This window comes from Pseudomonas sp. AO-1, assembly GCF_019775695.1.
Taxonomy (GTDB): Bacteria; Pseudomonadota; Gammaproteobacteria; order Pseudomonadales; family Pseudomonadaceae; genus Aquipseudomonas; species Aquipseudomonas parakoreensis.
Genome location: NZ_CP079947.1, coordinates 1,537,826 through 1,595,293, shown reverse-complemented (window position 1 = coordinate 1,595,293; position 57,468 = coordinate 1,537,826). Strand labels below are relative to the sequence as shown.

General features: G+C 60.4%; 52 protein-coding genes (1 of these 52 running past the window's edge). 26 read left to right on the top strand and 26 right to left on the bottom strand.

Annotated elements, in window-relative coordinates:
• Positions 1-65: 65 nt before the first annotated feature.
• The 6 genes from KVQ82_RS07385 to KVQ82_RS07360 all read right to left on the bottom strand — a co-directional run bounded on the left by KVQ82_RS07385 (position 66) and on the right by KVQ82_RS07360 (position 7,539).
• A complete protein-coding gene (locus tag KVQ82_RS07385; RefSeq protein WP_174376821.1) occupies positions 66-1,121 on the bottom strand; it encodes an ABC transporter ATP-binding protein in 1,056 nt (351 codons plus the stop codon).
• A 13-nt stretch (positions 1,122-1,134) separates the two neighbouring features.
• Complete coding sequence (locus KVQ82_RS07380) at positions 1,135-1,983, bottom strand: ABC transporter permease (RefSeq protein ID WP_222018530.1); 849 nt, start codon at positions 1,981-1,983, stop codon at positions 1,135-1,137.
• Positions 1,980-2,888: an ABC transporter permease gene (locus KVQ82_RS07375; RefSeq protein WP_222018529.1), complete on the bottom strand. Its 909-nt coding sequence runs from the start codon at positions 2,886-2,888 to the stop codon at positions 1,980-1,982. The genes KVQ82_RS07380 and KVQ82_RS07375 overlap by 4 nt, the downstream gene beginning before the upstream one ends.
• A gap of 244 nt (positions 2,889-3,132) precedes the next feature.
• On the bottom strand, positions 3,133-4,236 hold the full coding sequence (locus KVQ82_RS07370; RefSeq protein ID WP_027612490.1) for an ABC transporter substrate-binding protein: 1,104 nt from the start codon (positions 4,234-4,236) through the stop codon (positions 3,133-3,135).
• Between the two features lie 217 nt (positions 4,237-4,453).
• Complete coding sequence (locus KVQ82_RS07365) at positions 4,454-5,905, bottom strand: aldehyde dehydrogenase family protein (RefSeq protein WP_222018528.1); 1,452 nt, start codon at positions 5,903-5,905, stop codon at positions 4,454-4,456.
• Positions 5,902-7,539, bottom strand: a complete 1,638-nt coding sequence (locus KVQ82_RS07360) for a 5-guanidino-2-oxopentanoate decarboxylase (protein ID WP_222018527.1) — start codon at positions 7,537-7,539, stop codon at positions 5,902-5,904. The genes KVQ82_RS07365 and KVQ82_RS07360 overlap by 4 nt, the downstream gene beginning before the upstream one ends.
• Before the next feature lie 228 nt (positions 7,540-7,767).
• Here KVQ82_RS07360 and KVQ82_RS07355 point away from each other — a divergent pair, with 228 nt between their 5' ends.
• On the top strand, positions 7,768-8,649 hold the full coding sequence (locus KVQ82_RS07355; protein ID WP_222018526.1) for a LysR substrate-binding domain-containing protein: 882 nt from the start codon (positions 7,768-7,770) through the stop codon (positions 8,647-8,649).
• Between the two features lie 113 nt (positions 8,650-8,762).
• Here the strand turns inward: KVQ82_RS07355 and KVQ82_RS07350 are convergent, their stop codons facing one another.
• The gene (locus tag KVQ82_RS07350; protein ID WP_222018525.1) at positions 8,763-9,377 is read right to left on the bottom strand and encodes an NAD(P)-dependent oxidoreductase; all 615 of its coding nucleotides are present in this window, start codon (positions 9,375-9,377) and stop codon (positions 8,763-8,765) included.
• A 45-nt stretch (positions 9,378-9,422) separates the two neighbouring features.
• Positions 9,423-10,301, bottom strand: coding sequence for an MBL fold metallo-hydrolase (locus tag KVQ82_RS07345; RefSeq protein WP_222018524.1), 879 nt, complete (start codon positions 10,299-10,301; stop codon positions 9,423-9,425).
• Between the two features lie 113 nt (positions 10,302-10,414).
• Here KVQ82_RS07345 and KVQ82_RS07340 point away from each other — a divergent pair, with 113 nt between their 5' ends.
• Both KVQ82_RS07340 and KVQ82_RS07335 read left to right on the top strand, forming a co-directional pair.
• On the top strand, positions 10,415-11,320 hold the full coding sequence (locus KVQ82_RS07340) for a LysR family transcriptional regulator (RefSeq protein ID WP_222018523.1): 906 nt from the start codon (positions 10,415-10,417) through the stop codon (positions 11,318-11,320).
• A 140-nt stretch (positions 11,321-11,460) separates the two neighbouring features.
• Positions 11,461-11,637 carry a hypothetical protein gene (locus KVQ82_RS07335; protein ID WP_174376820.1) on the top strand — a complete coding sequence of 59 codons (177 nt, stop codon included), beginning with the start codon at positions 11,461-11,463 and terminating at the stop codon, positions 11,635-11,637.
• A gap of 133 nt (positions 11,638-11,770) precedes the next feature.
• Here KVQ82_RS07335 and KVQ82_RS07330 read toward each other — a convergent pair whose 3' ends face one another.
• Complete coding sequence (locus KVQ82_RS07330; RefSeq protein ID WP_095668431.1) at positions 11,771-12,655, bottom strand: helix-turn-helix domain-containing protein; 885 nt, start codon at positions 12,653-12,655, stop codon at positions 11,771-11,773.
• Positions 12,656-12,842: 187 nt separating this feature from the next.
• Here KVQ82_RS07330 and pobA point away from each other — a divergent pair, with 187 nt between their 5' ends.
• Positions 12,843-14,027 carry a 4-hydroxybenzoate 3-monooxygenase gene (pobA, locus tag KVQ82_RS07325; protein WP_177327911.1) on the top strand — a complete coding sequence of 395 codons (1,185 nt, stop codon included), beginning with the start codon at positions 12,843-12,845 and terminating at the stop codon, positions 14,025-14,027.
• A gap of 79 nt (positions 14,028-14,106) precedes the next feature.
• Positions 14,107-15,624, top strand: coding sequence for an MDR family MFS transporter (locus KVQ82_RS07320; protein ID WP_086791809.1), 1,518 nt, complete (start codon positions 14,107-14,109; stop codon positions 15,622-15,624).
• A gap of 83 nt (positions 15,625-15,707) precedes the next feature.
• Here KVQ82_RS07320 and KVQ82_RS07315 read toward each other — a convergent pair whose 3' ends face one another.
• The 4 genes from KVQ82_RS07315 to KVQ82_RS07300 form a co-directional block, all read right to left on the bottom strand.
• A complete protein-coding gene (locus tag KVQ82_RS07315) occupies positions 15,708-16,556 on the bottom strand; it encodes a cache domain-containing protein (protein ID WP_222018522.1) in 849 nt (282 codons plus the stop codon).
• A gap of 229 nt (positions 16,557-16,785) precedes the next feature.
• Entirely contained in the window at positions 16,786-17,640 is an 855-nt protein-coding gene (locus KVQ82_RS07310) for an ATPase (RefSeq protein ID WP_222018521.1), read from the bottom strand.
• Positions 17,641-17,756: 116 nt separating this feature from the next.
• Complete coding sequence (locus KVQ82_RS07305; RefSeq protein ID WP_047296149.1) at positions 17,757-18,749, bottom strand: NAD(P)-dependent oxidoreductase; 993 nt, start codon at positions 18,747-18,749, stop codon at positions 17,757-17,759.
• Positions 18,750-18,802: 53 nt separating this feature from the next.
• Complete coding sequence (locus tag KVQ82_RS07300; protein ID WP_041068427.1) at positions 18,803-19,696, bottom strand: LysR family transcriptional regulator ArgP; 894 nt, start codon at positions 19,694-19,696, stop codon at positions 18,803-18,805.
• Between the two features lie 96 nt (positions 19,697-19,792).
• On the opposite strand from KVQ82_RS07300, the gene KVQ82_RS07295 reads away from it, so the two are divergent.
• The 10 genes from KVQ82_RS07295 (at position 19,793) to KVQ82_RS07250 (ending at position 34,070) form a co-directional block, all read left to right on the top strand.
• Positions 19,793-20,194, top strand: coding sequence for an ACT domain-containing protein (locus KVQ82_RS07295; protein ID WP_041068425.1), 402 nt, complete (start codon positions 19,793-19,795; stop codon positions 20,192-20,194).
• 6 nt (positions 20,195-20,200) lie between these two features.
• The gene (locus tag KVQ82_RS07290) at positions 20,201-20,803 is read left to right on the top strand and encodes a LysE/ArgO family amino acid transporter (RefSeq protein ID WP_086791803.1); all 603 of its coding nucleotides are present in this window, start codon (positions 20,201-20,203) and stop codon (positions 20,801-20,803) included.
• A gap of 176 nt (positions 20,804-20,979) precedes the next feature.
• Positions 20,980-21,576 carry a superoxide dismutase gene (locus KVQ82_RS07285; protein WP_003227660.1) on the top strand — a complete coding sequence of 199 codons (597 nt, stop codon included), beginning with the start codon at positions 20,980-20,982 and terminating at the stop codon, positions 21,574-21,576.
• A 469-nt stretch (positions 21,577-22,045) separates the two neighbouring features.
• Complete coding sequence (locus KVQ82_RS07280) at positions 22,046-24,097, top strand: bifunctional diguanylate cyclase/phosphodiesterase (protein ID WP_041068421.1); 2,052 nt, start codon at positions 22,046-22,048, stop codon at positions 24,095-24,097.
• 228 nt (positions 24,098-24,325) lie between these two features.
• Positions 24,326-25,669, top strand: coding sequence for an imelysin family protein (locus KVQ82_RS07275; RefSeq protein WP_027612472.1), 1,344 nt, complete (start codon positions 24,326-24,328; stop codon positions 25,667-25,669).
• Positions 25,670-25,961: 292 nt separating this feature from the next.
• Positions 25,962-27,389 carry a di-heme oxidoredictase family protein gene (locus tag KVQ82_RS07270; RefSeq protein ID WP_222018520.1) on the top strand — a complete coding sequence of 476 codons (1,428 nt, stop codon included), beginning with the start codon at positions 25,962-25,964 and terminating at the stop codon, positions 27,387-27,389.
• A 26-nt stretch (positions 27,390-27,415) separates the two neighbouring features.
• On the top strand, positions 27,416-28,480 hold the full coding sequence (locus KVQ82_RS07265) for an imelysin family protein (protein ID WP_222018519.1): 1,065 nt from the start codon (positions 27,416-27,418) through the stop codon (positions 28,478-28,480).
• 14 nt (positions 28,481-28,494) lie between these two features.
• Positions 28,495-29,595 carry a DUF1513 domain-containing protein gene (locus KVQ82_RS07260; protein ID WP_222018518.1) on the top strand — a complete coding sequence of 367 codons (1,101 nt, stop codon included), beginning with the start codon at positions 28,495-28,497 and terminating at the stop codon, positions 29,593-29,595.
• Positions 29,596-29,878: 283 nt separating this feature from the next.
• Entirely contained in the window at positions 29,879-31,027 is a 1,149-nt protein-coding gene (locus tag KVQ82_RS07255; RefSeq protein ID WP_108183660.1) for an efflux RND transporter periplasmic adaptor subunit, read from the top strand.
• A gap of 13 nt (positions 31,028-31,040) precedes the next feature.
• Positions 31,041-34,070: a multidrug efflux RND transporter permease subunit gene (locus KVQ82_RS07250; protein WP_222018517.1), complete on the top strand. Its 3,030-nt coding sequence runs from the start codon at positions 31,041-31,043 to the stop codon at positions 34,068-34,070.
• Positions 34,071-34,270: 200 nt separating this feature from the next.
• Here the strand turns inward: KVQ82_RS07250 and KVQ82_RS07245 are convergent, their stop codons facing one another.
• The 5 genes from KVQ82_RS07245 to colR all read right to left on the bottom strand — a co-directional run bounded on the left by KVQ82_RS07245 (position 34,271) and on the right by colR (position 37,986).
• Positions 34,271-34,498 (bottom strand): hypothetical protein, encoded by a 228-nt coding sequence (locus tag KVQ82_RS07245; protein WP_041068407.1) that lies wholly within the window; start codon positions 34,496-34,498, stop codon positions 34,271-34,273.
• Between the two features lie 2 nt (positions 34,499-34,500).
• The gene (locus tag KVQ82_RS07240; RefSeq protein ID WP_041068405.1) at positions 34,501-35,214 is read right to left on the bottom strand and encodes a lipopolysaccharide kinase InaA family protein; all 714 of its coding nucleotides are present in this window, start codon (positions 35,212-35,214) and stop codon (positions 34,501-34,503) included.
• A 4-nt stretch (positions 35,215-35,218) separates the two neighbouring features.
• Positions 35,219-35,887, bottom strand: a complete 669-nt coding sequence (locus KVQ82_RS07235; protein WP_041068703.1) for a class I SAM-dependent methyltransferase — start codon at positions 35,885-35,887, stop codon at positions 35,219-35,221.
• Positions 35,888-36,038: 151 nt separating this feature from the next.
• Positions 36,039-37,313 (bottom strand): HAMP domain-containing sensor histidine kinase, encoded by a 1,275-nt coding sequence (locus KVQ82_RS07230; protein WP_041068403.1) that lies wholly within the window; start codon positions 37,311-37,313, stop codon positions 36,039-36,041.
• Entirely contained in the window at positions 37,303-37,986 is a 684-nt protein-coding gene (gene colR, locus KVQ82_RS07225) for a two-component system response regulator ColR (RefSeq protein ID WP_041068401.1), read from the bottom strand. The genes KVQ82_RS07230 and colR overlap by 11 nt, the downstream gene beginning before the upstream one ends.
• 201 nt (positions 37,987-38,187) lie before the next feature.
• On the opposite strand from colR, the gene KVQ82_RS07220 reads away from it, so the two are divergent.
• Entirely contained in the window at positions 38,188-40,137 is a 1,950-nt protein-coding gene (locus KVQ82_RS07220; RefSeq protein ID WP_222018516.1) for an LTA synthase family protein, read from the top strand.
• A 217-nt stretch (positions 40,138-40,354) separates the two neighbouring features.
• On the opposite strand, the gene groL is transcribed toward KVQ82_RS07220, so the two are convergent.
• The 4 genes from groL to KVQ82_RS07200 all read right to left on the bottom strand — a co-directional run bounded on the left by groL (position 40,355) and on the right by KVQ82_RS07200 (position 43,877).
• Entirely contained in the window at positions 40,355-42,001 is a 1,647-nt protein-coding gene (gene groL, locus KVQ82_RS07215; protein WP_222018515.1) for a chaperonin GroEL, read from the bottom strand.
• 50 nt (positions 42,002-42,051) lie between these two features.
• Positions 42,052-42,345 carry a co-chaperone GroES gene (locus KVQ82_RS07210; protein ID WP_003227685.1) on the bottom strand — a complete coding sequence of 98 codons (294 nt, stop codon included), beginning with the start codon at positions 42,343-42,345 and terminating at the stop codon, positions 42,052-42,054.
• 258 nt (positions 42,346-42,603) lie between these two features.
• On the bottom strand, positions 42,604-43,080 hold the full coding sequence (locus KVQ82_RS07205; RefSeq protein ID WP_145594668.1) for an FxsA family protein: 477 nt from the start codon (positions 43,078-43,080) through the stop codon (positions 42,604-42,606).
• A 65-nt stretch (positions 43,081-43,145) separates the two neighbouring features.
• Positions 43,146-43,877 (bottom strand): HugZ family protein, encoded by a 732-nt coding sequence (locus tag KVQ82_RS07200; RefSeq protein ID WP_222018514.1) that lies wholly within the window; start codon positions 43,875-43,877, stop codon positions 43,146-43,148.
• A 163-nt stretch (positions 43,878-44,040) separates the two neighbouring features.
• Between KVQ82_RS07200 and KVQ82_RS07195 the strand changes: the two genes are divergently transcribed.
• Positions 44,041-44,799, top strand: coding sequence for an SDR family oxidoreductase (locus KVQ82_RS07195; protein WP_047296308.1), 759 nt, complete (start codon positions 44,041-44,043; stop codon positions 44,797-44,799).
• 95 nt (positions 44,800-44,894) lie between these two features.
• On the opposite strand, the gene apbC is transcribed toward KVQ82_RS07195, so the two are convergent.
• Complete coding sequence (gene apbC / locus KVQ82_RS07190; protein WP_086791782.1) at positions 44,895-45,989, bottom strand: iron-sulfur cluster carrier protein ApbC; 1,095 nt, start codon at positions 45,987-45,989, stop codon at positions 44,895-44,897.
• A gap of 223 nt (positions 45,990-46,212) precedes the next feature.
• On the opposite strand from apbC, the gene metG reads away from it, so the two are divergent.
• From metG to KVQ82_RS07150, 8 genes are all read left to right on the top strand, one after another.
• Positions 46,213-48,264, top strand: coding sequence for a methionine--tRNA ligase (gene metG / locus KVQ82_RS07185; protein WP_222018513.1), 2,052 nt, complete (start codon positions 46,213-46,215; stop codon positions 48,262-48,264).
• Between the two features lie 132 nt (positions 48,265-48,396).
• Complete coding sequence (locus tag KVQ82_RS07180; protein WP_222018512.1) at positions 48,397-48,966, top strand: electron transport complex protein RnfA; 570 nt, start codon at positions 48,397-48,399, stop codon at positions 48,964-48,966.
• Positions 48,963-50,174 carry an electron transport complex subunit RsxB gene (gene rsxB / locus KVQ82_RS07175; RefSeq protein WP_222018511.1) on the top strand — a complete coding sequence of 404 codons (1,212 nt, stop codon included), beginning with the start codon at positions 48,963-48,965 and terminating at the stop codon, positions 50,172-50,174. The genes KVQ82_RS07180 and rsxB overlap by 4 nt, the downstream gene beginning before the upstream one ends.
• Positions 50,161-51,144: an RnfABCDGE type electron transport complex subunit D gene (locus tag KVQ82_RS07170; protein WP_222018510.1), complete on the top strand. Its 984-nt coding sequence runs from the start codon at positions 50,161-50,163 to the stop codon at positions 51,142-51,144. The genes rsxB and KVQ82_RS07170 overlap by 14 nt, the downstream gene beginning before the upstream one ends.
• Positions 51,141-51,746: an RnfABCDGE type electron transport complex subunit G gene (locus tag KVQ82_RS07165; protein ID WP_222018509.1), complete on the top strand. Its 606-nt coding sequence runs from the start codon at positions 51,141-51,143 to the stop codon at positions 51,744-51,746. The genes KVQ82_RS07170 and KVQ82_RS07165 overlap by 4 nt, the downstream gene beginning before the upstream one ends.
• Positions 51,743-52,324: an Rnf-Nqr domain containing protein gene (locus tag KVQ82_RS07160; RefSeq protein ID WP_222018508.1), complete on the top strand. Its 582-nt coding sequence runs from the start codon at positions 51,743-51,745 to the stop codon at positions 52,322-52,324. The genes KVQ82_RS07165 and KVQ82_RS07160 overlap by 4 nt, the downstream gene beginning before the upstream one ends.
• Positions 52,321-52,959 (top strand): endonuclease III, encoded by a 639-nt coding sequence (nth, locus tag KVQ82_RS07155; RefSeq protein ID WP_003227707.1) that lies wholly within the window; start codon positions 52,321-52,323, stop codon positions 52,957-52,959. The genes KVQ82_RS07160 and nth overlap by 4 nt, the downstream gene beginning before the upstream one ends.
• 107 nt (positions 52,960-53,066) lie before the next feature.
• Positions 53,067-53,246: a PA3496 family putative envelope integrity protein gene (locus KVQ82_RS07150; RefSeq protein ID WP_041068377.1), complete on the top strand. Its 180-nt coding sequence runs from the start codon at positions 53,067-53,069 to the stop codon at positions 53,244-53,246.
• Between the two features lie 87 nt (positions 53,247-53,333).
• Here the strand turns inward: KVQ82_RS07150 and KVQ82_RS07145 are convergent, their stop codons facing one another.
• On the bottom strand, positions 53,334-53,960 hold the full coding sequence (locus KVQ82_RS07145; RefSeq protein ID WP_003227711.1) for a response regulator transcription factor: 627 nt from the start codon (positions 53,958-53,960) through the stop codon (positions 53,334-53,336).
• A 497-nt stretch (positions 53,961-54,457) separates the two neighbouring features.
• Here KVQ82_RS07145 and KVQ82_RS07140 point away from each other — a divergent pair, with 497 nt between their 5' ends.
• Positions 54,458-55,162, top strand: coding sequence for a hypothetical protein (locus tag KVQ82_RS07140; protein ID WP_222018507.1), 705 nt, complete (start codon positions 54,458-54,460; stop codon positions 55,160-55,162).
• A 149-nt stretch (positions 55,163-55,311) separates the two neighbouring features.
• Here the strand turns inward: KVQ82_RS07140 and KVQ82_RS07135 are convergent, their stop codons facing one another.
• Entirely contained in the window at positions 55,312-56,529 is a 1,218-nt protein-coding gene (locus KVQ82_RS07135) for an argininosuccinate synthase (RefSeq protein WP_222018506.1), read from the bottom strand.
• A gap of 129 nt (positions 56,530-56,658) precedes the next feature.
• On the bottom strand, positions 56,659-57,468 hold the 3' portion of the coding sequence (locus KVQ82_RS07130; protein ID WP_086791774.1) for an OmpA family protein. The gene runs 99 nt beyond the window's last position; the window shows 810 of its 909 coding nt (coding positions 100-909); its start codon lies beyond the right edge, outside the window — the gene reads right to left on this strand; its stop codon occupies positions 56,659-56,661.

Below are 57,468 nucleotides of genomic sequence, written 5' to 3'. Positions count from 1 at the left end.
GTATCGGCTGACGCCATCGCTGGCAAGCCAGCGATGGGGCCAGTCAAGACAACCTCAATCCAGAATCAGGCACCGAGTACCCGACACGCCTCGCTCGGCAACGTCACCGACACCGGATGCCCGATCCCCAAACCGATCCCCTGACACGGCGTGCTCAACGCGGTGAACGTCACCCCGGAACACTCCACCGTGGTCTCGATGGTCGCGCCAATATCACGCACAAACGTCACCTTGCCGAGCAAGCGATTGCCCGCCGTGGCTTGTGGCGCGGACAGTTGCAGGTCTTCCGGACGAATCAGCATCTTCACCTTCTGCCCCGCCTCGATGCTGCTGCAGATCGGCACTTGCAGTGCATCACCGCCCGGCAAACTGACCTTGCCGTCACCCAGCGCCGTGGCCGGAAAGATGTTGCCCGAACCGATGAAGTCGGCGACGAACTCGTTGGCCGGATGCCGATAGATTTCGATCGGCGTGCCCACCTGCTGCACCTTGTGCTCGCCGAGCACCACGACGATGTCGGCCATGGTCATGGCTTCGCGCTGATCATGGGTGACCATGATCGTGGTGATGTTCAAGCGCTGCTGCAACTGGCGGATTTCCACCTGCATCGACTCGCGCAACTTGGCGTCCAGCGCCGACAGCGGTTCGTCGAGCAGGAGGATTTTCGGCCGCGAGGCGATGGCCCGGGCAATCGCCACCCGCTGTCGTTGCCCGCCGGAGAGTTTCGCCACGGGCCGGTCGATCATCGCTTGCAACTGGATCAGCTCCAGCAACTCCACCACCCGCGTCTGCTGCTCGGCCTTGCTCACGCCGCGCAGTTTTAGCGGGTAGGCGATGTTCTCGCCAACGGTCATGTGCGGGAACAGCGCCAGCGACTGGAACACCATGCCGAAGTTGCGCAGGTGCGCCGGGGTGTGACCGATGTCCTCGCCGTCGAGGCGAATCTCACCGCCGGTGAGGGTTTCCAGCCCGGCGATCATCCGCAGCAAGGTGGTTTTGCCACAGCCCGAGGGTCCGAGGAAACACACCAGTTTGCCCTCGGGCAAATGCAGGTTGACGTCTTGTACCGCACAAGCCGAGCCGTAGAATTTCTCGACGTTTTCCAGAATCAGACCAGTCATGTTGCACCTCAAATCAAAAGGAAACGCCGCCCTCGCCCACCAGCTTCTCCAGCGCCCAGATCAGGACGAAGTCGATCAGCACGATCAGCACGGCAAACGAGAACACGGTAGGGTCGAGCGATGACACGGTGCGGCTGTACATCCAGATCGGCACGGTCATGACGTCGATGGTGTAGAGGAAATAGGTCACGGTGAATTCGTTGAACGAAACGATGAACGCCAGCAGCATCCCCGCCAGAATCCCCGACTTCATCAACGGCACCACCACATCGACAATCGCCCGCAGCGGTGAGGCGCCGAGCATCCGCGCCGCCTCTTCGACTTCGTTGCCGATGGAGAGCATCGCGGCGGTGCAGTTTTTCACCACGAACGGCAGCGCCAGAATCACGTGGGCAATCACTAGCCGCGAAGTGGTCAGGTGGAACGGCAGGCTGTCGAACACCAGCAGCAAGGCCAGGCCCAACACCACCATCGGAAACACCAGCGGCAACGACATCAGTTGCAGCGCCACGGCTTTGCCACGGAACTCGCAGCGGGTCAGCGCATAGGCGGCGGGCACCGCGATCAGCGTGGCGAAGACCATGGTCAGGCACGACACCAGCAGACTGGTGGCCATGGCCTGACCGAGGCTCAACACATCGCTGGCGTCCGGCGAAACGAAGGTGTGCCAGGCCGCCTTGTACCATTGCAGGCTGTAGCTGCTCGGCGGGAAGTCGAGGTTCGAAGCACCGCTGAACGACATGACGATCATGGTCAGGATCGGCAACACCGCCAGCAGCAGAATGACCCCGGAGAGGATCCCGGCGAACTTGCCGGTGTCGCCGGGCAGCAGCGCCATGCGCTTCTTGGTCAGGGTACTCATTGCGAAGCCTCCAGCAGGCGCCGACGACGGCCAGTGATGTATTCAGACAAAGTCATGATCGCCAGCGTGGTGACGATCAGCACCACCCCGGCCGCCGATGCGGCGGGCCAGTTCATCAGCGGCGCGATCTGGTCATGCACCATCACCGCGAGCATCGGCACACGGCGACCGCCGAGCAGCAACGGCACGACAAAACTGCTGGCGTTGTAGGCGAACACCAGCGTCGCCCCAGTGATGATCCCCGGCAGACTCATCGGCAACACCACCTGACGGAACACCTGAAAACGACTGGCTCCCAAGGTAGCGGCGGCCTCTTCGTAGGTGCGCGCAACACCGCGCATTGCGCTGGCAATCGGCAGCACGGCCAATGGAAACGCGGTCTGCACCAAGCCCATGAGCACACCGTTCTGGTTGTACAGCAGCATGATCGGGCGCTTGATCAGGCCCAGGCCCATCAGCGTCTGGTTGAGCATTCCGCCCGGGCCGAGAATCACCAGCCAGCCGTAGCTTTGCAGCAGCAGGTTGACCAGCAGCGGCAACAACACCGCCGCGAGAAAGATCCGCCGCACGAACGGCGAGGTCAGCCGCGACATGGTGTACGCCACCGGGATCGCCAGCAGCACCGCGATCACCGCACTGATCAGCGCCAGACGCAGGGTCAGCAGCAGGGATTTGAGGTAATAGGGTTCGAGTAGTTGCGCGTAGCTGGCGAGGCTGAACCCGCTCCATTCCGCGCCTTTAGTGCCGACGCTCATGCGCAGCACCAGCAGGCTGGCGGCGATCAGCACACCGAGAAACAGCATCGACGGCGTGAGGAAAAACCACGCCCGGGCGGTCGGCGAAATACCGCGCGCCGGACGCACGTCAGCGGTGCCGACCGGTTGGGTCAGGGATTGATGTTCCATAGCAATGATCTCGTCAATGGAAAGCGAAGCTGCCAAACACCTCTGTCTCCTGTGGGAGTCATTTTTTGTGGTGAGGGGATTTATCCCCGACCGGCTGCGAAGCAGTCGCAAAACCATCGTACTCGGTACATTTGATGCACCGTATTTGCTGATCTTGGGGCAGCTGCGCTGCCCATCGGGGGATAAATCCCCTCACCACAGGGCTCGCTCCCACAGGGGGGCCGTGGTGTTCGGGAGGCCGGCGTCAGGAAGAAAAGATTTCCGTATAACGACGAATCCATTGGTCATGCACGGTCGCCAGGAAGGCGTTGTCGTGCATGATCGCCTTCTCGGCAATCTGCTCCGGAGTGAGGATGTACGGGCTCTTGCGCGCTTCGGCGGAGATGATCGCCTTGGCGTTGACCGGGCCGTTGAAGATGTCTTCGGCCATCTTGCCCTGCACCAGCGGGTCGAGAGAGTGGTCGATGAAGGCGTAGGCCAGGTCGGTGTCGCCCGGACGGTTCTTCGGCATCACCGAGAGCATCAGGTCGGTGTAGAAACCTTCCTTCATGCCAAACGTGGCACCGAGGCCATAGTTCGGATCGCGGATCTGCTTGGGGAAGAATGCCGGGGCGTACAAGCCGCCCATGTCCAGGGAACCGGTGCGGAACAGCTCGGCGATCTGGTTCGGGTTCTCGCCGAGGGTGACCACGCGATCCTTGAGCTCGGCGAGTTTCTTGAAGCCCGGCTCGATGTTGTGTTCATCACCGCCGGCGAGTTTCGCGGCGATGATGATCAGGTCCATGGCCTCGGTCCAGTTCGGCGGCGGCAGGAAAATGTTCGGCGCCAGATCGGCATCCCACAGCGCGGCGTAACTGTCCGGAGCCTGTTTGAGGGTGCGGGTGCTGTAGACCAGACTGTTGCACCACAGCAGGTAACCGATGCCATGCCCGTTGGCGCCGGTGCGGTATTTTTCCGGTACGTCGATCAGGTTGGGAATACGGTTGAGGTCGGGTTTTTCCAGCAGCCCGGCGGCGGCCAGACCTTCAGCGCCGACCCCGGCCAGGGTGATGATGTCGTACTGCGGACGGTCACCGCCGGCCTTGAGTTTGGCGACCATTTCCGAGGTGCTGCCAGTGCGGTCGGCGATGACCTTGGCGCCGGTCTTGGCCTCGAACGTGGCGGCGATGTTGCGCAGTGCGGCGAGGCCGGTGTCATCCGACCAGGTCAGCAAACGCAGGGTCTTGCCGGCAAACCGCGTGTCGCTGGCGCTGGCCCGGATGAAGGGCATGCTCAGGGCCGCCGCTGCTACCGAGGCGACGCCGACGGTTTTAATGAATTGACGCCTGTTCAGATCATGCTCGCCCATGAAGGACTCCCTTTGTTCTTTTAAGTATGAGGTTGGTCGCAACCGTTGCATCCGCGCGGCCGGATCCGCTGCAGGCCTTGTATTCAAAGGCCTGCAGCGCAGCCGACGGGTTCATCCTGAGGTCGTGCAATACACCTGACTATCGATAAAAACTCATCGAAGCCATGACACCGACGCATGCCTCGTTGCGAGGCATGCGCTCACCTTTTTCGGGCGTTCAGAGCGCCCGGATCACGTGTTTGATTTCCTGAAACGCAGCCAGGCCCCACGGCCCCAATTCACGGCCGATGCTGCTCTGCTTGTAGCCGCCCCACGCCGTCTGCGGGAAGATCACTTGCGGCGCGTTGAGCCATACAAGCCCCGCCTGCAGGGCGTTGGCGACGCGGTCGGCAGTCTCGGCGTTACGCGTCACCACACTGGCGACCAGCCCGAACTGGCTGTTGTTGGCCAAGGCAATCGCCTCGGCTTCGCTGCTGAAACTGCGCACACAGAGCACCGGGCCAAAAATCTCTTCACACCACAACGCACTGTCGAGGGGCACGTCGGTGAACACCGTCGGCTGCAAAAAATAGCCGCGCGGCAGATGCGCCGGACGATTGCCGCCGCACACCAGCTTCGCTCCGGCACTCAAACCGCGATCGATATGGCCGAGCACGCGCTGGTATTGCGCCTGATTGACCAGCGCGCCCATCTCCACGTCCGGGTCGAAAGGATCGGCCACGCGAATCGCTTGCGCGCGCTTTTGCAGACGCTCAAGAAATTCATCGGCCAGCTCATCGGCGACCAGCACGCGACTGGTGGCTGAGCACATCTGCCCGGCATTGAAGAAACCGCCGCCGCAAGCCAGTTCCACGGCCAGTTCCAGATCGGCGTCTTCGAGCACCAGCAGCGAAGATTTGCCACCCAGCTCCAGGCTCACGCCCTTCACGGTTTCGGCGGCACGCTGCATCACTTGCACGCCGACAGCGTTGCTGCCGGTGAAGGAAACTTTCGCGATGCGCGGATCCGCCGACAGCGGTGCCCCCACCGCCAGACCGGTGCCGCAGACCAGGTTGAACACGCCGTCGGGCAGACCGGATTCAGCGATGATCGCCGCCAGTTCCAGCTCCGGCAGCGGCGTGACTTCCGACGGTTTGAGCACCACACAGCAACCGGCGGCCAAGGCCGGTGCGAGCTTCCACGCAGTGGTGACCATCGGAAAATTCCACGGCACGATCAGCCCGACCACACCGCACGGTTCACGGCGCAGACGCGCACTGAAATCGTCGCTGGGCAGCGCCACGTTGCTGTCGAGTTGTGCGTCGAGGCCTTCGGCCAAACCGGCGTAATACTCGAAGGTGGCGATCACATCATCGACGTCGATGGCCGCTTCGAACTGTGGCTTGCCGTTGTTGCTCGACTGCAACTTCATCAAGTGGTCACGCCCGTTGCGCACACCGTTGGCAATGTTGCGCAGGATCGCGCCGCGTTCGGCACCGCTGGTTTTCGACCAGTTCTTGAACGCTGCAGTGGCCGCGCTGACGGCCAGATCAACCGCGCGTTCATCGCCGCCATTGACCGTGGTCAGCAGTGCTTCGGTGGCCGGGTTGATCACCCGCAGGTGCTCACGCCCGGCGGACCATTGACCGTTGATGTACAGGCCGTCGAGGGTGGTTGGGAAGTTGATCATTGGGTCACCGCCTGCATCCACTGGGTCTGGTCGATTTCGATCAGGGTCGGGCCCTGACGATCGGTGGCGGCACGCAGCGCGCCACGCAATTGCTCAACCGAGCTGATCGCTTCAGCGGCGCAGCCTAGGGCCTTGGCGACGCCGATGAAATCCGGGGTGTAGATGTCGACGCCGACCGGCTCGATGGCGCGGTTGACCATGTACTTCTTGATCTCTTCGTAACCCTGGTTATTCCACAGCAGCACGATAACTGGCGTGCGCGCTTCAACTGCGCTGGCCAGTTCCGGCAGGGTGAACTGCAAGCCGCCGTCGCCGATCAGGCACACCACCGGCGGACGAGCGCCGCCCTCGACGCTGCCGCCAAGCCACGCGCCAATCGCCGCCGGCAAGGCGTAACCGAGGGTGCCGTAACCGGTGGACGAGTTGAACCAGCGCCGTGGTCGCTGCGGGTTGAAGGTGAGGTTGCCGGTGTACACCGGTTGCGTGGAGTCGCCGACAAACACCGCGTCCGGCAACTCGTGCAGCACGGTTTCCAGAAAACGGGTCTGGGCCAGTGTTGGTGCATCCCAGGTCGCGGCCAGCTCATCGCGCAGACGCGCTGCCCGCACCTGGCCCCAATCGTTGCACCGCTCGGCCAGCGCCTGCTGCGACAGCGCACCGAGCAGCGCTTGCGCAGCGTTGCGCGAGTCGGCGACCAAGGCCACGTGCGGCGGATAGTTGCGCACGGTCTGATCGGCGTCGATGTCGATGCGCAGCAACTTGCCGGGAATCTCGAAGCCGCCGGCGAAGGTCACGTCGTAATCGGTTTCCGCCAGTTCGGTACCGATCGCCAGCACCACGTCGGCATCGGCCACCAGCGCGCGGGTCGCGACTAGGCTTTGTGTCGAGCCGATCAGCAGCGGATGGCTGGTCGGCAACATGCCTTTGGCGTTGATGGTCAGCGCCACCGGGGCGTCGAGCAACTCGGCCAGTTCGGTGAGTTCGGCGGCGGCATCGATGGCCCCGCCACCGGCGAGAATCAGCGGACGCTGAGCGCTGGCCAGCAGTTCGCTCATGCGCCGTACGGCAGCCGGTGCAGCCCCGGCGCGGTCGATATTGACCGGGACGCTGGCGAGCAGTTCGTCGGCCTCTTCCACCAGCACGTCCAGCGGAATCTCGATGTGCACCGGACGCGGACGCCCGGCCTGGAACAGCGCGAAGGCACGGGCCAGCACGCCGGGCAATTCCGCCGCCGACATAAGGGTGTGGGAGAACGCCGCGACGCCAGCGACCAGCGCGCTCTGGTTCGGCAACTCGTGGAGCTTGCCGCGACCGCCGCCCAACTGGCTGCGGGTCTGCACGCTGGAGATCACCAGCATCGGGATCGAGTCGGCGTAAGCCTGGCCCATCGCTGTGGTGATGTTGGTCATGCCCGGACCGGTGATGATGAAGCACACCCCCGGTTTGCCGCTGGTGCGCGCGTAGCCGTCGGCCATGAAACCGGCGCCCTGTTCATGTCGTGGGGTGACATGGTTGATGCTCGAACGGGCCAGCCCGCGATACAGCTCCACGGTGTGCACCCCGGGAATGCCGAACACCTGCTCGACCCCGTAATCCTCGAGTAACTTGACCAGTACTTCGCCACACGTCGCCATGTCGATTGCCCTTCTTGTTGTTCAATACGCCGTGCCAGTGTGGGAGCGAGCTTGCTCGCGAAAGCGGTGTATCAGCCACATTGATGCTGAATGGAAAACCGTATTCGCGAGCAAGCTCGCTCCCACATCGATCCGGGTGGAATGAGCTCATTGAACGGGCGGCAGGTAGCGGCAACAATCGATTAAAAGTCATACTAGCCATGTCCTCACGTCATACCTTGGATCCACATGAAACGACTGCCTCCCCTGCCCGCCCTGCACACGTTTCTGATCACTGCGCAGTGCTGCAACTTCACCCGGGCGGCCGAGCAGTTGCACATCACCCAGGGCGCCGTGAGCCGGCAGATCGCCGGGCTGGAAGATCATCTGGGGTATGAGCTGTTCATCCGTCTGGCCCGAGGCCTGGAGCTGACCGCCGAAGGGCGCGAATGGCTGCCGCGGGTGGAAAAGATCTTCGGGTTGATCAGCGAGGCCACCGAGCAGATCGGGCGCAAGCGTCAGACCCTGCAACTCAAGGCGCCCAGCTGCGTGATGCGCTGGCTGGTGCCGCGCCTGTTGCAATGGCAAAAGGAACGCCCGGACGTACCGGTCAAACTGACCACCACACTGGCCCACGGGGTCGACTTTCAGCGCGAGCAGTTCGATGCGGCGGTGATCTACGGCACGCCGCCGGACAACTCATCGACCGCGCTGCATCTGTTTGATGAACAACTGACGCCGGTCTGTTCGCCTGCGTTATTGAAAGGCCCACCGGTGCTGTGCGAACCGGCCGATCTGCAACAGCATCTGCTATTGCATCCGACCCGCGATACGCAGGATTGGACAGTGTGGCTGACGGCGGCCGAATTGCAGTTGAACAACGTCAACACGGGACAGCATTTCGAGACGCTGGATCAGGCGATGTCGATGGCGTCCCACGGGACGGGTGTGGCGATTGGCGACTGGTCGTTGATCGGCGACGACCTGCGCGCCGGGCGGCTGGTGATGCCGTTTGAGCTGAAGGTGAAAACGGGGCTGGGTTACTACGTGGTGATGCCGCAGGGTGCAGGGGCGTCGCCGCAGCTGGAAGAACTGATGATCTGGCTGGTGGAACAAGCCCATACCCGCTGAAACACCATTCCCCTGTAGGAGCTGCCGCAGGCTGCGATCTTTTGACTTTTATTTTAAAAAACAAGATCAAAAGATCGCAGCCTGCGGCAGCTCCTACAGGGGGCGTTTGCAGGTCAGTAGCCGACGGTGAACCGCTGACGCGAATGCTTCGGCGTTTCCACTTCGTCAATCAACGCAATCGCGTAGTCGGCGAAGGTGATCCAGCTGCGACCTTCGGCACTCACCAGCAAGTGATCCTTGCCGACGCGGAAGCTGCCGGTGCGCTCACCTTCGACAAACTCGGCCGATGGCGAGAGGAAGGTCCAGTCCAGTTCCTTCTCCTGACGCAAGGCATCGAGAAACGCTGCCCCGGCGCTGGCCTCGGCTTTGTACTCGGCCGGGAAACCGGCGCTGTCGATCACTCGGGTGTCATCCGGCAGCAGCAGCGAACCGGCACCACCGACCACCAGCAGACGTTGCACGCCCGCCTGCTTCACCGGGCCAACCACGGCACTGGCCGGTACCGTGGCGAAATGCGCAGCGCTGATCACCACGTCGTGACCGGCGACGGCGGCTTGCAGCGCTGCCGAATCCAGCACATCGACATTCTTGCTGACCACACCGGCACGTGTGCCGATCTTCGAGGTGTCGCGGGCGATGGCGGTGACACTATGGCCACGACGCAGGGCTTCTTCCAGCAGTTGGCTACCGGCACGACCGGTGGCACCAATGATTGCGATCTTGCTCATGACATTCTCCAGTTGGCTTGAGAGTGCTGCGTTTTCAGAATCGGCTTACCACTGCATTTCGCCCTTGGCGACTTTGGCGCTCAGCTCCAGCGAGCTTTCTTCGCCGAGTGTCGGGTAGCGCTTTTGCATAGCCTTGATCAGTGCGGCGGAATCCTTGGCCTTGGCGGTTTCTTCGTCGAAAGCCTTAATGTAGTCGGCGGTGAATTTCACGCTGGCCAGCGAGCGGCTGCTCTCGCCCAGAAAGTGACCGGGCACCACGGTTTTCGGCTTCAGGGTTTCGATCGAGTGCAGGGTTTGCAGCCAGTCGGCGTGGGATTGCGCAGTCTGGGTATCAGCCATCCAGACATGAATGTTCTCTGCGACCACAACACCACCGACCACAGCCTTGAGCGACGGAATCCACACGAAGCTGCGATCCGGTTGTTTGCCTTCAAGGCCGACCACCTGCAACTTCTGCCCCTCGAGCATCAGGCTATCGCCCTGGAGCACGCCCGGCACGATGGTTTTGGCCGGTACGTCGGCGCCCATTTTCGGGCCCCAGAAGGCGAGTTTGCCGGCGACGGTTTTGTTGATGTGATCAACGGTCGGCTGCGACGCCAGGACCTTGGCGTCGGGGAAGGCCTGGGTCAGGGTGTCGAGGCCGAAGTAGTAATCCGGGTCACCGTGGCTGATGTAAATGGTGGTCAGGTGTTTGCCGCTGGCGCGGATCTTTTCCACCACCTGTTGGGCCTGGGCCTTGCCGAATTGCGCGTCGACCAGAATCGCGTCTTTCTCGCCGCTGACCAGCACCGAGGTCACCGGGAAGATCGCGTTGGTGCCCGGGTTGTAAACGTCCAGGGTCAGGTTGGCGGCAGCGGCATGGGCCGCAAAACCGAGGGTGGCGGTGGCCAGCAAAACGCGCTTGAGGGTGGTGAAGCCGATCATCTGTTGCTCCGTGATCCGAATGCCGTGTTTGGCGATGGACAGAGCTTAGTTGCCTGACTCGGTACAAAAAATGCGATGCTTGAACATAGTTTGTTTCTGAAAGCGGGCAAATCATGGATCGTCTTCAAGCAATGCGCGTGTTTGTCACGGTGGTTGATCTGGGCAGCCAGTCGGCAGCCGCCGATCATCTGGATCTGTCACGGCCGGTGGTGTCGCGCTATCTGGCGGAGCTGGAAGACTGGGTCGGCGCGCGTCTGATGCACCGCACTACGCGCAAGCTGAGCCTGACCGCCGCCGGCAGCGAAATCCTGCCGCGCTGCCGACAGATGCTCGAACTCTCAAGCGATATGCAGGCCGCTGTCAGCGAACCCCACGATGCGCCGCGCGGACTGCTGCGCATCAGTGTCAGCACCTCGTTTGGCCAGGCACAACTGGCCGATGCCATGGCGGCGTACGTCAAGCGCTACCCCGGGGTCAACATCGATCTGCAAATGCTCGACCGCACGGTGAACCTGGTGGATGAACGCATCGATTTGGCGATCCGCACCAGCAATGACCTGGACCCGAACCTGATCGCCCGGCGCCTGACGGTGTGCCGTTCGGTGGTCTGCGCCGCGCCCGCCTACTTGCGCGACAACCCGTCGCCGCAGCGGGTCGAGGACCTGAGCCGGCACAACTGTCTGACGCATTCGTATTTCGGCAAGAGCCTGTGGCATTTCGAAGAGGATGGCGAACCGGTGTCGGTGCCGGTGCAAGGCAACATCAGCGCCAACGAGGCCAGCACGTTGCTGCGCGCGACCCTGGCCGGTGCGGGCGTGGCGATGCTGCCGACCTATCAGGCCGGGGTGCATGTGCATGCCGGAGAACTGGTGCGCCTGCTGCCGAATGCCGAGCCACGGCAGATGAACATCTACGCGGTCTACGCCTCACGCAAGCACATGCCGGCGGCGCTGCGCAGCATGCTGGATTTTCTGGTGCAACGGTTTCCCGAGCATCCAGAGTGGGATGTGGGGTTGTAGAAAAGCAAAAGATCGCAGCCTGCGGCAGCTCCTACAGAGGAAATGCATTCCAAATGTAGGAGCTGCCGCAGGCTGCGATCTTTTGATCTTGTTCTATGCTGAAAGTAATACCGCAGGGTATGCGTTCAGAGGTCTACGCCATGAACATCAGAACAAGAAGGTACTTCGCGATCTTCATCACCTGCGCCGCCACGCTGGCGCTGTACGGCACTGCGGCCTGGCGGGTCGAGCAACTGCGACAACTGCCCCGCGATTATGCGAGCTGCAATTTCGAGCGTTGTATTCCGCACAATGCGACGCTGAACGCATTGCGCTGATTCGGCTTGCTATCAACCCTGTGGGAGCTTGGCTTGCCAGCGATGGCGGTGGCCCAGACGCCTTCAGTGCTGACTGACAGGACGCAATCGCTGGCAAGCCAGCTCCCACAGGGGGCGGTGGTGTTTTACCCGATCACTGCTCGGCCTTCAGCCGGTCGCGAAACGCCTTTGGCGAAATGCCCACCCTGCGCCGGAACAGGCGCGTGAAGTTGGTCGGATCGGAAAACCCCAACAATTCCGACATCTCGTAAATGGTCATGCTGGTATAGGTCAGCAAACGTTTGGCTTCCAGTAACTGGCGTTCGTGCATGATCTGCAGCGCTGGCTGCCCTGCCAGTTCCCGGCAAGTACCGTTGAGGTGCGACACCGAAATCCCCAGGCGATGCGCCAGGTCTTCGACCTTCACATGCTGGCGGTATGTCTCCTCGACCAATTGAATGAACCCATTGAGGTATTCGCGCTGGCGTTGTGGCCGCTGACTGGCGTTATGACGCACGATCGCCTGACGGCTGACCCAGACCATGATCACGCTGACCAGCGAATGCATGAGCATTTCCCGCGCGGGTTGATGGCCGTTGTACTCGGCCTGCAATGCTGAAAACAGACTGTGCAGGTACTGCGCATCCTTGCCCGCCGGATAGTGCTCGGCCTGCGCCAGGGCATGCACCGAATTGCCCAGTTGCGCCTGCAGGTGGTTGATCAACGGATTGGCGAGGGTAACGACGAAACCTTCGACGTCCTCGGAAAAACGAAAGCCATGCACCGACAGCGGGGGCAGGACTTGAATCGCGGGTTCGTTGAGCTGCGTGCGTTGACCTTCGATTTCAAGCTCTGCCTGACCTTTGAAAACGAAGAGTAACTGGCACAAATCGGCGTGGCGGTGGGGTTTGATTTCCCATTGATGTTCGCGGCTGCGTTTGGAAATGGTTTCACAGTGCAGCAAGTCAGGGGTCGGCCAGTCCAGGCTTTCACCGTAGAGCTTGAACACCGGAATCGAAGGCAGGTCAGGCTTGTTCATCACTTCAATCCAGGCCTCGAGGTTTGCGGGCGATAATCGCACCGATTGGCAGAATGTACAGGTATCGGCTCAGTTTTCACCTTCAATTGACAGACCCGCAAGGGAAAAATGCAAGCACTCGATCCATAAAAATCATTCACCGGCTGCTGTCGCGTGAAGCTTGCGAGTCATAAAAACAATGAAAACGCTGAAAACCCAAGTCGCCATCATTGGCGCCGGTCCCTCCGGATTGCTCCTCGGTCAGTTGCTGCACAACGCCGGCATCGACACCCTGATTCTTGAACGCCAGACGCCCGACTATGTCCTCGGGCGGATTCGCGCCGGCGTGCTCGAACAAGGCATGGTAGAGCTGTTGCGCCAGGCCGGAGTCGGCCAGCGCATGGACGCCGAAGGACTGGTGCACGGCGGTTTCGATCTGGCCCTGGATGGGCGTCTGGCCCACATCGATCTGCAGGGTCTGACCGGTGGCAAAACCGTGATGGTCTACGGCCAGACCGAGGTCACGCGGGACCTGATGGCCGCTCGTCGGGAGGCCGGTGCGTCGACGATTTACGAGGCGAGCCATGTCGTTCCTCACGGCATGAAAAGCGACGAGGCCTTTGTCACCTTCGAAAAGGACGGTGAAACCTGGCGCGTCGATTGCGATTACATCGCCGGTTGCGATGGCTTCCACGGCGTGGCCCGGCAGTCGATTCCCGAAGACTGCCTGAAGATTTTCGAACGGGTCTACCCGTTCGGCTGGCTGGGAATTCTCGCCGACACCCCGCCGGTGCACGAAGAACTGGTCTACGCCCGTCACGAACGCGGCTTCGCCCTGTGCAGCATGCGTTCGGCCACCCGCACCCGTTACTACTTGCAAGTGCCGGCGGAAGAAAACGTCGCGGACTGGTCCGATGAGCGCTTTTGGGCTGAGCTGAAAACCCGTCTGCCCGCCGAGCTTGCCGAAAAACTGGTCACCGGCCCGTCGATTGAAAAAAGCATCGCGCCGCTGCGCAGCTTTGTCGTTGAGCCGATGCAGTATGGGCGGATGTTTCTGCTCGGCGATGCCGCGCACATTGTGCCGCCCACCGGGGCCAAGGGCCTGAACCTGGCCGCCAGCGATGTCAGCACTTTGTTCAATATTCTGCTGAAGGTTTATCGCGAAGGCCGCACAGATCTGTTGGAGAAATACTCGGAAATCTGCCTGCGCCGGGTCTGGAAAGCCGAACGGTTTTCCTGGTGGATGACCTCGATGCTGCACCGCTTCGACGAGCATGATGCTTTCAGCCAACGGATCAGCGCCTCGGAACTGGACTATTTCGTCAGTTCAGAAGCGGGTCGGAAAACCATTGCAGAAAATTACGTCGGGCTTCCTTATGAGGCTATCGAATAGCTTCCTACCGACTTACACTGGCGAGCATCCCCGCTCGCCCGATGGCCTGCGGGATTCTCACTGCCCGCAGGTTCCGCCCGTGACCAATCTTCACCAGCCTGAAACTCCCAAACCGGCCATTCGCAGCGTGCTGGTCGCGCTGATGCTGGCGATCTTTCTCGGGGCATTGGACCAGACCATCGTCGCCGTCTCGATGCCCGCCATCTCCGCACAGTTCAAGGACGTCAGCCTGTTGGCCTGGGTGATTTCCGGGTACATGGTGGCAATGACCGTGGCCGTGCCGATCTACGGCAAGCTCGGCGATTTGTACGGACGGCGCAAACTGATGCTGTTCGGCATGGGCCTGTTCACCCTCGCCTCGCTGTTTTGCGGCATGGCGCAAAGCATGGAACAACTGGTGCTGGCGCGGATTCTCCAGGGCATCGGCGCCGGCGGAATGATCTCGGTCAGTCAGGCGATCATCGGCGACATCGTTCCGCCCCGCGAACGCGGGCGCTATCAGGGTTACTTCAGCAGCATGTATGCGGTGGCCAGCGTCGCCGGGCCGGTGCTCGGCGGTTACATGACCGAATACCTGTCGTGGCGCTGGGTATTCCTGATCAACCTGCCGCTGGGGCTGGGCGCCTGGTGGGTGGCCAATCGCAACCTGCGCGGGCTGCCGATTCCGCAGCGCAAACCGATCATCGACTACCTCGGCACGCTGTTGATGATCATCGGTTTGACCGCGTTGCTGCTGGCCATCACTCAGGTCGGTCAGGGCCATTCGTGGCGCAGCAGCGAAGTGCTTGGCTTGTTCGCCTGTGCGGTGCTGGTGCTGGCGGTGTTCGTCTGGCATGAACGCCGGGCGCGCGAGCCGCTGCTGCCGATGCATCTGTTCACCAACCGCAACGCGTTGCTGTGCTGGTGCACGATTTTCTTCACCAGTTTTCAGGCGATCTCGCTGATCGTGTTGATGCCGCTGCGCTTTCAGAGCGTCACTGGCGCCGGTGCCGATGCGGCGGCGTTGCACTTGCTGCCGCTGGCGATGGGCCTGCCGATAGGCGCCTATTTCGCCGGACGCCGCACCTCGGTGACCGGTCGTTACAAACCCCAGATTCTGACGGGTGCGATCCTGATGCCGATTTCGATTCTCGGCATGGCGTTCAGCCCACCGGATGCGACGCTGGTCAGCAGTCTGTTCATGCTGCTCAGCGGGATTGCCGGCGGCATGCAGTTCCCGACTTCATTGGTGGGCACACAGAACTCGGTGGAACAGCGCGACATCGGCGTCGCCACCAGCACCACCAACCTGTTCCGCTCGCTGGGCGGCGCAGTGGGTGTGGCGTTGATGTCGGCGCTGTTGCTGGCGTTGTTGCAGGATTCGAGTTTTGCCCACCTGGCGAGCAACTCGCTGCTCAGCGAGGGGCATTCGGGCAACGTGCTGCTCGACGGTTTGAACGCCGCACCGGGCGATGCGCAGAACGCCTTGCGCGCCGAGCTTTCGGTGACGTTCCGGCATTTGCTGTGGGTGAGTACGGCGGTGTCGTTGCTGGGGCTGGCGGCGGCGATTGCGATGCCGAACAACCTGCTGCGCGGGCGCGAGCACGGCGCCAAATAACAGCAAAAGATCGCAGCCTGCGGCAGCTCCTACAGAGATGCATTCCCATGTAGGAGCTGCCGAAGGCTGCGATCTTTTGATTTTCAGGGGCTGTAGTAACCCACCGCCACCAGAAAATGCCCGACCTTCTTCAGGTACGCATGCTTGTCCTCGACCTTGCCGGTCACCGGGTTTTTCCAGCGGTATTCGTATTCACCGTCATCCTGCTTGGCGATCAGCGCCAGCATCGGCTCGCCCACCGGTTTACCTTCCGGGTCCTTGATCTTGCTGAAGTCGGTGTTGATCAGGCGCAGATTGGTGCCGTGGGCAACGTAGCGTTCGGTCTGCAGATCGACCACGAACACATACAAGTCATCCTGCAGATAACCGCCCTTGAGCGAGTTGATGGCGGTCAGGGTGCCCTTCTCGTTTTTCCCCAGATCGGTAGCAGCCTTGTCGAGAAGTGCCTTGGCCTGCTCGGCTGAAGCGCGCGGCAGGTAATAACCGACGGCCAGAATGCGCTGACCGATGCGCTGGTAATACACATGTTTGCGCTCGACCTTGCCGTCCGCCCAGTTCTGCCAGCGGTATTCGGCCTGTTGAATGCCGTTGCCTTCCGGCACCAGCAGGGCGTCCTTGAAGGCTTTCTGCAAATCCGGCGCGAGCACCTCGCTGACGTCACGGCCGATCAAGGCTGAGGACGGCCCGCCGCTGGCGAGCATCACGCCTTTGGTGTCGACCACGAACACGTAGCGATCCTTGTCGACGAACTCACCCTGACGGCTGAACGCGGCGAAGGCCTTGTCGCCATTGTCGTGGTAATAGGCCAGGGCCTTTTCCAGCAAAGCAATGGCAGCCTTGCTGTCGTCCTTCTGCGCGGTGGCGGCGTTGACCTGCCCTGCCCCCACAAAAAGCATCACCCCGAGCCACGCCACTTTATGCAAAAACCCCATAACGCATCCCTCGTTCTTGTTGGTGTTTCAAGAGCGTAGACGGCTTGGGCTCGGACGGGGCGCCGCATCCTGTAGCGAGGGGATTTATCCCCGATGGGCTGCGCAGCAGCCCTGATGCAGAGAACACATATTTTCTGAGACACCGAGCTGATAACAGGGAGCTGCTGTGCAGCCCCATCGGGGATGAATCCCCTCACCACAAAGGTCCCTGGCTACAGTTCATCAGGCCCTACGGCCGGGCATTGATCTGCTGTTGCAGGTTCTGGATCTGCGCCTGCAGGGTGTTGAGGTTGCGGGTCATCTGGCCACGAAATGCGTCGAACTCGGCGGTATTGCCACCACCCTGCGCAGCGGCAGGGCGATTGTCCTGTTCGCTTTTGAGGACGACGATTTCCTGCTCCAGACGCTCGATCGCCGCGTTCGAAGTGCCCTGCTTCTTCAGCGCCGTGATATCAGCGCCGAGGCTTTTCAGCTGAGCGTCATAACTCTTGAGCTGGACATCGACCTTGCTGGTATCCGCCGATGCGCCTTTCAGGGCCGCCAGTTCCGCGCTCAAGGCTTTGACCTGAGCCTGCAACTGGGTATTGGCGTTCTGTTGTTCAGTGGTCTGCGCGGTCATTTGCGCCAGACGCTTGTCCAGATCGCTGGCTTGGCCGACCACGCCTTGCTGCTGTTTACCCTGATCCAGCAACTGGGTTTCCAGCTGTTTGATCTGCAGCTTCAACGCTTCGCTGTCGCTGTTGACGTTGCTCTGGCTGGCCACCACCTTGCCGGAAATGTCCTGCAACCGCCCCGCCGCTTCCTCGCTGATGCGCGCAAAGCTTTCCTGGGTCGCGACCAACTGCTGCTCCATCAGCGAGATCTGCTGGAAACTCCACCAGGCCAGACCGATAAAGGCGAAGAACAACGCGCCGACCAGTGCCCACAGCGGCCCGGTGCTCGCAGCCTTGACCTTGACCACCGGCGGCGTGCGCGAGTGCACGGAGGTGCGGGCGGTGGGCGGAATGTCATCGTCGTCAAAGGTGTCGGCCCGCAGGCTCGGTACATCGTCGAAATCGTCGTTGGCATCGTTACGCATGGACATTGAGGCAACCTTTGTGGAACGCGGTGATGGCTAAATGCTGCGAAGTATAACCGCCGCAGCCGCAGGGATTGACCCTCAAGCGGCAGTGCGGTTCATTGCTGGCCGGGCGACTTGTATCAACGGATGTCCTGGGCTTTCCACCAGCCACAGAACTCGTCGAGGGCCGACCACAGGCTGACTTTCGGATCGTAGTCCAGATAATGCCGGGCGCGACTGATGTCGAGGGTGAAATTTTTCTTCATGACCTGCATGCCCAGCCGCGACAGGGTCGGCTCCGGGCGGCCCGGCCAGAGTTTGCACACGCCTTCGTTGAGCGCTGCAACGCTGTAGGCCAGGCCATACGAACGGTATTTAGTCACCTGCGGCACTTCCATCTTGCGCATCACGTAATTGACCACATCCCACAACGGTACCGGCGCGCCATTGCTGATGTTGTAGGCCTTGCCCAGCGCGGAGCCGGCCGCCAGCAAGCTGCTCAGCAGCGCTTCGTTGAGGTTCTGCACGCTGGTGAAGTCGACCTTGTTCAGGCCATCGCCGATGATCGCCAGACGCCCCTTGCGCTGCATGTTCAACAGACGCGGGAAGATGCTCATGTCGCCGGCGCCGGTGACAAAGCGCGGGCGCAGGGCGATGGTTTCCAGGCCGAATTCCTGTGCGCCAAAGACCTTTTGCTCGGCCAGGTATTTGGTCGCCGCGTAGTGATGTTTGAAACGCTTGGGCACTTGTTCTTCGGTCAGACCGAGGTGATCGCGGCCATCAAAGTAGATCGACGGCGACGACAGATGCACCAGCCGCCGCACGCGTTGTTTGAGGCAGGCTTCGACGACGTTTTCAGTGACCTGCACGTTGCCCTGATGAAAGTCCTGATAGCGCCCCCACAAACCGACGGCACCGGCGCAGTGCACCACGGCTTCGACGTCGGCGCAGAGTTCGCGCACCAGATCCGCATCGGTGAGATCGCCCGGGACGAACTCGGCGCCACGGCGCACCAGATGCTCGACGCTTTCGGCCCGGCGACCGTTGACCCGCACGTCCAGGCCCTGCTCCAAAGCGAAACGCGCAAAGCGTCCGCCAATGAAGCCGCTTGCGCCGGTGACCAGAATTTTCATGTAACGCTCCGATGACTTTCGTTTACCTGATACGTCTGTCTTGACGCTGATCATCAGCCCAAGGGCACCAGCCAGCGCGATGAAGAACGTAGCAATTGTTCGGTCAGCAAGGCCAGCAGCTGACCGCCATTGCGCCAATGATGCCAGTACAACGGCACATCGATCGGTTTATCTGGCAACAGTTCGCGCAATACACCGCGTTGCAGTTGCTCGCGCACTTGCAGTTCCGGCACCAGTCCCCAGCCGAACCCGGCTTCGGTCAGGCGCACAAATCCTTCGGAGGACGGACACAAATGATGCTCGAATCCGCCATCGACACCCAGCGATGCGAGATAGCGATGCTGGAGGAAATCGTCCGGGCCAAACACCAGCGCCGGGGTGCGCGGCAGCTGTTCGGCGCGTACCCCGTCGGGGAAATGCCGCTCGATGAATGCCGGACTGGCCAGCGCTCGATAGCGCATCGCCCCGAGCAACACGCTGCGCGCACCGGCCACCGGGCGCTCGCTGGCGCAGACACACGCCGCCACTTCCCCGGCCCGCATGCGCTTGAGGCCGACGGTCTGATCCTCCACCACCAGATCCAGCAATAAATGCTGCTCGGCGCAGAAATCGCCCACGGCTTCGGCCCACCAGGTGGCGAGGCTGTCGGCGTTGAGGGCGATGCGTAAACGTTCCGGCAGCCCCTCTTCGTCGAGCGCTGGCACCAGGGTCTGCAAGTCACGTTCGAGCAGGCGCACCTGCTGCACATGGTTGAGCAGCCGCCGGCCAATCTCGGTCGGAGATGGCGGCGTGCCGCGTACCAGCACCGGTTGGCCAACCCGCGCTTCCAGCAATTTGATCCGCTGGGAGATCGCCGATTGCGACAAGCCCAGCACCTGCGCGGCACGTTCGAATCCGGCCTGCTCGACCACGGCGGCCAGAGCGGAAAGCAATTTGTAGTCGAACATCAGTTTTCCTAATGAGCGATCAGCACTATTGGTTTTTCCTATACCGGTTTCGACCGGAGAATAGCCAGCAAGCACTCTTTATCAAGGAACACAGCAATGGCTGGCGAAACCTCACTCACGACGCTGCTGCGCAGCATGAGCCCGCAGCTCAATGCCGGCGAATACGTGTTTTGCACCCTGCGTGACGCGCCGTTGCCCAATGGTCTGGAAATTGTCGGCAGCTTCCGCGAGCAGGAAGGCCTGACCGTGATTCTCGAGCGTTCCCAGGCTGAACGCGCCGGGTTCAGTTTCGATTATGTCGCGGCGTGGATCACCCTCAACGTGCATTCGGCACTGGAAGCCGTTGGCCTGACCGCTGCGTTCGCCAGCGCACTGGGCAAGGCCGGGATCAGTTGCAACGTGATCGCCGGGTACTACCACGATCATTTGTTTGTCGGTCAGGCCGACGCCGAACGCGCCATGCACGTGCTGCGCGATCTCGCAGCCAATGCGGAGTAATTATTGATGTGGCAAAGCTATGTGAACGGGCTATTGGTGGCCTTGGGGCTGATCATGGCGATCGGCACCCAGAACGCTTTTGTGCTGGCGCAGAGTCTGCGACGCGAACATCACCTGCCGGTGGCGGCGTTGTGTGTGGCGTGCGATGCGCTGCTGGTGGCGGCCGGGGTGTTTGGCTTGGCCACCGTGTTGGCGCAGAACCCGACATTGCTCGCGGTGGCACGCTGGGGCGGCGCGGTCTTTCTGATCTGGTATGGCAGCCAGGCGCTGCGAAGGGCGTTCTCGAAACAGAGTCTGGATCAGGGAGAAAACCACACCGTACGCTCGTTGCGCGCGGTAATGCTCAGCGCATTGGCAGTGACGCTGCTCAACCCGCACGTTTATCTGGACACGGTGTTGCTGATCGGCTCGCTGGGGGCGCAGCAATCGGTGCCGGGCGCTTATGTCGTGGGTGCGGCAAGTGCTTCGCTGCTGTGGTTTTTCACCCTCGCCCTCGGTGCCGCATGGCTCGCGCCGTGGCTGGCAAGGCCGAGTACCTGGCGGATTCTCGATCTGGTGGTGGCGTTGATGATGTTCACGGTCGCCGGGCAATTGATATTGGCCCAGTGATTTATTCCAAACAGCTCTGGAACCTCTATCCCACACAGTTGTTGCGTGGTTAAGCCTTGACCCCGGTGCTATGATCCGAACCCTGCGCCGCAAAGAGTAAAAACTCGTCGGTGCATTTCTGGCCGCCCGTGATCGGCCTTGCGCTCACCGCAACAGACCTGATTAGGAGAATCATCATGGCTTTCGAATTGCCGCCGCTGCCTTACGCACACGATGCCCTGCAGCCGCACATTTCCAAGGAAACCCTGGAATTTCACCACGACAAGCACCACAACACCTATGTCGTGAACCTGAACAACCTGGTGCCAGGCACCGAGTTCGAAGGCAAGACCCTGGAAGAGATCGTCAAGACTTCCTCGGGCGGCATCTTCAACAACGCCGCTCAGGTCTGGAACCACACGTTCTACTGGAACTGCCTGGCGCCAAACGCCGGCGGTCAACCAACCGGCGCACTGGCTGAAGCCATCAACGCAGCCTTCGGTTCGTTCGACAAGTTCAAGGAAGAGTTCAGCAAAACCTCGATCGGCACCTTCGGTTCCGGCTGGGGCTGGCTGGTGAAAAAAGCTGACGGTTCCCTGGCCCTGGCCAGCACCATCGGCGCCGGCAACCCGCTGACCAGCGGCGACACCCCGCTGCTGACCTGCGACGTCTGGGAACACGCTTACTACATCGACTACCGCAACCTGCGTCCGAAGTACGTTGAAGCGTTCTGGAACCTGGTCAACTGGAAGTTCGTTGCCGAGCAGTTCGAAGGTAAAACCTTCACCGCTTAAGCTGCGCGCCAGTCAAAAAACCCGGCTATTGCCGGGTTTTTTTATGCCTTTGCTTTGTGTAGGAGCTGCCGCACCGTGCCACGATTTCTGGCGCCTCTGTTTTTCTGTAGGAGCTGCCGCAGGCTGCGATCTTTTGACTTTGATTTTTTAAAGCAAGACCAAAAGATCGCAGCCTTCGGCATCTCCTACAGGAAATAGCGTTTTTCTCACGATGAACGTTGTCTGCGGCGGCTTGCCGGGGCAGCACATCGGACTAACATCAAACAGAGGAAAAATTGTCCCGCACCGCTCAAGTTGAGGGCCGAAACTACCGACACAGTACAAATAGAGCTGAGACTCCAGACAGCAGTATTTCGGCCAAGGCCACGGGCAAATGTTCCGAGGCTTGATTGTCCCTTTGACTGCCAACACGGGATTGCCAATACTCATGGCAACTTGACGCTACCCGCACGGAACAAGGAATAACCCTTTGAAGCTGGAACTCAAGAACAGCTTGTCGGTGAAGTTGCTCCGGGTCGTGCTCCTTTCGGCATTGATCGTCGGCGTGGTCTTGAGCTGCGCCCAGATTGTTTTCGATGCCTATAAAACCCGCCAGGCGGTGGCCGGCGATGCGCAGCGCATCCTCGACATGTTCCGCGATCCCTCGACGCAGGCCGTCTACAGCCTGGACCGGGAAATGGGCATGCAGGTGATCGAAGGCCTGTTCCAGGACGACGCGGTGCGCCAGGCCTCCATCGGCCATCCCAATGAAGCGATGCTCGCGCAAAAGTCCCGTGAGTTGCAGCACTCCAACAGCCGTTGGCTGACCGATCTGATCCTCGGTCAGGAACGCACCTTCACCACCCAATTGGTCGGTCGCGGCCCGTACAGCGAGTATTACGGCGACCTGAGCATCACCCTCGACACCGCCACCTATGGCGAGAGTTTCATTGTCAGTTCGGTGATCATTTTCATTTCCGGCGTATTGCGCGCCCTGGCCATGGGCCTGGTGCTGTATCTGGTCTATCACTGGCTGCTGACCAAGCCGCTGTCGCGGATCATCGAGCACCTCACCGAAATCAATCCCGATCGCCCCAGCGAGCACAAGATTCCGCAGCTCAAGGGCCATGAGAAAAACGAACTGGGGATCTGGATCAACACCGCCAACCAGTTGCTCGAATCCATCGAACGCAACACCCACCTGCGCCACGAAGCGGAAAACAGCCTGCTGCGCATGGCCCAGTACGACTTCCTCACCGGCCTGCCGAACCGCCAGCAATTGCAGCAGCAACTGGACAAGATTCTGGTCGACGCCGGCAAGCTGCAACGCCGGGTCGCGGTGCTGTGCGTGGGGCTGGATGATTTCAAAGGGATCAACGAGCAGTTCAGCTACCAGACCGGCGACCAGTTATTGCTGGCACTGGCCGACCGACTGCGCGCCCACAGCGGTCGCCTTGGCGCCCTCGCCCGACTGGGTGGCGACCAGTTTGCGCTGGTGCAGGCCGATATCGAGCAGCCTTACGAGGCGGCAGAACTGGCGCAAAGCATCCTTGATGATCTGGAAGCGGCGTTTGACCTCGATCATCAACAAATCCGCCTGCGCGCGACCATTGGCATCACCCTGTTTCCCGAGGATGGCGACAGCACCGAGAAGCTGTTGCAGAAGGCCGAGCAGACCATGACGCTGGCCAAGACCCGCTCGCGCAACCGCTATCAGTTCTACATCGCCAGTGTCGACAGCGAGATGCGTCGCCGTCGCGAACTGGAAAAAGACCTGCGCGACGCACTGATTCGCGACCAGTTCTACCTCGTCTATCAGCCGCAGATCAGCTACCGCGATCACCGCGTGGTCGGGGTCGAAGCACTGATTCGCTGGCAGCATCCGGAGCACGGTCTGGTACCGCCGGACCTGTTCATCCCGCTGGCCGAACAGAACGGCACGATCATCGCCATCGGCGAGTGGGTGCTGGATCAGGCCTGCAAGCAATTGCGCGAATGGCACGATCAGGGCTTCGTCGATCTGCGCATGGCGGTCAACCTGTCCACCGTGCAACTGCACCACGCCGAGTTGCCGCGGGTGGTCAACAACCTGCTGCAGATCTACCGCCTGCCGCCGCGCAGCCTGGAGCTGGAAGTCACCGAAACCGGCCTGATGGAAGACATCAGCACCGCCGCCCAACACCTGCTGAGCCTGCGCCGCTCCGGTGCGCTGATTGCCATCGACGACTTCGGTACCGGCTATTCATCGCTGAGTTACCTGAAAAGCCTGCCGCTGGACAAGATCAAGATCGACAAGAGCTTCGTTCAGGACCTGCTGGATGACGACGACGATGCGACCATCGTTCGCGCCATCATCCAGCTGGGCAAGAGCCTGGGCATGCAGGTGATCGCCGAAGGCGTGGAAACCGCCGAGCAAGAGTCCTACATCATTTCCGAAGGCTGTCACGAAGGTCAGGGTTACCACTACAGCAAGCCGCTGCCGGCCCGGGAGCTGACTGCCTACCTCAAGCAAGCCCAACGCAGCAACGCGGCTATTTTATAAAGTCAAAAGATCGCAGCCTGCGGCAGCTCCTACAGGGATCGCATTGCCCTGTAGGAGCTGTCGAGTGAAACGAGGCTGCGATCTTTTGATCTGCGCCATCACACCGGCGTAAACAAGAAATATTTCCAGCCACAACCCTTTACACATAATGCGAAAGATTTGCATTATGTCGCAGCTTTGCGCACCCCCGCGCCCTGTCCATTCCATTACCGAAGCAGGATGTTCGCCATGATTCGTATGCCTCTGGCTACCGCCAGTCTGCTGGCCATCGCTATTTCCCTCGCCGGTTGCGGCGAAGGCAAAGACAAGGCTGCCGCCCCGGCCGCGCCGACGCCGGCCGCCAGCACCGCCGCTGCACCGGCCCCCGCTGCTGCCGGTAAAGTCGATGAAGCCGCCGCCAAGGCTGTGGTTGCGCACTACGCCGACATGGTCTTCGCCGTCTACAGCGATGCCGAATCCACTGCGAAAACCCTGCAAACCGCGGTCGACGCGTTCCTCGCCAAACCGAACGCCGACACCCTGAAAGCCGCCAAGGCTGCCTGGGTCGCTGCGCGCGTGCCTTACCTGCAGAGCGAAGTGTTCCGCTTCGGCAACACCATCATCGACGACTGGGAAGGTCAGGTGAACGCCTGGCCGCTGGACGAAGGCCTGATCGACTACGTCGACAAGTCCTACGAACACGCACTGGGCAACCCGGGTGCCACCGCCAACATCATCGCCAACACTGAAGTGCAGGTCGGCGAAGACAAGGTCGACGTGAAAGACATCACTCCGGAAAAACTCGCCAGCCTCAACGAGCTGGGCGGCTCCGAGGCCAACGTCGCCACAGGCTACCATGCGATCGAATTCCTGCTCTGGGGCCAGGACCTGAACGGCACCGGCCCGGGCGCCGGCAACCGTCCGGCGTCGGACTACCTGGAAGGCGCAGGCGCCACCGGCGGTCACAACGATCGTCGCCGTGCCTATCTCAAAGCCGTGACCCAACTGCTGGTCAGCGACCTGGAAGAAATGGTCGGCAACTGGAAGCCGAACGTGGCCGACAACTACCGCGCCACCCTGGAAGCCGAGCCGGCTGAAAGCGGTCTGCGCAAAATGCTGTTCGGCATGGGCAGCCTGTCCTTGGGTGAACTGGCGGGCGAGCGCATGAAGGTTTCGCTGGAAGCCAACTCGCCGGAAGACGAACAGGATTGCTTCAGCGACAACACCCACAACTCGCACTTCTACGATGCCAAAGGCATTCGTAACGTGTACCTGGGCGAGTACACCCGGGTTGACGGGACCAAGATGACCGGCGCCAGCCTGTCGTCGCTGGTGGCCAAGGCTGACCCGGCTGCCGACACCGCGCTGAAAGCCGATCTGGCCGCTACCGAAGCCAAGATCCAGGTCATGGTCGATCACGCCAACAAGGGTGAGCACTACGACCAGTTGATCGCTGCGGGCAACACCGCCGGCAACCAGATCGTGCGTGACGCCATCGCCGCGCTGGTCAAGCAGACCGGTTCGATCGAAGCCGCTGCCGGCAAGCTGGGCATCAGCGACCTGAACCCGGACAACGCTGATCACGAGTTCTGATCACGCGCGTCTGCGTCAAAAAAGGCGACCTTCGGGTCGCCTTTTTCATGCCTGCTTTTTGCGGTGATGCTGATGGCCGCATCGCTGGCAAGCCAGCTCCCACAGGTTTCGCGGCGTTCACACACTCCGAGTACAACACAAATACTGTGGGAGCTGGCTTGCCAGCGATGGCTGCGCCTCGGTCTCGAGTGAAACCCTGCCGCAAATCAAGCAAACGATAATTCCTCTTATTCAAACTCCCTCGCCCTGTTAGACTTTGCGCCTTTGTTTTCGCCCGCCCGCAGGATGTCTGATGCCCTCGCTGCTGCTTCGCTTGTCCGCACTGTTTCTGGCCCTGGGCCTGAGTGCCTGCGATGACGCCCCGCGCTTTACCAAGGCTGAGCCCGGTGAAGCGCGTTCGGGCGGGGCGACGACTGTGCGCAAGACCGATCAGAATGCGTTCTCGCTGCCTTCGGCCAATCTGCCGCCGTCGCGTCGGGTCGACTTCAGTGTCGGCAACAGTTTCTTCCGCAGTCCGTGGGTGATCGCCCCGTCGACCACCACCGCCCGCGATGGCCTCGGCCCGTTGTTCAACACCAACGCCTGCCAGAACTGCCACATCAAGGATGGTCGTGGACATCCGCCAACGCCGGATGCGGCGAACGCGGTGTCGATGCTGGTGCGCCTGTCGATTCCTGATTCGCCGGCCTATGCCAACGTCATCGAGCAACTCGGCGTGGTGCCGGAGCCGATCTACGGGGGGCAGTTCCAGGACATGGCCGTGCCCGGTGTCACGCCCGAAGGCAAGGTGCGCGTCGAGTACACCCCGCTGCCGATTCGTTTCAAGGACGGCACCGAAGTGGAGCTGCGCAAACCGGTTCTGCAATTCACTCAGTTGGGCTACGGCCCGATGCACCCGGACACGCGTTTCTCGGCCCGCGTCGCACCGCCGATGATCGGCCTCGGCCTGCTCGAAGCCATTCCCGAAGAAGCGATCCTCGCCAACGCCGCCGCGCAGGCCAAAGAGAACAACGGCATTAAGGGTCGCGTAAATCGGGTCTGGGACGATGAGTTACAGAAAACCGTGGCCGGCCGTTTTGGCTGGAAAGCCGGGCAACCGAATCTCAATCAGCAGAATGTCCACGCGTTTTCCGGAGACATGGGCCTGACCACCAGCCTGAGACCCTTCGATGACTGCACCGACGCACAAACTGCGTGCAAACAGGCGCCGAACGGCAATGGCCCGGACGGCGAGCCGGAAGTCAGCGACAACATCCTGCGTCTGGTGCTGTTCTACACACGCAACCTCGCAGTGCCAGCACGTCGTGGCGTCAACGACGAACAAGTGCTGGCCGGCAAGAACCTGTTCTTCCAGGCTGGCTGCCAGTCCTGCCACACACCGAAATACACCACCGCCGCCAACGCCGCCGAACCTGAGCTGGCCAATCAAATGATTCGCCCGTACAGCGATCTGCTGCTGCACGACATGGGCGACGGCCTGGCCGACCACCGCAGCGAATTCCAGGCCTCCGGCCGCGACTGGCGCACCCCGCCGTTGTGGGGGATCGGCCTGACGCAGGCAGTCAGCGGCCACACTCAGTTTTTGCATGACGGCCGCGCCCGCAACCTGCTCGAAGCCGTGCTCTGGCATGGCGGCGAAGCGCAGCAGGCGCAGCAACAGGTTTTGTCTTTCAACGCCGAGCAGCGTGCCGCGCTGCTGGCGTTCTTGAACTCACTTTAAACACTTAAAAGAATCGGGAGCCCGACATGTTCCGTCCCAAGTTGTTGTTCACCAGCCTTGCCGCACTTGCTCTTGGCGCTTGCTCGCCGCAGGACCCGCAAGCAGTCACGTCGGCGGCCATCGCCAAATCGGTGATCCTGCCGACCTACACCCGTTGGGTCGAAGCCGACAAGCAACTGGCGGTCAGCGCCCTCGCCTACTGCCAAGGCAAGGAAACCCTGGAAACCGCCCGCGCCGACTTCCTGCACGCGCAGAAAGCCTGGGCCGAGCTGCAACCGTTGCTGATCGGGCCACTGGCCGAGGGCAACCGTTCGTGGCAGGTGCAATTCTGGCCGGACAAGAAAAACCTCGTTGGTCGTCAGGTCGAGCAACTGGTCACCGCCCAGCCGCAGATCGACGCCGCCGCACTGGCCAAATCCAGCGTGGTGGTACAGGGCCTGTCGGCGTACGAGTACATCCTTTTCGATGAAAAGCCGGACGTCGCCAACGCCGAGCAGAAAGCCAAGTACTGCTCGTTGCTGATCGCCATCGGCGAGCGTCAGAAGCAACTGGCCGAGGAGATTCTGCAGAGCTGGAACAACACCGACGGCATGCTCGCGCAGATGAGCAAATTCCCCAACCAGCGCTACGCCGACTCCCACGAAGCGATTGCCGATCTGCTGCGCGTTCAGGTTACCGCCCTCGACACCCTGAAGAAAAAACTCGGCACGCCAATGGGCCGTCAGAGCAAGGGTGTGCCGCAACCGTTCCAGGCCGATGCATGGCGTAGCCAGTCGTCGCTGACCGCGCTGGAGGCCAGTCTGGCAGCGGCCAAAACCGTCTGGGAAGGCGTCGACAACAAGGGCCTGCGCGGTCTGTTGCCGGCCGAGCAGAAACCGTTGGCAGACAAAATCGACGCCGCTTACGCCGCGTCGCTGGAGCTGTTCGGCAGCACGCAGCGCTCGCTGACCGAAATGCTCCAGGACGACGCCGGTCGTCAACAACTCAACGATCTCTACGACAGCCTCAACGTCGTCCATCGCCTGCACGAAGGCGAACTGGCCAAGGCGCTGGGCATCCAACTGGGCTTCAACGCCAACGACGGTGACTGATGAGGGCAAGTGCCATGCTGCGACGCCAGGCTCTGACTTTAGGTAGTTTGCTGCTGGGAGCAGTGACACTGGGCGGCTGGACGCTGTTCAAGCGCAAGGATCAGAGCCCGCTGTTGCTCTCGGCGCGCGATGACACCGACGGCAAGCATTACGCCGTCGGTTATCGGCTGGACGGTACGCGAGTGTTCGCCACCGAAGTCGGCCAGCGTTGTCACGACATCATCAACCACCCGACGCTGCCGATCGCGCTGTTCGTCGCCCGCCGCCCGGGCACCGAGAGCTACCTGATCGACCTGCGCGACGGGACCTTGCTGCAAACCGTGACCTCGCAGCCGAACCGGCATTTCTACGGCCACGCCGTGGTGCACAAGGACGGCGAATACCTGTACGCCACCGAGAACGACACCACTGATCCGGGGCGTGGCCTGCTCGGGGTGTACAAGTTCGAAGGCGAGCGGCTGGTGCACAGCGGCGAGATTTCCACCCATGGCCTCGGCCCGCATCAGGTGTCGTGGATGCCCGATGGCGAAACCCTGGTGGTGGCCAACGGCGGGATCCGCACCGAGGCCGAAAGCCGCGTCGACATGAACCTCAACGCCATGGAACCGAGCCTGGTGCTGATGCAGCGCGACGGCACCCTGCTGAGCAAGGAAACCCTTTCTCAGCAGATGAACAGCGTGCGCCACCTGGGCATTGCCAGCGACGGCACCATCGTCGCCGGCCAGCAGTTCATGGGCGCGTCGCATGAGCGTTCCGAGCTGTTGGCGATCAAGCGTCCGGGCCAGCCTTTCGTGGCATTCCCGGTGCCGGAGCATCAGTTGCAGTCGATGGGGCATTACACCGCCAGCGTTGCGGTGCACAGTGAACTGCGTCTGGTGGCGTTGACCGCACCGCGCGGCAACCGCTTCTTCATCTGGGACCTGGACAGCGGCGAAGTGCGCCTCGACGCGCCGCTGCCCGATTGCGCCGGTGTTGGTGCGGTGAAGGACGGCTTCGTCGTGACCTCGGGTCAGGGCCGTTGCCGCTACTACGATTGCCGCCAGGATCAACTGCTGGCCAAGCCGCTGGAATTGCCGGCGGGGCTCTGGGACAACCATCTGCACTTGATCGCATAACCCACCTGTTCTGAGTACGACTCATAACCTGTGGCGAGGGGATTTATCCCCGATCGGCTGCGCAGCAGTCGCAAAACCATCGCACACGGTTCAATTGACAGACCGCGGTGTCAGGTTTTGGGGCGGCTTCGCCACCCATCGGGGATGAATCCCCTCACCACAGGTTCAGTGTTCAGACTTCTTCACTCCGTCCTCCCCTGTAATAACTGGCAGTTGGAATCCCCACCTGACTCGGGGTAATGTGCCCGCCTGTCTCACCTGATTTATCCAAGGAACTGGAAAAATGCTGCGTCGCCGCATGCTGATCATGTTGGGTGTTGTCTTGCTGGTCGTCCTGGTATTGGGCGGGTACAAAGCCTTTTCGATCTACACCATGATCCAGGGCTTTGCCAAACCGAAACCGCCGATCAGCGTCGCCGTGGCTCGCGCTACCGAACAGCCGTGGCAGATGCGTTTGCCCACCGTCGGTTCGCTCAAGGCCTTGCAAGGCGTCGAGCTGAGTCTGGAAGTCGCCGGCACCGTCACTGAACTCAAATTCGAATCCGGACAGAAGGTCAAGGCCGGGCAGCCACTGCTGCAGCTCGACAGTGCCGTCGAAGCCGCCCTGCTGGAAACCGCCAAGGCGGATCTGGGCCTGGCGCAACTGGATTTCGGCCGTGGCAGCCAGTTGATCGACAGCCGGGCCATCTCCAAAGGTGAATACGACCGGCTCTCGGCGGTGCTGCAAAAGGAGCGGGCCACGGTCAATCAGCTCAATGCAGCACTGGCGAAAAAGCGCATCGTCGCGCCGTTCAGCGGCACCATCGGGATTCGTCAGGTCGACATCGGCGACTACCTCGCCAGCGGCACTAAAATCGCCACCCTGCAGGATTTGAGCAGCCTCTACGCCGACTTCTATGTGCCAGAGCAATCGGTGCCAAAACTGGCCATCGGCCAACCGGTGCAGATCGGTGTCGCGGCCTATCCCGGACAGACCTTCCCCGGCGCCATCAGCGCGATCAACCCGATTGTCGAGAGCACCACGCGCAATATTCTGGTGCGCGCGACCCTGGCCAACCCCGACGGCAAGTTGCTGCCGGGCATGTTTGCCAGCCTCGACGTGCTGCTGCCCGATCCACAGCAACACATCGTGGTGCCGGAAAGCGCGATCACCTACACCCTCTACGGCAACTCGCTGTATGTGGTCGGGCAACAGAAGGCCGAGGATGGCAGCGTGGTCAAGGACGACCAGGGCCAGCCGGTGCTGATCGCCGAACGCCGTTTCATCGAGACCGGTGAACGCCGCGATGGCCTGGTGATGATCAACAAGGGCGTGCAGAGCGGCGAACAAGTGGTGACCGCCGGCCAGATCAAACTGGACAACGGCGCACACATTGCCATCAGCGACGACAAGACCCTCGGCGAGCAGAACAGTCCGCCCCGCGCCGACTGATCAAGGAATCCCCATGGCTTTTACCGATCCGTTCATCCGCCGCCCGGTGCTCGCCACCGTGGTCAGCCTGCTGATTGTGCTGCTGGGTTTCCAGGCCTGGAGCAAACTGCCGCTGCGCCAATACCCGCAAATGGAAAACGCCCTGATCACGGTGACCACCGCCTACCCCGGGGCGAACGCCGAGACCATTCAGGGCTACATCACCCAACCGATGCAGCAAAGCCTGGCCAGCGCCGAGGGCATCGACTACATGACCTCGGTCAGTCGCCAGAACTTCTCGGTGATCTCGATCTACGCGCGCATCGGGTCCAACACCGACCGTTTGTTCACCGAACTGCTGGCCAAGGCCAACGAGGTGAAGAACAAACTGCCGCAGGATGCCGAAGACCCGGTGCTGAGCAAGGAATCGGCCGACGCCTCGGCGCTGATGTACATCAGTTTCTTCAGCAAGGACTTGAGCAACCCGCAGATCACCGACTACCTGTCGCGGGTGATCCAGCCGAAACTGGCGACCCTGCCGGGCATGGCCGAAGCGGAGATTCTCGGCAATCAGGTGTTCGCCATGCGCCTGTGGCTCGACCCGGTGAAGCTCGCCGGTTTCGGCCTCAGCGCCAGCGATGTGACCAACGCCGTGCGCCAGTACAACTTCCTCTCCGCCGCCGGCGAGGTGAAGGGCGAATACGTGGTCACCAGCATCAATGCCAACACCGAACTGAAATCCGCCGAAGCCTTCGCGGCGATTCCGCTCAAGGTCAGTGGCGACAGCCGCGTGCTGCTCAGTGACGTGGCGCGGGTCGAGATGGGCGCGGAAAACTACGATTCGATCAGCTCGTTCGGCGGCACGCCGTCGGTGTACATCGGCATCAAGGCCACACCCGGCGCCAACCCGCTGGACGTGATCCGCGAAGTGCGCAAGCTGATGCCGGAGCTGGAAGCGCAGCTGCCGCCCAACCTCAAGAGCGAGATTGCCTACGACGCCACGCTGTTTATTCAGGCCTCGATCGATGAAGTGGTGAAAACCCTGTTCGAAGCGGTGCTGATCGTCATCGTGGTGGTGTTCCTGTTCCTCGGCGCGTTGCGCTCGGTGGTGATCCCGGTGGTGACCATCCCGCTGTCGATGATCGGCGTGATGTTCTTCATGCAGATGATGGGCTACTCGATCAACCTGCTGACTCTGCTGGCAATGGTGCTGGCCATCGGTCTGGTGGTGGACGACGCGATCGTGGTGGTGGAGAACATCCACCGGCATATCGAGGAAGGCAAGACGCCGCTGGAGGCCGCACTGGAAGGCGCACGGGAAATCGCCATGCCGGTGGTGTCGATGACCATCACCCTGGCGGCGGTGTATGCGCCGATCGGCTTCCTCACCGGACTGACCGGGGCCTTGTTCAAGGAGTTCGCCCTGACCCTGGCCGGTGCCGTGGTGATTTCCGGGATTGTCGCCCTGACCCTGTCGCCGATGATGTGCGCCCTGCTGTTGCGCCACGAAGAAAACCCCAGTGGCCTGGCGCACCGCCTCGATCGCATTTTCGACGGTCTCAAGCGCCGCTACCAGAGCATGCTCCACGGCACCTTGAACACGCGACCGGTGGTGCTGGTGTTCGCGGTGATCGTGCTGTGCCTGATCCCGGTGTTTCTCAAGTTCACCAAGTCGGAACTGGCGCCGGACGAGGATCAGGGCATCATCTTCATGATGGCCACGGCCCCCCAGCCGACCAACCTCGATTACCTGAGCACCTACACCGACGAATTCATCAAGATCTTCAAGGAGTTTCCGGAGTACTACTCCTCGTTCCAGATCAATGGCTACAACGGTGTACAAGCGGGCATCGGCGGCTTCCTGCTCAAGCCATGGAACGAGCGCAGCCGCACCCAGATGCAGATCCTGCCCGAGGTGCAAGGCAAACTGGCGAGCATCCCCGGCCTGCAGATTTTCGGTTTCAACCTGCCCTCCCTGCCTGGCACCGGCGAAGGTTTGCCGTTCGAGTTTGTGGTCAACACGGCCAACGACTACGAGTTGCTGTTGCAAGTCGCTGACCGGATCAAGAAACGTGCGATGGAGTCGGGCAAGTTCGCCTTCGTCGACCTCGACCTGGCATTCGACAAACCGGAAGTGGTGGTCGACATCGACCGCGCCAAAGCCGCGCAGATGGGCGTGTCGATGCAGGACCTCGGTGGAACACTGGCGACGCTGCTGGGCGAGGCGGAAATCAACCGTTTCACCATCGAAGGCCGCAGTTACAAGGTGATTGCCCAGGTCGAGCGACCGTACCGCGAAAACCCCGGCTGGCTGAACAATTACTACGTGAAAAACACCCAGGGCGAGCTGCTGCCGCTGTCGACCCTGATCAAGGTCAGCGACCGGGCGCGACCGCGCCAGCTCAACCAGTTCCAGCAACTCAACGCGGCGAAGATCTCCGGGTTCCCGCTGGTCAGCATGGGCGAAGCCATCGACACCGTGCTGCAGATCGCCCGGGAAGAAGCGCCGGCGGGTTTCGCTTTCGACTATGGTGGCGCCTCGCGCCAGTACGTGCAGGAAGGCAGCGCCCTGTGGGTAACCTTCGCCCTCGCGTTGGCGATTATTTTCCTGGTGCTGGCGGCGCAGTTCGAAAGCTTCCGCGACCCGTTGGTGATTCTGGTGACGGTGCCGCTGTCGATCTGTGGTGCATTGATTCCGCTGTTCCTTGGCTGGTCGAGCATGAACATCTACACCCAGGTCGGTCTGGTGACATTGATCGGGTTGATCAGCAAGCACGGGATCCTGATCGTCGAATTCGCCAACCAGTTACGCAAGGACAAAGGCCTGACCGCGCGCGAAGCGGTCGAGGAAGCCGCGGCAATCCGCTTGCGCCCGGTGTTGATGACCACGGCGGCGATGGTGTTCGGCATGGTGCCGTTGATTCTGGCGACCGGTGCCGGTGCGGTGAGCCGGTTTGATATCGGCATGGTGATTGCCACGGGGATGTCGATCGGCACCTTGTTTACCCTGTTTGTGCTGCCGTGCATCTACACCCTGTTGGCCAAACCTGATCCAAAGCCATGACCTGGCCCCTGTAGGAGCTGCCGAAGGTTCGGGCCGCGTTCGGACGATCTTTTGATTTTGTTTTTAAAAGCCAAGATCAAGATCAAAAGATCGCAGCCTGCGGCAGCTCCTACAGAGTGAATTTGTATCAGATGGGATTTTCATTCATGCATAAAAAAGGCCTCGCATCTGCGAGGCCTTTCATTTTGGCTTCAATCGGTTCAACTCTGTGGCCTCATCCCTTGAGAAAGTCCGAACATGAACAACAACAGATCATGGTCGGGTTTAGTCGCCACGGTGGCTTTCGCCACCCGTGGTACTGCGCAGTGAGCATCGCCGGTAGTGGCACCGATCACCTGCATGCGGGGCTGCTCCCAGGCCGCCACCGCCAATGAAGCAACTGCCAAGGCTCCAACCAAAAACAAACCTCGTGCAATTTCGAGTTTCATCGCTATAAACCTTTGATAGCGCTGCCAAACGCCGTCTCATAAAAGTAGACGAGTTTTTTCCAGTCCGTGTCGCTGAACGACGAATGGCGACGCAATTGCTTCATGTCATGGGAGGCCGCGCGATAAGCGGTCAGACGCTGGCGGCATTTTTCCAGATCGATCAATGCCACTTCGACCTGCGCCGCGTCGCCCTCACCAGTCACCCGTACAAATACGTGTTTGATGTAGATACAGCTGTGCTGCCAGCGGCCCTTGTGCATGCGCGCCAGGTTTTCTGCCAGGTCCTTGAGCACGCGCTCGTAGACGGCTTCGCCGTATTGCGCACGACCACCGGCGGCTTCCCACTTTTCAAGTTCGTCGAAGCCGTCCAGTGACTTGGTCACCAACAGCGCACGCCACTTGTATTGCGGATCGGGCTGCGCGCCGCAGAAGACGATTTGCGGTACGCGGACGCCGAGACGGCTGACGCCGGTCAGCGCATCCAGCTCGCGCAAGACCGTCGGACGGCCGAAAGGATGCAACCAGCTGCGATAGATATGTCCGGTCTGGCGCTTGGCATACAGTAACTGGCCGTCACGGCCCACGACCCGTTGCACACCACTTTCCCCGCCACGGCGTACGTTGGGCTCTTCCACCCATTCACCGCGCTGGTTCCAGTAGTAATCGAAGCGATCCTGGGGAGCGACTTCCGTTTCTGCTGCTATTTGCACCACCATCCTGTTACCTCTTGCGTAATACGTAAACCCGCCACATGGCATAGAGCGGGATAAAATCGAGTTGTTCCTGAATGCGAAAACCTGCTTCTTCGAATTCTTTTTCAACTGTCACAGCCGGTAACACAAACCGGTTCTGGTAACCTTCCTGCCCGCGACGCCGCTCGGCGCGCTTGCGCTTCCAGGCCTTGAAATTACCGTCCACCCACAACGAGATGATGACGCTGTCACGGGTGACGCGCTCGAACTCGCGCAGAATCGCCCGCCGGTGCTCGGCTTCACCGATGTGATGCAGCAACCGCATGCAGAAAATGCTGTCGACGGCGTTATCGGGCAAAGCAATGTCGAACGCTGACGTGTGCAAAGGTTGTACCCGTTTCACGACGTCAGCCGGTTGCGATTGCATCGCGGTCTTGATCATCGACTCGGAATTGTCCGCACCAATGATCACCCGGTTGGGTTTTTCCGCCAGCAACGGCCAGAAACGCCCTGCACCGCACGGCAGATCCAGAACCAGCCCCGGCTCGCCGGCCAGCGTCAACGCCTTGCGGGCCAACTGCTCGTCCCGCCAGTGAGACAACCGACGACCTAGACCGTCCTGATGCTTGCGCAAATATTTTTGTGCATGCTGGTCATCATACTTTTCGGAAAAATCGAGCTTGATCGGTCTGCTCATCATGGGGGCTCCTGATTGACTGATACCCTTACCATAGGTAGTGGCATGTCAGCGTCAGGTCGTCCCTATGTGAAAATTACGTCAGGTAAACCGACAAATTATTACAGGGTTTTACACGCGAAAAGCAATAGCGCGGGGCCATCAACGATCTTCAGCGCTTGCCCAGCGTGACCTCGAAGCGGCAACCATTAGGCTCCATGGTGCTCAACGTCACCTCCCAGCCCTGGTTTTCACAGATTCGCTGCACCAGTGACAAGCCCAGCCCCAAGCCTTCACCGCGCTTTTCATTGCCACGCACGAAGGGCTGGAACATGGCTTCGCGTTTTTCCTCGGGAATGCCCACGCCCGAGTCTTCGACGACGAAACCGTTGTCGTTGAGTGTCAGGCGAATGAATCCATGTTCGGTGTAGTGACAGGCATTGCGCAGCAGATTGCCCATGACTGCGCTGAGCAGGGTGGCATTGAAGCAGGTGTCCGGTGGGTTGCCCGACTCGTACATCAGTCGCAGACCTTTCGACTCGATCGGTTCACGCCAGATACCCAGCAGTCCGTCAGCCACCTGGGCAAGGGTCTGCTGCGGCGCGGAACCGGCGTCTTCCCGCTGAGCGCGGGCGAGCATCAAGAAGGTCTGCACCAGTTCGCGCATTTCCTCGCTGGCTCGGGCAATTCGCTCGACCTGGGCCCGACCGCGCTGATCCAGCCCCGGGTTTTCCAGAAGCAGCTCGCAGGAACTGGCCAGCACCATCAACGGCGTACGCAGTTCGTGGCTGACATCACTGGTGAACAGCCGTTCGCGGGTCAGTGCCTGCCGCAGACGCCCGAGCGTGGCATCGAACGCCACCGCCAGTTCGCCGACTTCGTCAGCCGCATAATCCGGCGCCAGGGGCGGCGCCAGCCCCAGCAATTGATCGCGGTGGCGCACTTGCCGCGCCAGGCGCACCACTGGCGCCATGACCTTGCGCGCCAACACCCAGCCGAGAAACACCGCCAGCGCCAGACTGAGCACAAAACCCACCAGCACCACGGCAAACAGCACGCGTTCACGCTCTTCGAAATCGCTTTGATCCTGCAGCAGGACATAACGACGGCCGTCGACGATCTCGACCATCGCGTGATAAGACAACTGCTCGCGGAACACTTCGTGGAAGCCCGCATCAAGGTGACGCAGATCCTTGGGCAGCTCGAAATCGCCTGGCCCACCGCTGAAATAGAACAACTGATCCGGTTCCGGGCGATGGCTCCAGTCCGAGACGTTGTCCATCAGCAACAGACGTTGCAGGTCGCCGCCCAGCCCCGCCGAAATCAGTTTTTCCTCCACCAGGTGCACGGTCGCCACAATACCCATGGCGAAGGCCCCGGCCACCAGCGCACTCATCAGCGCAAAGGCGATGATGATCCGCTGGGAAAGGCTTTGCTTAAACTCCATCACGCCCCTCGGCCAGGCGGTAACCCACGCCGTGCACGGTTTGCAGCAACGGTTTGGCGAAGGGCTTGTCGATCACCTGACGCAATTGATGGACATGGCTGCGCAGGCTGTCGCTGTCCGGGCAGTCATCGCCCCACAGCGCTTCTTCGAGAATTTCCCGCCGCAGGACGTGAGGGCTCTTCTGCATCAACACCGCCAGCAGTTTGAGGCCGACCGGGTTGAGCTTGAGCAGCTTGCCCTCGCGGGTCACTTCCAGGGTGTCGAGGTCGTAGCTCAGGTCACCGACCTGCAACGCACGGCGTCCGCCACCCTGAGTCCGGCGCATGACGGCCTCGACGCGCGCCGCCAGTTCGGACAGGGCAAACGGCTTGACCAGGTAATCGTCGGCCCCGGACTTGAAGCCCTGCAGACGATCGTCCAGTTGATCGCGGGCGGTGAGCATGATCACCGGCGTGTCGCGCCGCGCGTCTTCACGCAGGCGCTTGCACAGGGTGTAGCCATCGATCCCGGGCAACATGATGTCGAGCACAATCAGGTCGTAATGCTCGGTGGCCGCCAGATGCAAGCCCGACAAACCGTCCTGGGCGCAATCGACGGTATAGCCTTTGAGCCCCAGGTAATCGGCCAGATTGGCCAGGATATCGCGGTTGTCTTCGACCAATAGAATTCGCATTGGCATTTCCTCCGTACAGTAACGGCCGTCTTGGCCCGCGCAGCTTAAGGCCTACGCCGGTTCAGGGCTAGGGCCGGCATACGCGCAAGTCCATTTGCCCGGACAAATTAAATAATTAACAAAGTTTTCACTATCGATTCACAACCTGATTACAGTGACGCCGCGACACTCGCGCGCCATTGATATAAGGAAAACGAGACAATGGACTCTTTCAAGACAGCGCCCGTGCGCTTTCTGCTGCTGATCACCGGCGCCTGGCTGGTCATTTTTCTCCTGACGCGAGCAGTCCTGCTGCTGACTCACCTGGATGAGGCCGGTGGCCTCGCCCTTTCCGTGTTCGGCATCGGTGCGCTGTATGACCTGGGGTTCCTTGCCTACGCGGCACTGCCTATGGGCCTGTACCTGCTGCTCTGCCCGCCGGGCCTGTGGCGTCGTCGCGGACATCGCGGATTCCTGCGCGTCCTGCTGACGATCAGCCTGTTCGCCATGTTGTTCGTGGCGGTGGCCGAATGGCTGTTCTGGGACGAGTTCGGCGTGCGCTTCAACTTCATCGCCGTCGATTACCTGGTGTACTCCGACGAAGTGCTGAACAACGTCCTCGAATCCTACCCGATCGGCAAACTGCTGAGCCTCCTCGCCGTATTGGCCGTGGTCATCAGTTTCGCTTTGCGCAAGCCGTTCAATGCCGCCATGAATGCTCCGCTGCCAGCGCTGCGCGGACGTCTGCTCAGTGCCTTGGGCCTGTTGATCGTCGCGGGCCTGAGCCTGCAACTGCTTAGCCAGGACGCCCCACGTGCCCAGGGCGGCAACGCCTACCAGAACGAGCTGGCCAGCAACGGCCCGTATCAGTTCTTCGCCGCATTCCGTAACAATGAACTGGACTACACCCAGTTCTACAAAAGCCTGCCGGCGGAAAAAGTCGCCAGCCAGATCCGTTCCGAGCTGAGTGAAAGCGACGCGCGCTTCATTGGCAAAGATCCACAGGACATTCGCCGGGTGATCGACAACCCGGGCACCCCGCGCAAGCCGAACATCGTGCTGGTGACCATCGAAAGCCTGAGCGCCAAGTACCTGGGCAGCAACGGCGACGGTCGCAACCTGACGCCGAACCTCGACGCCTTGCGCAAGCAGAGTCTGTACTTCAATAACTTCTACGCCACCGGCACCCGCACCGACCGCGGTCTGGAAGCCATCACCCTGGCCATCCCGCCAACGCCGGGCCGCTCGATCGTCAAGCGCATCGGTCGTGAGAGCGGTTTCGCCAGCCTTGGCCAACAGCTCAGCGCCGTAGGTTACGACAGTGTGTTCGTCTACGGCGGACGCGGTTACTTCGACAACATGAACGCGTTCTTCAGCGGCAACGGCTATCGCGTTGTCGACCAGAGCAGCGTCGATGAAGCCGAGATCCACTTCAAGAACGCCTGGGGCATGGCCGACGAAGATCTGTATCGCCAGACCCTGAAACTGGCGGACGCCGACTACGCCAAACAGCAGCCGTTTCTGCTGCAGTTGATGACCACCTCCAATCACCGCCCTTACACCTACCCGGACAACCGCATCGACATCAAGTCCGGAAATGGCCGCGATGGCGCGGTGAAGTACACCGACTATGCGATTGGCCAGTTCCTCGAGCAGGCGCGGCAGAAACCGTGGTTCGACAATACGATCTTCATTTTCGTCGCTGACCACACTGCAGGCAGTGCCGGTAAAGAAGACTTGCCGATCACCAACTATCAGATCCCGCTGTTCATCTATGCGCCGAAAATGATCGAGGCTCGCGAAAGCGCGCAACTGGCCAGCCAGATCGATCTGGCCCCGACGCTGCTGGGCCTGTTGAACCTGGATTACACCTCGACGTTCTTCGGCCGCAACCTGTTGCAGGACAACCCGCTGCCACCGCGCGTGGTGGTCGGCAACTATCAACATCTGGGCCTGTTCGATGGCAAGGATCTGGCGATCCTCAGTCCGCGCCAGGGCTTGCGCCGGCATGACGATGCGTTGACCGAGAGCCGTGAATCGCGGGTCAGCAGTGACGACCCGCTGATTACCCGCGCGATCACCTATTACCAGACCGCCAGTTATGGCTTCAAACAGCAGTTGCTGAGCTGGAAGCCTGTGAAAGAAGACACTCCGCAGGTCAGTGATCGTTAACTGAAGATGGACGTTGTTGTGTCAGTCAGCCTCTGTGTTGACTGACATGACGCCATCGCTGGCAAGCCAGCTCCCACAAGGATTGCGCTAAATCTGTGGGAGCTGGCTTGCCAGCGATGGGCGCACTTCGGTATAGCGCCAACGACAAATCGAAGGCAATAAAAAACCCCGCCTGCTCATCGCAGGCGGGGTTTTTCGTTACAGGGGTAAGGCTGGCTTACATCATGCCGCCCATGCCACCCATGCCGCCCATGTCTGGCATACCGCCGCCAGCCGAGCCTTCTTTCTTCGGTGCATCAGCAACAGCTGCTTCGGTGGTCAGGATCAGACCGCCGATCGAGGCTGCAGCTTGCAGAGCGGAACGGGTGACCTTGGTTGGGTCCAGGATGCCCATTTCGATCATGTCGCCGTATTCGCCGGAAGCGGCGTTGTAACCGAAATTACCTTTGCCGTTCTTCACTTCGTTGACGACTACGCTTGGCTCGTCACCGGAGTTGGCAGCGATCTGACGCAGCGGTGCTTCAACAGCACGACGCAGTACAGCAATACCGACGTTCTGGTCAGCGTTGTCGCCGGTCAGTTCGGTCAGGGCTTCCAGAGCACGGATCAGCGCAACGCCACCGCCAGGTACCACGCCTTCTTCAACGGCTGCACGGGTTGCGTGCAGGGCGTCTTCAACGCGGGCCTTCTTCTCTTTCATTTCAACTTCGGAACCAGCGCCAACCTTGATCACTGCAACGCCGCCGGACAGTTTGGCCAGACGCTCTTGCAGTTTTTCACGGTCGTAGTCCGAGGAAGTTTCGGCAACCTGAGCACGGATCTGAGCGATACGCGCCTGGATGTCGGCTTCAACGCCAGCACCGTCAACGATGATGGTGTTTTCCTTGGACAGGGTCACACGCTTGGCGTTACCCAGGTGCTCCAGGGTGGTGCTTTCCAGGCTCAGGCCGATCTCTTCGGAGATCACGGTACCGCCAGTCAGAACGGCGATGTCCTGCAGCATGGCCTTGCGACGGTCGCCGAAGCCTGGAGCCTTGACGGCTGCAACCTTGACGATGCCACGCATGTTGTTCACAACCAGAGTCGCCAGGGCTTCGCCTTCAACGTCTTCGGCAACGATCAGCAGTGGACGGCCGGCTTTGGCAACGGCTTCCAGCACTGGCAGCATTTCGCGGATGTTCGAGATCTTCTTTTCGACCAGCAGGATCAGCGGGCCGTCGAGCTCGGCCACCATGGTGTCCGGCTTGTTGACGAAGTACGGGGACAGGTAGCCACGGTCGAACTGCATGCCTTCTACAACCGACAGTTCGTTTTCCAGGCCCGAGCCTTCTTCAACGGTGATCACACCTTCTTTACCGACTTTTTCCATGGCTTCGGCAATGATGTCGCCGATGGAGTTGTCGGAGTTGGCGGAGATGGTGCCGACCTGAGCGATCGCCTTGGTGTCAGCGCATGGCTTGGACAGGGCTTTCAGCTCTTTGACGATGGCGATGGTCGCTTTGTCGATACCGCGCTTCAGGTCCATCGGGTTCATGCCGGCAGCGACGGCTTTCAGGCCTTCGTTGACGATCGACTGAGCCAGAACGGTCGCGGTGGTAGTACCGTCACCAGCGTCATCGTTGGCACGGGAGGCAACGTCTTTGACCAGCTGCGCGCCCATGTTTTCGAAGCGATCTTCGAGTTCGATTTCCTTGGCGACGGATACGCCGTCCTTGGTGATGGTCGGAGCGCCGAAGCTCTTCTCGAGGATCACGTTACGGCCTTTCGGGCCCAGGGTCGCTTTTACCGCGTCAGCCAGAACGTTGACGCCTTTGAGCATCTTGGAGCGGGCGGCATCGCCGAACTTAACTTCTTTAGCAGCCATGATCGATATTCCTTAAATACTTTGTAGTAACGGGAAAATGAGCGGGGAAATCAGCCTTCCAGTACAGCGAGAATCTCGTTCTCAGCCATTACCAGCAGGTCTTCGCCGTCGACTTTCACAGTGTTGCTGCCGGAGTAAGGACCGAACACAACCTTGTCGCCGACTTTAACGGCCAGCGCACGCACTTCACCGTTTTCCAGAGTCTTGCCTGGGCCTGCAGCGACGATCACACCGTGGTTGGCTTTTTCAGCAGCCGAACCTGGCAGGACGATACCGCCAGCGGTTTTCTTTTCTTCTTCGCTGCGACGGATGACGACGCGGTCATGCAGAGGACGAAGCTTCATTGTCGATCTCTCCTAATTGTGGTTTTCATCGGCCGGTGTAGTCCCGGCGGGTTTAACAAATCCGGCCTGCGCCGGTTGCGGTTCGTCGAGCAAACCGCGGAAGTCTGTCCGGCTTGAATGCCGGAAACCTTTCGGTGACCGATACATAAGGGCGCATAAGCTTATTACAAGGGCGGGGACAGAAATTTTTTCATCATGTGCCCCTTGAATGCCGCGCATAAAGAAACGGCACCCGAAGGTGCCGTGTCGATGCAGGGGTTACTGGCTGTCGCGATGTTCGAACTCGCCTTCGATCACATCACCCTCGCGACCCAGAGGCTGACGCGGTGCAGGACCACCACGGGGTTGCAGGTCGTCGGCGAAAGCACGCTGACGGATGGCCTGCTCCTCGGCGCGCTGGCGCATCTTGTTCGCCAGCAGGCGACGGGTGAACGGCAACAACATCACCAGACCGACCACGTCACTGACGAAACCCGGCAGGATCAACAGTCCGCCAGCCAAGGCGAGCATCAAGCCTTCAAGCATGGTCTGCGCGGGCAACTCACCACGATTCAGGCTTTCACGGGCACGCAGTGCCGTGGCCAGACCGGCGACGCGCAGCACGAACACGCCGAACATCGAGCCGAGAATGATCAGCAGCAGGGCCGGGAAAAACCCGATCGCCCCTGCCACTTTGACGAATACGAACAGCTCCAGCACCGGAAACAGCAGAAAGAGCAACAAAAAAGGGCGCATCAAAGATTCCTCAACGCAAGAAATGCCTTGCAGTAAGCCTTAGATGACGTCGCCCTTTCGTGAATTCAAGCGTCGGCCACTGCATTTTTTGGCCAGACCTCAGCGTGAGCCAGAGAAACCAAGGCCTCGCGCACTTGTATCGGCGTATGACAAGGCGCTGGAAACGGCAGCCAATACAGTGCCTGACCGATGCGCAGGTGCATGCCTTCGCTGTCGATCCCGGCCAGTTGCGCCGGCACGGTTTGCGGCAATCCGCTGAGTTCCACGTAATGCGCGATGGCTTGGGCGTGATCGCTGTTCATATGCTCGACCATGCTGATTTCCGCCTTGCCGGCAAACGGGTTGGCCAGGGTCACTTGATCGACCCAGTGAATCGCGCCGAAACCGCCGATGTAGCGGTGACGTACCGGGTTGAGCACCCAGAAATCAAAATCGTGGGCCTTGTGGTAATTCTGCGAATCGGGGAAATACCGGTAGTAACGCTCGGCGGCGGCTTCGATAGCCGCCGGTTCTTCGAGCTTTTGCGCCTCGGCCAGATAGGTCAGGCGACCAACGGCCTGCACGTCGTCGGCCTCGCGTTCCCCCACCAGCAGCGAACACTTCGGGTCTTTCTGCAGGTTGTGAGTGTGCTGGGCGATGCGGCTGATCAGGATCAGCGGCCGGCCTTGCTCGTCCAGACAATACGGCACCACTGAGCCGAACGGGAAACCGGGCATCGATTTGGAGTGGGTCGACAATACGCCACGGTATTCCTTGAGAAGCAATTCTCGGGCATTCTTGGCCGCTTCAACGCTCAATTTATGACTCCTTAAATAGAATCCGTCGAAAAAACGGACAGGCGCCGGGGGATAAGTCCCTGTAGCGCCATCGGGCAATGCTCATGTGCAATCTGGCCATACCGGCACAGATCGAGCGTCGCCAATAACAAAAACCACTCAGACCGGCTATCGGGGCATGCGCATGCAACTCAACGACAAAGTAATCATTATCACCGGCGGTTGCCAGGGTTTGGGCCGCTCCATGGCCGAGTATTTCGCCGGCAAAGGCGCCAGGCTCGCACTGGTCGACCTGAATCAGGAAAAACTCGATGACGCAGTGGCAGCCTGCAAGGCCAAGGGCGTCGAGGCGCGCAGCTATCTGTGCAACGTGGCCAATGAAGAACAGGTTGAGCACATGGTCGCGCAGGTTGCCGAAGATTTCGGCGCGATCCACGGCCTGATCAACAACGCCGGGATCCTGCGCGATGGCCTGCTGCTCAAGGTCAAAGATGGCGAAATGAGCAAAATGAGCCTGGCCCAGTGGCAGGCGGTGATCGACGTCAACCTGACCGGCGTGTTCCTGTGCACCCGTGAAGTGGCGGCGAAAATGGTCGAGCTGAAGACCAGCGGCGCGATCATCAACATCTCATCGATCTCCCGCGCCGGTAACGTCGGCCAGACCAACTATTCCGCCGCCAAGGCTGGCGTGGCCGCAGCCACTGTGACCTGGGCCAAGGAACTGGCGCGTTACGGCATTCGTGTGGCGGGCATTGCGCCGGGCTTCATCGAAACCGAGATGACCCTGGGCATGAAGCCCGAAGCGCTGGAGAAAATGACCTCGGGTATTCCGCTCAAGCGCATGGGCAAGCCGGAAGAAATCGCCCATTCGGCGGCGTACATCTTCGAGAACGACTACTACACCGGGCGGATTCTGGAGATGGATGGCGGGTTGCGCATCTAAAGCAAGATCAAAAGATCGCAGCCTGCGGCAGCTCCTACACAGAGCTTTTCTGTAGGAGCTGCCGCAGGCTGCGATCTTTTAGCAAACGACGCCGATCAATCGTCGCTGATGCTGATGTTAGGCATCGCCGGCGTCGCCGCTTCCTGCAACACAATGCGCGCGCCGACGTGGCGGGCCAGTTCCTGATAGACCATCGCGATCTGACTGTCCGGCTCGGCGATCACCGTTGGCTTGCCGCCATCGGCCTGCTCGCGGATCAGCATCGACAGCGGTAGCGAGGCCAGTAGTTCAACGCCATATTGGGTGGCCAGTTTCTCGCCGCCGCCCTCACCGAACAGATGCTCGGCATGTCCGCAGTTCGAGCAGATGTGCACCGCCATGTTTTCCACCACGCCCAGCACCGGGATGTTGACCTTGCGGAACATTTCCACGCCTTTGCGTGCGTCCAGCAGCGCCAGATCCTGCGGGGTGGTGACGATCACCGCACCGGCCACCGGGACTTTCTGCGCCAGGGTCAGCTGGATATCGCCAGTGCCTGGCGGCATGTCGATGACCAGATAATCCAGATCGCCCCACGCGGTTTGCGTCACCAGTTGCAGCAACGCGCCGGAGACCATCGGCCCGCGCCAGACCATCGGTGTGTTGTCGTCGGTCAGGAACGCCATCGACATGACTTCGACACCGTGGGCCTTGAGCGGCACGAACCACTTCTGATCCTTGACCTCGGGGCGCGTGCGCTCTGGGATGCCGAACATGATGCCCTGGCTCGGGCCATAAATGTCAGCGTCGAGAATCCCCACTTTGGCGCCTTCGCGGGCCAGCGCCAGCGCGAGGTTGGCCGCGGTGGTCGACTTGCCCACACCGCCCTTGCCCGAAGCCACGGCGACCACGTTCTTGACGTTGGCCAGCCCCGGGATCTGGGCCTGAGCCTTGTGCGCGGCGATCACGCTGTTGACCTCGACCCTGGCGCTCGTCACCCCATCGAGGTTTTCGATGGCCAGTTGCAGCAACTGCGCCCAGCCGCTCTTGAACAGGCCGGCGGCGTAGCCGATTTCCAGCTGAACCTTGACGCGGTCGCCATCGATCTCGATGTGCTTCACGCAACCGGCGCTGACCGGGTCCTGGTTCAGGTAGGGGTCGGTGTATTGGCTGAGGACGGCTTCCACCGCTGCGCGAGTGACGGCACTCATGGGCAACTCCGATAACAAGACTGGGAAAAATGATGAGTATCGTACCTGAAAAGATCGCAGCCTTCGGCAGCTCCTACAGGAGATCGGCGTACAACTGTAGGAGCTGCCGCAGGCTGCGATCTTTTCTGTCTGCTCATCCAATGAAACAGGTGCACAGGGTGAAAAATATGCGCCAGCGCTTTATAGTGGCCGACCTCCGTTTCATCAAGTAGCGAAGCCCCACATGTCCGAACCACGCAAGATCCTCGTCACCAGCGCCCTGCCCTACGCCAACGGTTCGATCCACCTTGGCCATATGCTGGAATACATCCAGACCGATATGTGGGTGCGCTTCCAGAAGCATCGCGGCAATCAATGCATTTATGTCTGCGCCGACGACGCCCACGGTTCGGCGATCATGCTGCGCGCGGAAAAGGAAGGCATCACCCCGGAACAACTGATCGCCAATGTGCAGGCTGAACACAGCGCCGACTTTGCCGAGTTCCTGGTCGACTTCGACAACTTCCACTCCACTCACGCCGAAGAAAACCGTGAGCTGTCGAGCCAGATCTATCTGAAGCTGCGCGATGCCGGGCACATTGCCCAGCGCTCGATCACCCAGTATTTCGACCCGGAAAAGAAAATGTTCCTGGCCGACCGCTTCATCAAGGGCACCTGCCCGAAATGTGGCACTGAAGACCAGTACGGCGACAACTGCGAAAAATGCGGTGCGACCTACGCCCCGACCGACCTGAAGGATCCGAAGTCGGCCATCTCCGGCGCGACTCCGGTGCTCAAGGATTCCCAGCACTTCTTCTTCAAGCTGCCAGACTTCCAGCAGATGCTGCAGACCTGGACCCGCAGCGGCACCCTGCAGGACGCCGTGGCCAACAAGATCGCCGAGTGGCTGGACGCCGGCCTGCAACAGTGGGACATCTCCCGCGATGCGCCGTACTTTGGTTTCGAGATTCCGGACGAGCCGGGCAAATATTTCTATGTGTGGCTGGATGCGCCGATCGGCTACATGGCGAGCTTCAAGAACCTCTGCGACCGCACGCCGGAGCTGGACTTCGACGCGTTCTGGGGCAAGGACTCCACCGCCGAGCTGTACCACTTCATCGGCAAGGACATCGTCAACTTCCACGCCCTGTTCTGGCCTGCCATGCTCGAAGGCGCCGGTTTCCGCAAGCCGACCGGGATCAACGTGCACGGCTACCTGACCGTCAACGGCCAGAAGATGTCCAAGTCCCGTGGCACGTTCATCAAGGCGCGTACCTACCTGGATCACCTGTCGCCGGAATACCTGCGTTACTACTACGCGGCCAAATTGGGCCGTGGTGTCGATGACCTCGACCTGAACCTCGAAGACTTCGTGCAGAAGGTCAACTCCGACCTGGTCGGCAAAGTGGTCAACATCGCCAGCCGTTGCGCCGGTTTCATCCAGAAGGGCAACGCCGGCCTGCTGGTGGACAACAATGCTGCGCCAGAACTGACCGAAGCCTTCCTTGCCGCGGCGCCAAGCATTGCCGACGCCTATGAAGCCCGCGACTTCGCCCGTGCCATGCGCGAAACCATGGCTTTGGCCGACCGCGCCAACGCCTGGATCGCCGACAAGGCGCCATGGTCGCTGAACAAGCAGGAAGGCAAGCAGGATGAAGTCCAGGCGATCTGCGCCACCGGCATCAACCTGTTCCGCCAACTGGTGATCTTCCTCAAACCGGTGCTGCCGCTGCTGGCCGCCGACGCCGAGGCGTTCCTCAACGTCGCCCCGCTGACCTGGAACGACCACACCACGCTGCTGGCCAACCATCAGCTCAATGAATTCAAGCCGTTGATGACCCGCATCGACCCGGTAAAAGTGCAAGCCATGACCGACGCCTCGAAAGAAGACCTGACCGCCAGCCAGACCGACACCGGCGCCGCCACATCTGCGGGCAATGGCGAACTGGCCAAGGATCCGCTGTCGCCGGAAATCGACTTCGACACCTTTGCCGCCGTCGACCTGCGCGTCGCGCTGATCGTCAAGGCTGAACATGTGGAAGGTGCCGACAAGCTGCTGCGCCTGACGCTGGACATCGGTGACGAGCAGCGCAACGTGTTCTCCGGAATCAAGAGCGCCTACCCGGACCCGTCGAAACTCGACGGTCGCCTGACCATGATGATCGCCAACCTCAAGCCACGGAAAATGAAGTTCGGCATCTCCGAAGGCATGGTGATGGCCGCCGGCCCTGGCGGTGAAGAAATCTACCTGCTGAGCCCGGACAGCGGCGCCAAGCCGGGTCAACGCATCAAGTAAGACCCAGCGGTAAAACGATCCCACAGGCATGTTCTGCAGGCCTGTGGGATTTTTCATATCTGGCCCACCCTTCGCGGGTGCCGGATAATGCCTAACCTTAAGTGACACCCGCCCGTTGCTGCCGGCAGAACCATGACCGAACTTGCGCTTACGCTGATCAGTACCGCCCTGCTCAACAACTTCGTGTTGCACTGGCCGCTGGGCGTCGATCCGTTGCTGGCCGGCAGTCGGCGCCAGGTGCATGCGCTGGGGCTGGCGACGGCGTGCCTGATGCTGAGCGTCGGCATCTTCGGTTACGCAATCTGGCACTGGCTGCTGGTACCGCTGCAACTGCAGGCCCTGCACCTGTTCATGTTCTTGCCGCTCAACATGCTGCTGATCGCGCCGGTATTGAAACTGCTGACCCGTGCGCAGCCTGACTGGCCCTTCGATGGGCTATGGCCATTGTTGCTGGGCAATGCCGGCGTGCTCGGGCTGGCCTTGATCAATGCGCAAAATGATCATGGCCTGTTGCAGGCGGCGGCACTGAGCCTCGGCGCCGGGCTGGGTTTCTGGCTGGTGCTGAGCCTGTTCAGCGACTTGCGTGAACGCACGGCGGACAACGACATTCCCCTGCCCTTTCGCGGCTTGCCGATCGACCTGATCGGCGCCGGACTGATCGCAGTGATTTTTCTCGGATTCAGTGGACTGATCAAAACATGAGTCTGATTCAACTCATCGATGCCCTCCTGCCGCAGACCCAGTGCGGCAAATGCGGCCACCCCGGGTGCAAGCCCTATGCGCAAGGCATCGTCGACGGCGAACCGATCAACAAGTGCCCGCCCGGCGGCGACGAAACCATCGCCGCCCTGGCTGAACTGTTGAAGGTACCGGTGCTGGAACTGGACGTCAGCCGTGGCGCGGCACCGCCGCAAGTGGCGTACATCCGCGAAGCCGAGTGCATCGGCTGCACCAAGTGCATCCAGGCCTGCCCGATCGACGCCATCGTCGGCGCGGCGAAACTGATGCACACCGTGCTGATCGACGAATGCACCGGTTGCGACCTGTGCGTGGCACCGTGTCCGGTGGATTGCATCGAGATGCACCCGTTGCCGCTCGGCACCTTGCCGGTGGTCGGTGGTCTGGCGACCAGCCTTGAAGAGCTGCGCGCACGCACGGCCAAACGCGATCATGCGCGCCAGCGTTTCGAACGCCGCAACGCCCGCCTGCAACGCGAAGAACAGCACAAACAGGCTGAGCGCGAAGCCCGCGCGCAACGGGCTGCGCAACCGGCGGCGGCCGCTCTCGATCCGGTGCAGGCAGCTCTGGAACGGGTGCGCGCGCAGAAAGCCGCAACCGCCGATGCGGCGCTGAAGAAAGCCAAGATCGATGTCGCCATGAGCCGCGCACAATTGCACAAATCGTTGAAAGCCTTCGGCCATCCACCGACCTTCGAACAGCAATCGCAACTGATCGTGCTGCAACAGCAGTTCGAAGCGGCAGAACAGGCGCTGGCGAAACTCGAAAGCAGCACCGCCGTTCCAGCCGCTGCGGCTCCGGCTCCAGCGAAAGACGCGGATCTGAAACGGGCAAAAATCCAGTTGGCCATGCGTCGCGCCGAACTGAAAAAGGCTCAGACCGCCGAAGCACCCGCGCAGCAGATTGCCACGCTGGAACAGGCACTGCGTGATGCCGAGCAAGCCCTGCATGTGGCCGAGGCGGCCAGTGAGCAGCCTGTGCCTGATCTGGTCCGGGTGGAAAAGCGCCCGATCGACAACCAGCTCCGCCAGTTGAAAACCGAATTGGCCTACGCCCGCGCCGACCTGAGCAAACTCGAACGCCGCGCCGACACACCGAATGACATCCTCGACAAGGCCCGCGCTCGCCTGCTGGCCGCCGAGCGTCAAGTGAAAGACCATGTTGCCCCGTGAGGCACCGGATGATCGTCTGCAACAGGCGATGAAGCAGGTGCTGCTGGCAACGCTGCCGGGATTGTTGGCACTGTTCTGGTGTTACGGCTGGGGCGTGCTGATCAATTTGATTCTGGCGGCGAGCACGGCGCTGCTGATCGAAGCTGGCGTCACCCGCCTGCGGCGCCAACCTTTGCAACCGACGCTCAGCGATGGCAGCGCGCTGGTCAGCGCGACACTGCTGGCCGCTGCCCTGCCGCCTTACTGCCCGTGGTGGCTGACCGTGACCGCGGTGGCTTCGGGTCTGCTGTTCGGCAAGCATTTGTACGGTGGAGTCGGCAAAAATCCGTTCAACCCGGCCATGCTCGGTTTCGCCTTGGCGATGGTGCTGTTCCCACAACCGATGACCCACTGGCCGGCGCACGGCATGAATCTGCAGGCCGCTTTTGCCCAAGTCCTGAATCTGGGCCAGGCCCCGGACGCCTGGGTGCAGGCCACTGCGCTGGACAGTCTGCACATCAACAAGAGCCTGACCATGGATGAGTTGTTCGCCGCCAACCCGGCGTTCGGCCGCTTTGGCGGACGCGGCGTGGAGTGGATCAATCTGGCGTTTCTCGCCGGCGGGCTGTGGCTGTTGCAACGCCGGGTAATCGCCTGGCAAGCACCGGTCGGCATGCTGGCCAGCCTGTTTCTCGTCAGCCTGCTCTGCTGGAACGGTTCGGGTTCCGATTCCCACGGCTCACCGCTGTTTCACCTGCTGAGCGGGGCAACCATGCTCGGTGCCTTTTTCATCATTACCGAACCGGTATCCGGCGCCAAAAGCCCGTTGGCCCGGCTGCTGTTCGGCGTTGGCGTCGGCTTGCTCACCTACCTGATCCGCACCTGGGGCGGCTACCCGGACGGCGTTGCATTTGCCGTGTTGCTGATGAATCTCTGCGTGCCAGCGCTGGAACGTTTTGCCGCCGCCCGCCAGACGCAGGTGCAATCATGAGCCGCACGGTTTCTGTCGTGATGCTCGTGCTGCTGGCCGGCGCGGGGCTCGGCCTGACTTACGTGATGCAGCGCGCCAGTGCGCCGCAGATTGCCAGCGAGCAGGCCCTGCTCGACAGCCGCAAGCTGCTCGATGTACTCGCGGCCGATGCATACGACAATCAGCCGCTGGAGCAGCCACTGGCGTTGACTGATGCGACGTTGAGCCACAGCAAACTGCTGGCAGGTTACCGCGCCAGCAAAGCCGGGCAGCCGGTGGCGGTGCTGTTGCGCACGCAGACTGAGGGCTATGCCGGCGTTATCGAACTGCTGATCGCCATCGATGCCAACGGCAGACTGCTGGGGGTCAAAACCCTGCGGCACAACGAAACGCCCGCACTCGGCGGACTGATTGGCGACTGGCCGAACCACTGGCTGGCGACATTTGCCGGGCAATCGCGTCACGCGCCTGACGACGCAGGCTGGGCGCTGAAAAAGGATCAGGGACAGTTCGATCAACTGGCGGGCGCGACCATCACCTCCCGGGCCACCGTCAATGCCATCCACGACGCCCTGCGCTACTTTGATGAGCACCGGACAACCTTGCTGGGGAGCGGATCATGAACCGGCCGACGAACCTGACGAATGCTTCGATGCTGGTTGTGCTACTTGGCACCAGTACAACACTGGCTAGCGCACTGGGCATGCTGCTGATGTCGGGCGTCGTCGTGGCGGTTTACGGTGTCTGTTTCGGCGCATTGCGCTCGCGACTGTCTGACAGCGACCGGATGCTGGCCAGTCTGCTGCTGGCCGCCACCCTGACCAGTTGCGCCAATATCCTCGCGCAACGCTGGGCGTTGCAGTGGCAACAGTCACTCGGAATCTATACCGGGCTGATCGCCTTGCAATGCGTAGTGCTGGAATACAATGGATTCTTTGCCCAGCCATTTGGCCTGCGCCTGAAGTTTTTTGGCCTGTCGAGCGGGCTGCTACTAGCGCTGGCGGCACTGCGTGAACTGTTCGGTCAGGGCCATATCGGCCGTGGCCTGCCTGAGCACTGGCAAGGCCTGGTGCTGTTCAACGAAGGGCTGCACCTGTTCTCCCTGGTTCCCGGCGCATTCATCGTGCTTGGGCTTCTGCTCGCCGCCCGCCAGGCCTGGACCCGCTCGAACGCTCTCTCCAAGGAAACACATCATCCATGAATGCCGCAAAACGTCTGGAAATCTTCCGCAGACTTCACGAAGACAATCCCGAGCCGAAGACCGAACTGGCCTATTCCTCGCCGTTCGAGTTGTTGATCGCGGTCATTCTTTCGGCGCAATCAACCGACGTCGGCGTCAACAAGGCCACGGCAAAACTGTTCCCGGTGGCTAACACCCCCGCTGCAATCCACGCACTGGGCGTCGAAGGGCTGTCCGAATACATCAAAACCATCGGTCTCTATAACAGCAAAGCGAAAAACGTGATCGAGACCTGCCGCATGCTGGTCGAACTGCACAATGGCGAAGTCCCGCAGACGCGCGAAGAACTGGAAGCGCTGCCCGGCGTCGGCCGCAAGACGGCCAACGTGGTCCTGAATACCGCTTTCCGTCAGTTGACCATGGCGGTCGACACGCACATTTTTCGCGTGAGCAACCGCACCGGTATTGCCCCGGGTAAAAATGTCGTTGAAGTTGAAAAGAAGCTGATGAAATTTGTGCCAAAAGACTACCTGCTGGATTCTCACCACTGGCTGATTCTGCACGGTCGCTATGTGTGTCTGGCGCGCAAGCCACGCTGTGGCAGCTGCCGAATCGAGGATTTGTGCGAGTACAAACACAAAACCTCTGACGATTGATTGGCTATTGGAATAATTGATTTATCGATTGAAAAAATCTTTTTTACCCGCAGCAGGAATATCGATATAAGGAGCGCCAAAGGCAGTCTTAGCCTGGAGTTCACCTTATGACTGACAGCAAAGAACAACTGGATGTAGATGACGATTTCACCGCTGTAGAAACCGACGACGCCGAACCGGTGGTCGAAGTCGCCAAGACCAATCTGAGCAAACGCCGCACCATCGACAACCTGCTTGAGGAGCGCCGACTGCAAAAGCAATTGGCCGATTACGATTTTGATCTTTGACACTTGAAAGCCTCCCTGACCGGAGGCTTTTTACTTTCTGCAGCATCTGACATGGCGCAGCCCACGTTGCCTCGGGCTTCAGGAGCATCAGACAAGCCCGTTGCGTTGCGCCAGTTCAATCAGATCCACCAACGACCGGGCATTGAGTTTCAATAGCAGGCGGGTCTTGTAAGTGCTGACCGTCTTGTTGCTGAGGAACATGCCATCGGCAATTTCCTTGTTCGTTTTACCTCGCGCCAATTGCTGCAACACCATCATTTCCCGCCCGGACAGGCGGTCTACCATATCGGCTTCGCTGGCATTACCGAGGCTGGTGCGTACGGTATGCAGGGCCTGATTGGGAAAATAACTGTATCCGGACAGTACGGCTTTGATCGCACTGAGCAGCTCCGTCAGATCCTGCTGTTTACAGACATACCCTGCCGCCCCCGATTGCATGCAGCGCATTGAAAAATGCCCTGGGGCCTGGGAAGTCAACACCAAAACTTTCAAGGGCATCGGTGTCGAGTTCAGACGCGCAATAACTTCAAGACCATCGAGCTTCGGTATTCCAATATCCAGGATAACAATATCCGGCATCTGTTCACGCGCAAGTTGCAAAGCATCTACACCGTTATCCGTTTCTGCAATGACTTCGTAGCCATGACGCTCCATCAGCATACGCACAGCAAGACGAATGACGGGATGATCATCCACGATCAGCACTTTATTCATGGGCAAGTCCAGTTTCGCTGTTCGAATTTTTAGAGCACGCACAATAGCCCAGTCACTTCCGACATGGCACAAGAGAGTTCCATCGCACTCCCAGCGAAAGACATTCCCTACAACAAATAAAGACTATTCCTACAAAAAAACCCACTTACGCACTATTTCCATGACACGACTGTTTTTCCACCCCCTGCACCGACGTGAAAAATACTACGCCCTGAAGCCCTTGCGCACTCGCTTTCAGAGCAAGTTGCTCATCGAATGCAGACAGAATATTGCTGTTCAATGAATACCTGTGACTCATTCGCGATCGGCACTTGGCAGATGACCAATTGTAAAAAAACAACATACAAACCATTCAAAGCACTTTAACAATCAATGTCTGAAACAAGATACTTCTACCCAACTGATTTTCTTTAATATAAAAATAGCCTCACGTATAAACTTCAACCCACACCCAACCAATCCACCTATTGGAAACACACATTTAATGAGCACGCCCCATGATAAAAGTCAGAAAAAAGATAACCAACCCCATGACTATAATTGCGATATTTGCATTTATTTCCGAATCATCAGCCGCCATTTCCTTGCCTTTTTTAGATAACAACGAAAGGGAGGTCTATGTCTGGTTTCTGATCAGCTTCCCGTTTTACTTGTTGCTGCTGTTTTTTCTAACACTAAACTTCAACTACCGTTCTCTGTACGCCCCCTCGGATTTCGAGAAAGACGACAGCTTTCTAAAAACCTTTGAGGAACTCAAGACCACCGAGAGCAACCCGGATTTGTCTCCGACAGACACTTCAATTGCAACCGGCAAGAAATCAAATTCGAATAAACCAGAACCAACGCTACCAACACACGGTACTGACCAGACGCAATCCCATCGGTCTGCTGAAATAGCCTGCCCCGAGGAATCGTGGATTGAACACAACATTCAGTTACCCAAACCCATGGGCACGTTGCGTGCGATAGATGTTCGTCCGATGAACAATTCACAGGCGTTCAATACGCTGGTCGAACACTTTCCGCGCCTGGGCAAACAATCGGCCAAGGCAGTGCTTTTTTTGACTGATCCCGCATCCGAGGTTTTGCTCAAGCAAATGACGCTCAGCCTTATCAGACAGTCGAAGAAAAGCGGCGGCGCGAAACTCTTGGTCGCCTATAACGTGAGTACGCAAAGCACTACGGTTCTGAGCGAACTATGAAACGCAAGGCAGATGCCTGAAATGGGTATTCAAGAAAACCCCGGAATGGGCCGTAGCGACAGACAATCCAGGAGAGCGCCAGACGTGCATAAAAAAATGGCGGCATTGTCCAGAGACAAGCCGCCATTTTTCATACAGGCCTGCGTGACTTAAAACAGCTTGCGGCCCTTGTTGGCTGCAATGCGCATGCGCAGCGCGTTAAGCTTGATGAAGCCCGCCGCATCGGCCTGGTTGTATGCGCCGCCGTCTTCTTCGAAGGTCGCAATATTAGCGTCGAACAACGAATCGCCGGACTTGCGGCCGGTAACGATCACGTTGCCTTTGTACAGCTTCAGACGAACCACACCGTTCACGTTGACCTGCGAAGCGTCGATCATCTGTTGCAGCATCAGACGCTCCGGGCTCCACCAGTAACCGGTGTAGATCAGGCTGGCGTATTTCGGCATCAACTCGTCTTTGAGGTGAGCGACTTCGCGGTCCAGAGTGATCGATTCGATGGCGCGGTGTGCACGCAGCATGATGGTGCCGCCCGGGGTTTCGTAGCAGCCACGGGACTTCATGCCGACATAGCGGTTTTCCACGATGTCGAGACGGCCGATGCCGTGAGCACCACCGATCTTGTTCAGCGTCGCCAGTACGGTGGCCGGAGTCATTTCGACGCCGTCCAGGGCAACGATGTCGCCGTTGCGGTAGGTCAGTTCCAGGTATTGCGGGGTGTCGGGAGCCTTCTCCGGGGAGACGGTCCAGCGCCACATGTCTTCTTCGTGCTCGGTCCAGGTGTCTTCCAGCACGCCGCCTTCATAAGAGATGTGCAGCAGGTTGGCGTCCATCGAGTACGGGGACTTCTTCTTGCCGTGACGCTCGATCGGGATCGCGTGCTTTTCGGCGTAGTCCATCAGCTTCTCGCGCGACAACAGGTCCCACTCACGCCATGGCGCGATCACTTTCACGCCTGGCTTGAGCGCGTAGGCACCCAGTTCAAAACGCACTTGATCGTTACCCTTGCCGGTGGCGCCATGGGAAATGGCGTCGGCGCCGGTTTCGTTGGCGATTTCGATCAGGCGCTTGGCAATCAGCGGACGTGCGATGGAAGTACCCAGCAGGTACTCGCCTTCGTAAACGGTGTTGGCGCGGAACATCGGGAACACGAAGTCACGCACGAATTCTTCGCGCAGGTCGTCAATGTAGATTTCTTTGACGCCCATGGCCTGAGCCTTGGCACGAGCCGGCTCGACCTCTTCGCCCTGACCCAGGTCAGCGGTGAAAGTCACCACTTCACAGTTATAAGTATCCTGCAGCCACTTGAGGATCACCGAAGTGTCCAGGCCGCCGGAATACGCCAGAACGACTTTGTTTACGTCCGCCATGCCATCACTCCACGGGGTTCTACGGAAAGCCGAAGAGTCTACCGCTCAAATCCGATAATTTACAGAGGCGCGACAGCTTAAGACGACAAAGCGACAGAATCTGTCGAGAGCGCGACGATGACCGGCGGGTCAGGAAGTCGCTGCAGCATTGGCAGGCGTACTGGCTTGCGGGGCTGGTGCGGTGGTCGGCGCCACTCGCGCCAGCTTCACGCTGACCCGGCGATTCTTCGCCCGGTTAGCTGCATTGTTGTTCGGCACCAGCGGGTATTGCTCGCCGTGGAACCGCACGGTGATCTGCGATTCGGCGATGCCGTTGGCCTTGAAGAAATCGACCACCGCCAGCGCGCGCCGGCGCGACAGTTCACGATTGGTCAGACGATTACCGCTGTTGTCGGAATAGCCATCCAGTTCGATGTGATTGACCGTCGGGTCGGCCTTCATGAACTCGAGCATCACCTGCAGCCTGGCCTTGGCGTCGGCATCCAGATCGGTGCCTTCGCCAGGAAAGCCTATCTGCGAGTGTTTGACCTGATCGAAATTCTGCGGCAGCAGCTTCGCCACGCATGTCTGGTATTCGTTGAACGCCTTGCTGAACTTGACCGGCAACAGACGCACTTCAGAAACCCGGCCATCGCCGGACGCACGACGCACCACCGGACTGCGACCGTCGAGCAAACCGCTGATCAGTCCGCCGGCCTGGGATTGCGAACTGTTGAACAGCACGTTGCCGGTGCCGATCCTGACGCTGCCCAGATTGATGTCGTTGCGCCCCGGCTGCCAGGGCGCAGCTGCCGCGAGCAACGTCGCCGAACCGCCGCCGAGCATGGCGTTGTAGGCATTGAGACGGAATATCGCCTGCTCGCCGGCCTTGCGCACGAACTGGCCCGAGCCGAAATCGGTGATCGGCTGGGTCAGGCGGCACTCGAACTTGTCGCCCTC

Bases quoted from the DNA above. Each gene is read 5' to 3' on its own strand.
- KVQ82_RS07385 (WP_174376821.1), bottom strand. From the start codon at position 1,121: ATGACTGGTCTGATTCTGGAAAACGTCGAGAAATTCTACGGCTCGGCT.
- KVQ82_RS07380 (WP_222018530.1), bottom strand. From the start codon at position 1,983: ATGAGTACCCTGACCAAGAAGCGCATGGCGCTGCTGCCCGGCGACACC.
- KVQ82_RS07375 (WP_222018529.1), bottom strand. From the start codon at position 2,888: ATGGAACATCAATCCCTGACCCAACCGGTCGGCACCGCTGACGTGCGT.
- KVQ82_RS07370 (WP_027612490.1), bottom strand. From the start codon at position 4,236: ATGGGCGAGCATGATCTGAACAGGCGTCAATTCATTAAAACCGTCGGC.
- KVQ82_RS07365 (WP_222018528.1), bottom strand. From the start codon at position 5,905: ATGATCAACTTCCCAACCACCCTCGACGGCCTGTACATCAACGGTCAA.
- KVQ82_RS07360 (WP_222018527.1), bottom strand. From the start codon at position 7,539: ATGGCGACGTGTGGCGAAGTACTGGTCAAGTTACTCGAGGATTACGGG.
- KVQ82_RS07355 (WP_222018526.1), top strand. From the start codon at position 7,768: ATGAAACGACTGCCTCCCCTGCCCGCCCTGCACACGTTTCTGATCACT.
- KVQ82_RS07350 (WP_222018525.1), bottom strand. From the start codon at position 9,377: ATGAGCAAGATCGCAATCATTGGTGCCACCGGTCGTGCCGGTAGCCAA.
- KVQ82_RS07345 (WP_222018524.1), bottom strand. From the start codon at position 10,301: ATGATCGGCTTCACCACCCTCAAGCGCGTTTTGCTGGCCACCGCCACC.
- KVQ82_RS07340 (WP_222018523.1), top strand. From the start codon at position 10,415: ATGGATCGTCTTCAAGCAATGCGCGTGTTTGTCACGGTGGTTGATCTG.
- KVQ82_RS07335 (WP_174376820.1), top strand. From the start codon at position 11,461: ATGAACATCAGAACAAGAAGGTACTTCGCGATCTTCATCACCTGCGCC.
- KVQ82_RS07330 (WP_095668431.1), bottom strand. From the start codon at position 12,655: ATGAACAAGCCTGACCTGCCTTCGATTCCGGTGTTCAAGCTCTACGGT.
- KVQ82_RS07315 (WP_222018522.1), bottom strand. From the start codon at position 16,556: ATGGGGTTTTTGCATAAAGTGGCGTGGCTCGGGGTGATGCTTTTTGTG.
- KVQ82_RS07310 (WP_222018521.1), bottom strand. From the start codon at position 17,640: ATGTCCATGCGTAACGATGCCAACGACGATTTCGACGATGTACCGAGC.
- KVQ82_RS07305 (WP_047296149.1), bottom strand. From the start codon at position 18,749: ATGAAAATTCTGGTCACCGGCGCAAGCGGCTTCATTGGCGGACGCTTT.
- KVQ82_RS07300 (WP_041068427.1), bottom strand. From the start codon at position 19,696: ATGTTCGACTACAAATTGCTTTCCGCTCTGGCCGCCGTGGTCGAGCAG.
- KVQ82_RS07295 (WP_041068425.1), top strand. From the start codon at position 19,793: ATGGCTGGCGAAACCTCACTCACGACGCTGCTGCGCAGCATGAGCCCG.
- KVQ82_RS07290 (WP_086791803.1), top strand. From the start codon at position 20,201: ATGTGGCAAAGCTATGTGAACGGGCTATTGGTGGCCTTGGGGCTGATC.
- KVQ82_RS07285 (WP_003227660.1), top strand. From the start codon at position 20,980: ATGGCTTTCGAATTGCCGCCGCTGCCTTACGCACACGATGCCCTGCAG.
- KVQ82_RS07275 (WP_027612472.1), top strand. From the start codon at position 24,326: ATGATTCGTATGCCTCTGGCTACCGCCAGTCTGCTGGCCATCGCTATT.
- KVQ82_RS07270 (WP_222018520.1), top strand. From the start codon at position 25,962: ATGCCCTCGCTGCTGCTTCGCTTGTCCGCACTGTTTCTGGCCCTGGGC.
- KVQ82_RS07265 (WP_222018519.1), top strand. From the start codon at position 27,416: ATGTTCCGTCCCAAGTTGTTGTTCACCAGCCTTGCCGCACTTGCTCTT.
- KVQ82_RS07260 (WP_222018518.1), top strand. From the start codon at position 28,495: ATGCTGCGACGCCAGGCTCTGACTTTAGGTAGTTTGCTGCTGGGAGCA.
- KVQ82_RS07255 (WP_108183660.1), top strand. From the start codon at position 29,879: ATGCTGCGTCGCCGCATGCTGATCATGTTGGGTGTTGTCTTGCTGGTC.
- KVQ82_RS07250 (WP_222018517.1), top strand. From the start codon at position 31,041: ATGGCTTTTACCGATCCGTTCATCCGCCGCCCGGTGCTCGCCACCGTG.
- KVQ82_RS07245 (WP_041068407.1), bottom strand. From the start codon at position 34,498: ATGAAACTCGAAATTGCACGAGGTTTGTTTTTGGTTGGAGCCTTGGCA.
- KVQ82_RS07240 (WP_041068405.1), bottom strand. From the start codon at position 35,214: ATGGTGGTGCAAATAGCAGCAGAAACGGAAGTCGCTCCCCAGGATCGC.
- KVQ82_RS07235 (WP_041068703.1), bottom strand. From the start codon at position 35,887: ATGAGCAGACCGATCAAGCTCGATTTTTCCGAAAAGTATGATGACCAG.
- KVQ82_RS07230 (WP_041068403.1), bottom strand. From the start codon at position 37,313: ATGGAGTTTAAGCAAAGCCTTTCCCAGCGGATCATCATCGCCTTTGCG.
- colR (WP_041068401.1), bottom strand. From the start codon at position 37,986: ATGCGAATTCTATTGGTCGAAGACAACCGCGATATCCTGGCCAATCTG.
- KVQ82_RS07220 (WP_222018516.1), top strand. From the start codon at position 38,188: ATGGACTCTTTCAAGACAGCGCCCGTGCGCTTTCTGCTGCTGATCACC.
- groL (WP_222018515.1), bottom strand. From the start codon at position 42,001: ATGGCTGCTAAAGAAGTTAAGTTCGGCGATGCCGCCCGCTCCAAGATG.
- KVQ82_RS07210 (WP_003227685.1), bottom strand. From the start codon at position 42,345: ATGAAGCTTCGTCCTCTGCATGACCGCGTCGTCATCCGTCGCAGCGAA.
- KVQ82_RS07205 (WP_145594668.1), bottom strand. From the start codon at position 43,080: ATGCGCCCTTTTTTGTTGCTCTTTCTGCTGTTTCCGGTGCTGGAGCTG.
- KVQ82_RS07195 (WP_047296308.1), top strand. From the start codon at position 44,041: ATGCAACTCAACGACAAAGTAATCATTATCACCGGCGGTTGCCAGGGT.
- apbC (WP_086791782.1), bottom strand. From the start codon at position 45,989: ATGAGTGCCGTCACTCGCGCAGCGGTGGAAGCCGTCCTCAGCCAATAC.
- metG (WP_222018513.1), top strand. From the start codon at position 46,213: ATGTCCGAACCACGCAAGATCCTCGTCACCAGCGCCCTGCCCTACGCC.
- KVQ82_RS07180 (WP_222018512.1), top strand. From the start codon at position 48,397: ATGACCGAACTTGCGCTTACGCTGATCAGTACCGCCCTGCTCAACAAC.
- rsxB (WP_222018511.1), top strand. From the start codon at position 48,963: ATGAGTCTGATTCAACTCATCGATGCCCTCCTGCCGCAGACCCAGTGC.
- KVQ82_RS07170 (WP_222018510.1), top strand. From the start codon at position 50,161: ATGTTGCCCCGTGAGGCACCGGATGATCGTCTGCAACAGGCGATGAAG.
- KVQ82_RS07165 (WP_222018509.1), top strand. From the start codon at position 51,141: ATGAGCCGCACGGTTTCTGTCGTGATGCTCGTGCTGCTGGCCGGCGCG.
- KVQ82_RS07160 (WP_222018508.1), top strand. From the start codon at position 51,743: ATGAACCGGCCGACGAACCTGACGAATGCTTCGATGCTGGTTGTGCTA.
- nth (WP_003227707.1), top strand. From the start codon at position 52,321: ATGAATGCCGCAAAACGTCTGGAAATCTTCCGCAGACTTCACGAAGAC.
- KVQ82_RS07150 (WP_041068377.1), top strand. From the start codon at position 53,067: ATGACTGACAGCAAAGAACAACTGGATGTAGATGACGATTTCACCGCT.
- KVQ82_RS07145 (WP_003227711.1), bottom strand. From the start codon at position 53,960: ATGAATAAAGTGCTGATCGTGGATGATCATCCCGTCATTCGTCTTGCT.
- KVQ82_RS07140 (WP_222018507.1), top strand. From the start codon at position 54,458: ATGATAAAAGTCAGAAAAAAGATAACCAACCCCATGACTATAATTGCG.
- KVQ82_RS07135 (WP_222018506.1), bottom strand. From the start codon at position 56,529: ATGGCGGACGTAAACAAAGTCGTTCTGGCGTATTCCGGCGGCCTGGAC.